The 56274-nt window shown below is 71.9% G+C and carries 53 protein-coding genes, 1 tRNA gene and 1 pseudogene (2 of these 55 running past the window's edge); 19 read left to right on the forward strand and 36 right to left on the reverse strand.

Features of this window, described 5'->3' with window-relative positions:
* The 5 genes from nadC to IA22_RS37060 form a co-directional block, all read right to left on the reverse strand.
* Positions 1-520: the 5' portion of a carboxylating nicotinate-nucleotide diphosphorylase gene (gene nadC / locus IA22_RS0105745; protein ID WP_015577691.1), read on the reverse strand. The gene continues 530 nt to the left of window position 1, outside the view; the window shows 520 of its 1050 coding nt (coding positions 1-520); the start codon lies at positions 518-520; the stop codon falls past the left edge of the window.
* 2 nt (positions 521-522) lie between these two features.
* Positions 523-2307: an L-aspartate oxidase gene (locus IA22_RS0105750; RefSeq protein WP_030122913.1), complete on the reverse strand. Its 1785-nt coding sequence runs from the start codon at positions 2305-2307 to the stop codon at positions 523-525.
* The gene (gene panC, locus IA22_RS0105755) at positions 2304-3317 is read right to left on the reverse strand and encodes a pantoate--beta-alanine ligase (RefSeq protein ID WP_014155525.1); all 1014 of its coding nucleotides are present in this window, start codon (positions 3315-3317) and stop codon (positions 2304-2306) included. The genes IA22_RS0105750 and panC overlap by 4 nt, the downstream gene beginning before the upstream one ends.
* Positions 3314-4279: a Rossmann-like and DUF2520 domain-containing protein gene (locus IA22_RS0105760; RefSeq protein ID WP_014155524.1), complete on the reverse strand. Its 966-nt coding sequence runs from the start codon at positions 4277-4279 to the stop codon at positions 3314-3316. The genes panC and IA22_RS0105760 overlap by 4 nt, the downstream gene beginning before the upstream one ends.
* A 245-nt stretch (positions 4280-4524) precedes the next feature.
* Positions 4525-4683 carry a hypothetical protein gene (locus tag IA22_RS37060; protein ID WP_014155523.1) on the reverse strand — a complete coding sequence of 53 codons (159 nt, stop codon included), beginning with the start codon at positions 4681-4683 and terminating at the stop codon, positions 4525-4527.
* Positions 4684-4787: 104 nt separating this feature from the next.
* Here IA22_RS37060 and IA22_RS0105770 point away from each other — a divergent pair, with 104 nt between their 5' ends.
* Positions 4788-5900 (forward strand): DUF5937 family protein, encoded by a 1113-nt coding sequence (locus tag IA22_RS0105770; protein WP_014155522.1) that lies wholly within the window; start codon positions 4788-4790, stop codon positions 5898-5900.
* A gap of 31 nt (positions 5901-5931) precedes the next feature.
* Here IA22_RS0105770 and IA22_RS0105775 read toward each other — a convergent pair whose 3' ends face one another.
* Positions 5932-6606: a response regulator transcription factor gene (locus IA22_RS0105775; protein WP_014155521.1), complete on the reverse strand. Its 675-nt coding sequence runs from the start codon at positions 6604-6606 to the stop codon at positions 5932-5934.
* Positions 6607-6626: 20 nt separating this feature from the next.
* Positions 6627-7835: a sensor histidine kinase gene (locus tag IA22_RS0105780; protein WP_030122914.1), complete on the reverse strand. Its 1209-nt coding sequence runs from the start codon at positions 7833-7835 to the stop codon at positions 6627-6629.
* A 96-nt stretch (positions 7836-7931) separates the two neighbouring features.
* Here IA22_RS0105780 and IA22_RS0105785 point away from each other — a divergent pair, with 96 nt between their 5' ends.
* Both IA22_RS0105785 and IA22_RS0105790 read left to right on the forward strand, forming a co-directional pair.
* Positions 7932-8933: an SAM-dependent methyltransferase gene (locus IA22_RS0105785; protein ID WP_030122915.1), complete on the forward strand. Its 1002-nt coding sequence runs from the start codon at positions 7932-7934 to the stop codon at positions 8931-8933.
* Positions 8930-10072, forward strand: coding sequence for an NADH-quinone oxidoreductase subunit D (locus IA22_RS0105790; protein WP_014155518.1), 1143 nt, complete (start codon positions 8930-8932; stop codon positions 10070-10072). Before IA22_RS0105785 ends, IA22_RS0105790 begins: the two co-directional genes overlap by 4 nt.
* Positions 10073-10146: 74 nt before the next feature.
* Here the strand turns inward: IA22_RS0105790 and IA22_RS0105795 are convergent, their stop codons facing one another.
* The 4 genes from IA22_RS0105795 to IA22_RS0105810 form a co-directional block, all read right to left on the reverse strand.
* A complete protein-coding gene (locus IA22_RS0105795; protein ID WP_014155517.1) occupies positions 10147-11175 on the reverse strand; it encodes a hypothetical protein in 1029 nt (342 codons plus the stop codon).
* Positions 11176-11279: 104 nt separating this feature from the next.
* Positions 11280-12260: an ABC transporter substrate-binding protein gene (locus IA22_RS0105800; RefSeq protein WP_014155516.1), complete on the reverse strand. Its 981-nt coding sequence runs from the start codon at positions 12258-12260 to the stop codon at positions 11280-11282.
* A gap of 54 nt (positions 12261-12314) precedes the next feature.
* The gene (locus IA22_RS0105805; protein ID WP_030122917.1) at positions 12315-12989 is read right to left on the reverse strand and encodes an ABC transporter permease; all 675 of its coding nucleotides are present in this window, start codon (positions 12987-12989) and stop codon (positions 12315-12317) included.
* A gap of 3 nt (positions 12990-12992) precedes the next feature.
* The gene (locus tag IA22_RS0105810; RefSeq protein WP_030122918.1) at positions 12993-13712 is read right to left on the reverse strand and encodes an ABC transporter permease; all 720 of its coding nucleotides are present in this window, start codon (positions 13710-13712) and stop codon (positions 12993-12995) included.
* A 142-nt stretch (positions 13713-13854) separates the two neighbouring features.
* Between IA22_RS0105810 and IA22_RS0105815 the strand changes: the two genes are divergently transcribed.
* From IA22_RS0105815 to IA22_RS0105840, 6 genes are all read left to right on the forward strand, one after another.
* On the forward strand, positions 13855-15045 hold the full coding sequence (locus IA22_RS0105815; protein WP_015577700.1) for an ABC transporter ATP-binding protein: 1191 nt from the start codon (positions 13855-13857) through the stop codon (positions 15043-15045).
* Positions 15046-15244: 199 nt separating this feature from the next.
* Positions 15245-16105 carry a dihydropteroate synthase gene (gene folP / locus IA22_RS0105820; RefSeq protein WP_014155512.1) on the forward strand — a complete coding sequence of 287 codons (861 nt, stop codon included), beginning with the start codon at positions 15245-15247 and terminating at the stop codon, positions 16103-16105.
* On the forward strand, positions 16102-16584 hold the full coding sequence (locus IA22_RS0105825; RefSeq protein WP_014155511.1) for a nuclear transport factor 2 family protein: 483 nt from the start codon (positions 16102-16104) through the stop codon (positions 16582-16584). The genes folP and IA22_RS0105825 overlap by 4 nt, the downstream gene beginning before the upstream one ends.
* A 194-nt stretch (positions 16585-16778) precedes the next feature.
* Entirely contained in the window at positions 16779-17138 is a 360-nt protein-coding gene (gene folB / locus IA22_RS0105830) for a dihydroneopterin aldolase (RefSeq protein WP_014155510.1), read from the forward strand.
* Positions 17135-17746, forward strand: a complete 612-nt coding sequence (gene folK, locus IA22_RS0105835; protein WP_014155509.1) for a 2-amino-4-hydroxy-6-hydroxymethyldihydropteridine diphosphokinase — start codon at positions 17135-17137, stop codon at positions 17744-17746. The genes folB and folK overlap by 4 nt, the downstream gene beginning before the upstream one ends.
* 69 nt (positions 17747-17815) lie before the next feature.
* Positions 17816-18301 carry a DUF3180 domain-containing protein gene (locus IA22_RS0105840; RefSeq protein WP_014155508.1) on the forward strand — a complete coding sequence of 162 codons (486 nt, stop codon included), beginning with the start codon at positions 17816-17818 and terminating at the stop codon, positions 18299-18301.
* Between the two features lie 28 nt (positions 18302-18329).
* On the opposite strand, the gene IA22_RS0105845 is transcribed toward IA22_RS0105840, so the two are convergent.
* The 7 genes from IA22_RS0105845 to dacB all read right to left on the reverse strand — a co-directional run bounded on the left by IA22_RS0105845 (position 18330) and on the right by dacB (position 26428).
* Positions 18330-18680 (reverse strand): VOC family protein, encoded by a 351-nt coding sequence (locus IA22_RS0105845; protein ID WP_030122919.1) that lies wholly within the window; start codon positions 18678-18680, stop codon positions 18330-18332.
* 120 nt (positions 18681-18800) lie between these two features.
* Positions 18801-19406, reverse strand: a complete 606-nt coding sequence (folE, locus tag IA22_RS0105850; protein ID WP_014155506.1) for a GTP cyclohydrolase I FolE — start codon at positions 19404-19406, stop codon at positions 18801-18803.
* Positions 19407-19589: 183 nt separating this feature from the next.
* Positions 19590-21638: an ATP-dependent zinc metalloprotease FtsH gene (gene ftsH / locus IA22_RS0105855; RefSeq protein WP_014155505.1), complete on the reverse strand. Its 2049-nt coding sequence runs from the start codon at positions 21636-21638 to the stop codon at positions 19590-19592.
* 210 nt (positions 21639-21848) lie between these two features.
* Entirely contained in the window at positions 21849-22388 is a 540-nt protein-coding gene (hpt, locus tag IA22_RS0105860; protein WP_014155504.1) for a hypoxanthine phosphoribosyltransferase, read from the reverse strand.
* Positions 22389-22487: 99 nt separating this feature from the next.
* On the reverse strand, positions 22488-23561 hold the full coding sequence (gene tilS, locus IA22_RS0105865; protein ID WP_014155503.1) for a tRNA lysidine(34) synthetase TilS: 1074 nt from the start codon (positions 23559-23561) through the stop codon (positions 22488-22490).
* Positions 23562-23752: 191 nt separating this feature from the next.
* Positions 23753-24898, reverse strand: coding sequence for a zinc-dependent metalloprotease (locus IA22_RS0105870; RefSeq protein ID WP_014155502.1), 1146 nt, complete (start codon positions 24896-24898; stop codon positions 23753-23755).
* A gap of 48 nt (positions 24899-24946) precedes the next feature.
* Entirely contained in the window at positions 24947-26428 is a 1482-nt protein-coding gene (gene dacB / locus IA22_RS0105875) for a D-alanyl-D-alanine carboxypeptidase/D-alanyl-D-alanine endopeptidase (RefSeq protein ID WP_030122920.1), read from the reverse strand.
* Between the two features lie 86 nt (positions 26429-26514).
* Between dacB and IA22_RS0105880 the strand changes: the two genes are divergently transcribed.
* Positions 26515-27009, forward strand: a complete 495-nt coding sequence (locus IA22_RS0105880; RefSeq protein ID WP_014155500.1) for an inorganic diphosphatase — start codon at positions 26515-26517, stop codon at positions 27007-27009.
* Positions 27010-27202: 193 nt separating this feature from the next.
* Positions 27203-28918 carry a threonine/serine exporter family protein gene (locus IA22_RS0105885; protein WP_015577708.1) on the forward strand — a complete coding sequence of 572 codons (1716 nt, stop codon included), beginning with the start codon at positions 27203-27205 and terminating at the stop codon, positions 28916-28918.
* A gap of 61 nt (positions 28919-28979) precedes the next feature.
* Here the strand turns inward: IA22_RS0105885 and IA22_RS0105890 are convergent, their stop codons facing one another.
* The gene (locus IA22_RS0105890) at positions 28980-30428 is read right to left on the reverse strand and encodes a DedA family protein (protein WP_030122921.1); all 1449 of its coding nucleotides are present in this window, start codon (positions 30426-30428) and stop codon (positions 28980-28982) included.
* A 149-nt stretch (positions 30429-30577) separates the two neighbouring features.
* Here IA22_RS0105890 and IA22_RS0105895 point away from each other — a divergent pair, with 149 nt between their 5' ends.
* From IA22_RS0105895 to gad, 3 genes are read left to right on the forward strand one after another with little or no spacing between them, the layout of a single operon-like run.
* On the forward strand, positions 30578-30943 hold the full coding sequence (locus tag IA22_RS0105895; protein ID WP_014155497.1) for a YbjQ family protein: 366 nt from the start codon (positions 30578-30580) through the stop codon (positions 30941-30943).
* 58 nt (positions 30944-31001) lie between these two features.
* Complete coding sequence (gene wrbA / locus IA22_RS0105900) at positions 31002-31625, forward strand: NAD(P)H:quinone oxidoreductase type IV (RefSeq protein WP_014155496.1); 624 nt, start codon at positions 31002-31004, stop codon at positions 31623-31625.
* Between the two features lie 14 nt (positions 31626-31639).
* The gene (gene gad / locus IA22_RS0105905; protein WP_030122922.1) at positions 31640-33064 is read left to right on the forward strand and encodes a glutamate decarboxylase; all 1425 of its coding nucleotides are present in this window, start codon (positions 31640-31642) and stop codon (positions 33062-33064) included.
* 15 nt (positions 33065-33079) lie between these two features.
* Here gad and IA22_RS0105910 read toward each other — a convergent pair whose 3' ends face one another.
* From IA22_RS0105910 to IA22_RS0105935, 6 genes are all read right to left on the reverse strand, one after another.
* On the reverse strand, positions 33080-33886 hold the full coding sequence (locus IA22_RS0105910) for an ABC transporter permease (protein WP_030122923.1): 807 nt from the start codon (positions 33884-33886) through the stop codon (positions 33080-33082).
* Entirely contained in the window at positions 33883-34851 is a 969-nt protein-coding gene (locus tag IA22_RS0105915) for an ATP-binding cassette domain-containing protein (RefSeq protein WP_030122924.1), read from the reverse strand. Before IA22_RS0105915 ends, IA22_RS0105910 begins: the two co-directional genes overlap by 4 nt.
* Before the next feature lie 84 nt (positions 34852-34935).
* Complete coding sequence (locus IA22_RS0105920; RefSeq protein ID WP_030122925.1) at positions 34936-35577, reverse strand: PadR family transcriptional regulator; 642 nt, start codon at positions 35575-35577, stop codon at positions 34936-34938.
* A gap of 18 nt (positions 35578-35595) precedes the next feature.
* Complete coding sequence (locus IA22_RS0105925; RefSeq protein WP_030122926.1) at positions 35596-36150, reverse strand: DinB family protein; 555 nt, start codon at positions 36148-36150, stop codon at positions 35596-35598.
* A gap of 154 nt (positions 36151-36304) precedes the next feature.
* On the reverse strand, positions 36305-37762 hold the full coding sequence (locus IA22_RS0105930; protein ID WP_030122927.1) for an aldehyde dehydrogenase family protein: 1458 nt from the start codon (positions 37760-37762) through the stop codon (positions 36305-36307).
* Between the two features lie 55 nt (positions 37763-37817).
* Positions 37818-38702, reverse strand: coding sequence for a helix-turn-helix domain-containing protein (locus IA22_RS0105935; protein ID WP_051087146.1), 885 nt, complete (start codon positions 38700-38702; stop codon positions 37818-37820).
* Between the two features lie 339 nt (positions 38703-39041).
* On the opposite strand from IA22_RS0105935, the gene IA22_RS0105940 reads away from it, so the two are divergent.
* On the forward strand, positions 39042-39584 hold the full coding sequence (locus IA22_RS0105940; protein WP_033247798.1) for an ATP-binding protein: 543 nt from the start codon (positions 39042-39044) through the stop codon (positions 39582-39584).
* A gap of 58 nt (positions 39585-39642) precedes the next feature.
* Here the strand turns inward: IA22_RS0105940 and IA22_RS0105945 are convergent, their stop codons facing one another.
* The 4 genes from IA22_RS0105945 to IA22_RS0105960 all read right to left on the reverse strand — a co-directional run bounded on the left by IA22_RS0105945 (position 39643) and on the right by IA22_RS0105960 (position 44523).
* A complete protein-coding gene (locus tag IA22_RS0105945; protein WP_014155487.1) occupies positions 39643-39885 on the reverse strand; it encodes a DUF397 domain-containing protein in 243 nt (80 codons plus the stop codon).
* Between the two features lie 296 nt (positions 39886-40181).
* Positions 40182-42266 carry an FUSC family protein gene (locus IA22_RS0105950; RefSeq protein WP_014155486.1) on the reverse strand — a complete coding sequence of 695 codons (2085 nt, stop codon included), beginning with the start codon at positions 42264-42266 and terminating at the stop codon, positions 40182-40184.
* 55 nt (positions 42267-42321) lie between these two features.
* Positions 42322-43494, reverse strand: a complete 1173-nt coding sequence (locus tag IA22_RS0105955; RefSeq protein WP_014155485.1) for a DUF2786 domain-containing protein — start codon at positions 43492-43494, stop codon at positions 42322-42324.
* 99 nt (positions 43495-43593) lie between these two features.
* Entirely contained in the window at positions 43594-44523 is a 930-nt protein-coding gene (locus tag IA22_RS0105960; protein WP_030122928.1) for an NADP-dependent oxidoreductase, read from the reverse strand.
* Positions 44524-44733: 210 nt separating this feature from the next.
* Here IA22_RS0105960 and IA22_RS0105965 point away from each other — a divergent pair, with 210 nt between their 5' ends.
* From IA22_RS0105965 to IA22_RS0105975, 3 genes are all read left to right on the forward strand, one after another.
* Positions 44734-46440 (forward strand): bifunctional 3'-5' exonuclease/DNA polymerase, encoded by a 1707-nt coding sequence (locus IA22_RS0105965; RefSeq protein ID WP_030122929.1) that lies wholly within the window; start codon positions 44734-44736, stop codon positions 46438-46440.
* Between the two features lie 128 nt (positions 46441-46568).
* Positions 46569-47624: a DUF2804 domain-containing protein gene (locus tag IA22_RS0105970; protein ID WP_030122930.1), complete on the forward strand. Its 1056-nt coding sequence runs from the start codon at positions 46569-46571 to the stop codon at positions 47622-47624.
* Positions 47625-47660: 36 nt separating this feature from the next.
* The gene (locus IA22_RS0105975) at positions 47661-48365 is read left to right on the forward strand and encodes a phosphotransferase (RefSeq protein ID WP_030122931.1); all 705 of its coding nucleotides are present in this window, start codon (positions 47661-47663) and stop codon (positions 48363-48365) included.
* On the opposite strand, the pseudogene IA22_RS0105980 reads toward IA22_RS0105975, so the two are convergent.
* The 3 genes and pseudogenes from IA22_RS0105980 to IA22_RS0105990 form a co-directional block, all read right to left on the reverse strand.
* Positions 48350-48796 (reverse strand): annotated as a pseudogene (locus IA22_RS0105980) (response regulator transcription factor); the annotation flags it as partial. The gene IA22_RS0105975 and the pseudogene IA22_RS0105980 overlap by 16 nt on opposite strands.
* A 1-nt stretch (position 48797) precedes the next feature.
* Positions 48798-49751 (reverse strand): sulfurtransferase, encoded by a 954-nt coding sequence (locus tag IA22_RS0105985; protein WP_030122933.1) that lies wholly within the window; start codon positions 49749-49751, stop codon positions 48798-48800.
* Between the two features lie 162 nt (positions 49752-49913).
* A complete protein-coding gene (locus IA22_RS0105990; protein WP_038271858.1) occupies positions 49914-51131 on the reverse strand; it encodes an FUSC family protein in 1218 nt (405 codons plus the stop codon).
* Between the two features lie 293 nt (positions 51132-51424).
* Here IA22_RS0105990 and IA22_RS0105995 point away from each other — a divergent pair, with 293 nt between their 5' ends.
* Complete coding sequence (locus IA22_RS0105995; RefSeq protein ID WP_015577728.1) at positions 51425-52039, forward strand: cysteine hydrolase family protein; 615 nt, start codon at positions 51425-51427, stop codon at positions 52037-52039.
* A gap of 123 nt (positions 52040-52162) precedes the next feature.
* Here IA22_RS0105995 and IA22_RS0106000 read toward each other — a convergent pair.
* The 4 genes from IA22_RS0106000 to tmk all read right to left on the reverse strand — a co-directional run.
* Positions 52163-52236, reverse strand: a tRNA-Thr gene (locus IA22_RS0106000).
* 98 nt (positions 52237-52334) lie between these two features.
* Positions 52335-53864: an alpha/beta hydrolase gene (locus tag IA22_RS0106005; protein WP_030122935.1), complete on the reverse strand. Its 1530-nt coding sequence runs from the start codon at positions 53862-53864 to the stop codon at positions 52335-52337.
* 113 nt (positions 53865-53977) lie between these two features.
* Positions 53978-55183, reverse strand: coding sequence for a DNA polymerase III subunit delta' (locus IA22_RS0106010; RefSeq protein WP_030122936.1), 1206 nt, complete (start codon positions 55181-55183; stop codon positions 53978-53980).
* Between the two features lie 148 nt (positions 55184-55331).
* Positions 55332-56274, reverse strand: partial view of a dTMP kinase gene (gene tmk / locus IA22_RS0106015; protein ID WP_030122937.1) — the 3' portion only. It continues 2168 nt past the right edge of the window; the window shows 943 of its 3111 coding nt (coding positions 2169-3111); the start codon falls outside the window, past its right edge — the gene reads right to left on this strand; the stop codon is at positions 55332-55334.

Consider the following 56274-nt stretch of genomic DNA (forward strand, 5'->3'; position numbering starts at 1 on the left):
TGGCGATCCCGGAGAGCCTGCAGAGCAGGTTGAGCGCGCTGCGCTCGCCGGTGAGCAGGTCCCTGGTGCGGGTGGTGACCGTGAGCAGCTTCTGGCCGGCCACGACCCGGTCGCCGTCCTCGACGTGGCGCTCGACCTCGAACTCGTCGGTGCAGACGATGGACAGGACGGCCTCGGCGACGCGCAGCCCCGCGACCACGCCCGCCTCGCGCGCGGTGAAGTCACCGGTGGCGACGGCGTCCTCCGGGACGGTCGCCACGGTGGTGACGTCCTCGCCCCCGTCGAGGTCCTCCTCGATCGCGACGTGGGCGATGTCCTCGACCTGGACCGGGTCCAGACCGGCCTCGGCCAGGAGCTGCGCCAGGGCGGGGTCGAGGCCGCACTCCAGGCCGTCGGGGTCGTAGCCGTCACCGCAGCCGCAGCCGTCGCCGCAGCCGCCCCCGGACTCGGCGGGTGCGCCGATGTGGATCAGCGGTACGTCCACGGGAGTGGGGCGCGGATTCTCTTCGGGCGTGCTCACGGTTACGGCTCCTCGGGGGCGTCGGCGGGGTGGTTGCGAAGGCTGTCGGACCCTGCGGTGGCGGTGGGCTCCGCAGGGACTCCGGGGCGTACGGGCGGGAACGCGGCACCGTCGGTCGTACGGACGACGGGCTGCCGGTCCGGGGCGATGCGAACGACGAGGTGGCGGCGCCAGGCCGCGTCGTCGCGGTCGGGCCGGTCCTCCCGCCAGTGGCAGCCTCGGGTCTCCTCGCGCTCCCGTGCGGCAGCGACCAGGACCCGCGAGACGAGGAGCAGATTCGTGGCCTCCCACGCCTCCACCCCGGGCACGGCGTCCTTGGGCCCGTGCTCCCCGGCTGCGGCCGCGGCGTGCTGGAGCGCCTCCAGTTCCCCGGCCGCGACGGCGAGACTCCCGGCGGACCGGATGACCCCGGCGCCCTTCGTCATGATCCGCTGGATCGCGGTCCGGGACTCCGCGGTCAGCAGCGCGACGGTGCCGGCACCCGTGGGATCCGCCACCGGGGTGTGCCGGGCGGAGGCCCCGGAACCCACCCGGGGCGCACCCGTGGCGCCGGTGATGTCGGCCGCGATGCGCTCGGCGAAGACCAGGCCCTCCAGGAGGGAGTTGGACGCCAGCCGGTTCGCGCCGTGCACACCCGTGCAGGCGACCTCACCGCAGGCGTACAGGCCGGGCACCGTCGTACGTCCCCGGAGGTCCGTGCGCACGCCGCCGGAGGCGTAGTGCGCGGCGGGGGCCACCGGGATCGGCTGCGTGACGGGGTCGATGCCGTGGGTGCGGCAGGCGGCGAGGATCGTCGGGAACCGCTGCTCCCACATCTCGGCGCCGAAGTGCCGGGCGTCGAGGTACATGTGCTCGGCGCCCTGGAGCTGCATCTGCCGGGTGATCGCCTTGGCGACGATGTCGCGGGGCGCCAGCTCGGCCAGTTCGTGCTGACCGAGCATGAAACGGGTGCCGGAGGCGTCCACGAGGTGGGCGCCCTCGCCCCGCACCGCTTCGGACACCAGCGGCTGCTGGCCCTCGGAGCCGGCGCCGAGGAACAGGACGGTCGGGTGGAACTGGACGAATTCGAGGTCGGACACCTCGGCGCCCGCCCGGAGCGCCAGGGCCACCCCGTCGCCCGTGGAGACCGGCGGGTTGGTGGTGGCGGAGAAGACCTGCCCCATGCCGCCGGTGGCGAGCACCACGGCCGGGGCGTGGACGGCGCCCACGCCGTCGTGCTGGCCCTCGCCCATGACGTGCAGGGTGACGCCCTCGGTACGGCCGTCGGCATCCGTGAGCAGGTCCAGGACCAGGGCGTTCTCGATGATGCGCAGGGCGGCCGAACGGACCGCCTCGACGAGCGCGCGGGAGATCTCGGCGCCCGTCGCGTCACCGCCGGCGTGCGCGATGCGACGGCGGTGGTGGCCGCCCTCACGGGTCAGCGCGATCGCTCCCGTGTCGGTGGTGTCGAAGTGCGCGCCGGTGTCGATCAGCCGGCGTACGGCGTCGGGGCCCTCGGTGACCAGGGCGCGGACCGCCGACGCGTCGCACAGCCCCGCACCGGCGACCAGGGTGTCGTCGAGGTGCTGCTCGGGGGTGTCCCCCTCGCCGATCGCGGCGGCGATGCCGCCCTGGGCCCACCGGGTGGAGCCGTCGTCGAGACGGGCCTTGGTGACGACGACGGTCGTGAGGCCGGCGGCGGCGCAGCGGAGCGCGGTGGTGAGACCGGCCACGCCGGAGCCGACCACGACGACGTCCGCGTCGATGGCCCAGCCGGGGGCGGGGGCGGTCAGCCGTATTCCGGTCACGTGTGCGCTCCGAGGGTCAGCGGGATGTTGTCGATCAGGCGGGTGGCTCCCACCCTCGCCGCGACGGCGAGGACCGCCTCGCCGCTGACACGGTCGTCGGGCACCTCGGTGAAGTCCGCCGGGTCGACGAGTGCCACGTAGTCCAGGGTGAGCGGCACGTCCTCCTCGGCCGCCTCGTCCAGGACGGCCCGGGCGGCGGCCAGCACCGCGGAGGGCGCGACGGTCGGCCGGGCCAGCGCCACGGCCTGGGTGTCGGCGGCCGCGCGCACCTCGCCGAGGCGGGTGAGGGCGTCGGCCCGCCCCTCGCGCTCCGGCACCGTCCGGGCGCGGGCGTGCAGCGTCTGCTGGGCGGCGAGCCGGTCGCGGGCGGCGAACAGGGCCCTGGGCAGGGCCAGCGCCGTGCTGCGCTCCTCGGCCGAGAGGAAGCGGTTCCGGCTGGAGAGCGCGAGGCCGTCCGGGTCGCGGACGGTCGGCACCGCGACGATGTCGATGCCGAAGTTCAGGTCACTCACCATGCGGCGGACCAGCGCGAGCTGCTGGGCGTCCTTCTGCCCGAAGAACGCCGCGTCCGGCCGGGTGAGGTGGAGGAGCTTGGCGACGACGGTGAGCATGCCGTCGAAGTGCCCGGGGCGTGCCGCGCCCTCCAGCCGCTCGCCCATGGGGCCGGCGGTGATCCTGACCTGGGGGTCGCCGCCGGGGTAGACCTCGTCGACGGAGGGGGCGAAGACCGCGTCCGCGCCCGCCTCCGTGGCGACGGCGAGGTCGGCGTCCAGGGTGCGGGGGTAGCGGTCGAGGTCGGCGGCCTCGCCGAACTGGAGCGGGTTGACGAAGACGGTGACCACGACCTGTCCTTCGGGCCCCGCCGCGGCCCGTGCCGCGCGGATCAGGGTGGCGTGGCCGGCGTGGAGCGCGCCCATCGTCATGACGACGGCGCGGCGTGCCCCGGCGGCCCGGCCGAGGGCTTCCAGCTCGGCGGCGGAGCGCAGCAGGGTGGCAGGTGCGGTGTTCATCGCTTCTCCCCCGGCCCGGGTGCGCCGGGACCGTTCGTTCCGTTCGCGGCGCCGCCGTCCGACAGCACGCCGAGCAGCGCCTCCGCGGACTCCGGCTTGAGCAGGCCGTGGTCCAGCGCCCGGTCGGCCGTGGCGCGCGCCATGGCGAGGTACCCGGCCACCGTCTGCGGTGCGTGCGCGCGCAGCTCCCGGATGTGCGCGGACACCGTGCCCGCGTCACCCCGGGCGACAGGGCCGGTCAGCGCCGCGTCGCCGGAGCGCAGGGCGTTGTCGAGCGCGGCTCCGAGGAGGGGGCCGAGCATCCGGTCGGGCGCGCCCACGCCGGCCTGACGGAGCAGGTCCATCGACTGCGCGACGAGGGTGACCAGGTGGTTCGAGCCGAGGGCGAGGGCAGCGTGGTAGAGCGGCCGGGACTCCTCGGCGATCCACTCGGGCTCGCCGCCCATCTCGATGACGAGCGCCTCGGCCGCGAGCCTCAGCTCCTCGGGTGCGGTGACGCCGAAGGAGCAGCCCGCCAGTCGCTGGACGTCGACGGAGCTGCCGGTGAAGGTCATCGCCGGATGCAGGGCGAGCGGGAGGGCGCCGGCCCGCAGCGCGGGGTCGAGCACCTGGGTCCCGTACCGCCCGGAGGTGTGGACGAGCAGCTGTCCGGGCCGCACGGCTCCGGTCTCGGCGAGGCCTTCGACCAGACCGGGAAGCGTGTCGTCGGGGACGGTCAGCAGCACGAGCTCGGCGCGCGCGAGGACCTCGGCGGGGGTCACCAGCGGGACGTCGGGGAGCAGTGCGGCGGCCCGGCGCACCGATGCGTCGGAGACACCGGACACCGCGACCGGGCGGTGCCCGGCGAGCTGCAGCGAGGCGGCGAGGGCGGGGCCGACCCGTCCCGCGCCGACGACTCCGACGGTGAGGCGGGCAGGGCGGTCCCTCGCGTCGAGGGCTTCTCTGGAAACTGATGCGTTCACGCGGCGACGGCCTTCCGTTCCAGTCCGCGGTGGGTACCGGACGATTTCTCTGCATGCTACGCCAGCGCGTCGCCTCACCCACGGCCGTCCACAGCCTGTGGATAACTTCCGCGCACCGCGGACCTCCCGGGCGGGCGGCGCCGGTGGCCGGGCGGGTGATCGTCGCACGGGAGCCACCGGCGGGCGGAAGCGGCTGCCGGAGGCGGACGGACCGCGGCCGCCCGGCCCCGGCCCCCGGCCCCGCTTCAGGCCAGGGGCGGGCGGTGCGCCGCCGCCCAGGCGCGGATACGGCCGCGGATCCCGCGCAGGACCTCCCGGTCGTGGGAGCCGGGCGGCGGGGGTGGCGCCTCACCGTGCCGGGCGGCCCGGTAGCTGTCGAGCATGTACTGCTGAACGATGTCCATGGATCCAGCCTGGCTCCGGCCCGGCGGGTCCGCCCGTGGATTGACGACCGCGGTCAAGTGACGCCCTGATCCGCCCGGGCACCCCGCACCATGGAGGGGTGAGCGTGCACATCGACATCGCGGGCCTGCCTCCCGAGCGCATAGTTTTCGAGACCTCCCCCCTCGCCGAGCTGGGGCTCGCGCTCCACGCCCTCTCCGAGCCGGGACACCACCCCGGCCTGCACGGCTGGACGACCGCGACCTCCGCTGCCCTGGAGCCGGACCTCGCGGACCGGCTGCACGAGGCCGAGTTCCTGTGGCGGAACACCTTCTCCGACATCTTCATGCCGTTCGCCGGTGTCCACGGCGGGGACGGCAGGACCGGCTCGACGCTCGCCGAGGACCTGGACGTCCTGGACAGGCTGGACGACGAACGGTTCGTCTCGGCCGCCCTGGAATTCACCTGTTCGAGTCTGTACGACACCGGCGCCCCCTCTCCGCTCACCGACGCGCGGACGCGGGCCCGGGCGGTCGAGATGGCGACCGCCAGGGGGCCGAGGCAACTGGACTTCACCCGGCAGCTGCTGGCCGACCCCGCCTCCGTACGCGTATGGGTCCGTCGTCTCCTGGAGGACTGCGACCAGGCCTTCTTCGCCGACACCTGGCGGCGCGTGCAGGTCCAGCTCGCCGCCGACGCACGGCACAAGACCGAGCTGCTGCGGCGCAAGGGCACCGGGGCGGCCCTGGAAGCCGTCTCCGCGGCCCTGTCCCTGGACGAGCAGACGGGCAGGATCAGCGTCGACAAGCTGTCCACGGGCCGGACCGACGCCACGGGCTCGGCCGCGGGCACCGGCCTCACCCTCGTCCCGACCAGCTTCGGCTGGCCTCATCTGATGGTGCTGCACGCCCCCGGCTGGCGTCCGGTGATCCACTACCCGGTCCACCGCCCCGAACTGCCCTCCCCGGCCTCCGTCGAGCTGCTCCAGCTCCGGCTGGAGGCGCTGGCCCACCCCCTGCGGATGCGGATCTGCCGCAACCTGGCCCGTTCCCCGTACACCACCGGTGAACTCGCCGACTCGCTCGGCATCACGCCCCCGGAGGTCTCCCGTCACCTGGGGGTGCTCAAGAAGGCCGGCCTGGCCACCACCCGGCGACGCGGCCGGTACGTCCTGCACTCGCTGGACCTCACCGTCGTGGCCCGGCTGGGCAGCGACTTCCTGGAGGGCGTGCTGCGGTGAGCCGCGGCGGCGTCCCCGCCCCGCCGACCGGTCAGCCGGTCCCGCCACCGGCCCTGACCAGGCCCGTCTCGTAGGCGAGCACCACCACCTGGACGCGGTCGCGCAGGCCGAGCTTGGTGAGGATGCGGCCCACGTGCGTCTTCACGGTCGCCTCGGACAGCACCAGGCGGGCCGCGATCTCGCCGTTCGACAGCCCCTGGGCGACCAGCATCATCACCTCGCGCTCGCGCCCGGTCAGCTTCTCCACGTGCTTGTCCTGCGGCTCCTTCCTCCCGCTCGGCAGCATCGGCGAGAACCGGTCGAGCAGCCTGCGGGTCGTGGACGGTGCCACGACGGCGTCCCCGCTGTGCACCGAGCGGATGGCGGAGAGCAGTTCGCCGGGCGGCACGTCCTTGAGCATGAATCCGCTGGCGCCCGCCTTGAGTCCGGAGAACGCGTACTCGTCCAGGTCGAACGTGGTCAGGATCAGCACCTTGGGCGGATCGGTACGCGCGCGGATGCGCCGGGTCGCCTCGACACCGTCCAGCCTCGGCATGCGGACGTCCATCAGCACCACGTCGACGGCGGTGGACCGCAGGATCTCGACCGCCTCGGCCCCGTCGCCCGCCTCGGCGACGACCTCCATGTCCGGCTGGGCGGCGAGCACCATCCGGAAGCCGGTGCGCAGCAGCACCTGGTCGTCGACGAGCATCACTCGGATCGCCATGGGGTCTCCAGTCCTGGCAGTCACTGTTCGGCCGGCTTGAGCGGAAGCAGGGCGCTGATCCGGAACCCGCCGCCCTGACGCGGACCCGCGTCGAGCGTGCCGCCGACCATGCCGACCCGCTCGCGCATCCCGATCATCCCCTGCCCCGCGCCGTCGGCCCCGCCGTCCTCGTAGAGCTCGTGCGGGGCGCCGCGGCCGTCGTCCTCGACGAGCAGGCCCAGCCCGTCGTCGAAGTAGACGAGCCGCACGCTCGCCCCGGCGTCCGGGCCGCCGTGCTTGCGGGTGTTGGTGAGCGCCTCCTGGACGATGCGGTACGCGGTCAGCTCCACCCCGCTCGGCAGCGGACGCGGGGTGCCCTCGATCTTGAAGTCCACCGTGAGACCGGTCTCCCTGACCTTGCCGACGAGTTCCTCGATCTGCTCGACGTCGGGCTGGGGGACGTACTCCCCGCTCTCCTCGGAATCACCGGTCCTGAGGACCCCGAGCAGCCGCCGCATCTCGGCCAGCGCCTGACGGCCCGTGCCGGAGATGGTCTCCAGGGCCTGTCGGGCCTGGTCGGGGGACGAGTCCATGACATACGCGGCGCCGTCCGCCTGGACCACCATCACCGAGACGTTGTGCGCGACGACGTCGTGCAGTTCGCGCGCGATACGGGCCCGTTCGGCGGCCACGGCGACCTTCGACTGCGCCTCGCGCTCCCGCTCCAGCCGGGCGGCCCGCTCCTCCAGCTGACTGAAGTAGGCCCGCCGGGTGCGTATGGAGTCACCGAGCACCCAGGCCAGGACGAAGGGCACGGTCATGATCACGACGTAGCCGAGCGTCTGCGCCCAACCGCCGTACGGTGCGTCGTCGGGCCAGCGCAGGCGTGAGATCCCCGCAGCGGCCAGGCTGCATCCGAGGGCGAGCCGGGACGCCCAGCGCTCCCCCACCGTGGCCACCGTGTACGTGATCACCAGCATGGCGAAGTCCGCCACACCCGGGCGCACTCCGAACACCAGCTGGGCGAGCCCCATCACGATCGCGAGCAGCAGCATCCGCTCCGGCACGCGGCGGCGCAGCGCGACCACGAAGGACAGCCCGACGGCGATCGGCACCGCGGCGACACGCTCCGGGCCGGCACCGATCTGGTCGGTCACGATGGACACGCCGGAGAACCCGAGGAGGAGGACAGCCCAGAGGATGTCGACGCCCGTCGGGTGTCTGCGGATGAAATCGTAGAAGCGCTGCACGTTACCCAGCGTAGGGACAGCTGATCGGTGCCCGGGTCAGCCGAAGGGCCGATCCGCGTCCTGGGACCGTACTCCCCAAGGTGGAGACTTGCCTACGTGACGTATGACTGGTGCCGCTGGCAGCAAGCCGCCGAGACCGCTTTGTACGGGGAAGAGGGGTTCTACCAGCGCCCCGAGGGCCCGGCGGGGCACTTCCGCACCTCGGTGCACGCCTCCCCCTTGTTCGCCACCGCCGTCGCCCGGCTGCTGGCAGGCACCGCGCGGGAGCTGGGCACGGACTCGGTCGACCTGGTCGACGTGGGAGCGGGGCGCGGCGAGCTGCTGACCGGGGTGCTGGCCGCGCTGCGGGACGAAGCCATCGCACCCGGCCTCACCGTACGGGCCCTCGCCGTGGAACTCGCCCCGCGCCCGCCCGGCCTGGACCCGGCCGTCGAGTGGCACGCCGAACTCCCGCGGGGCGTGCGGGGGCTGCTGTTCGCCAACGAATGGCTGGACAACGTGCCCACGGACGTCGCCGAGGCCGACGCGGACGGGGTGCCCCGCTACGTCCTGGTGCGCACGGCCGACGGTGCCGAGCGGCTCGGCGATCCGGTGACCGGCGCGGACGCCCGTTGGCTGAGCCGCTGGTGGCCGCTGGCCCGGCCCGGCGACCGGGCGGAGATCGGCCGGCCCCGCGACGAGGCCTGGGCGCGGGCGGTCGCGTCACTGGCCGCCGGCACCGCGGTGGCGGTGGACTACGCCCATGTACGGGCGTCCAGACCGCCGTTCGGCACGCTCACCGGATTCCGGGAGGGCCGGGAGGTGCCGCCGGTGCCCGACGGGAGCTGCGACCTGACCTCACACGTGGCCCTGGACGCCTGCGCGGCGGCCGCGGACGGCACCGCCGAGCTCCTGGACCAGCGGACGGCGCTGCGGGACCTGGGCATCAGCGGTGAACGCCCCCCGCTGGCACAGGCCTCGGCCGATCCCGTCGGCTATGTACGGGCACTCGCCTCGGCGGGACAGGCGGCCGAGCTGACGGCACGGGGCGGGCTGGGCGACTTCGGCTGGCTGCGGCACCGGGTCCCGGAACGTGAAGAGGGATACTGTCCCGCATGACGGAGACGACGATCGGCATCGGCGGCGCGGCGGAGAGCACCGACATGGTGCTGAACATCGGTCCGCAGCACCCCTCCACCCACGGTGTGCTCCGGCTGCGGCTCGTCCTGGACGGCGAGCGGATCCAGCAGGCCGAACCCGTCATCGGCTACATGCACCGGGGCGCCGAGAAGCTCTTCGAGGCCCGGGACTACCGGCAGATCATCATGCTGGCCAACCGCCACGACTGGCTGTCGGCGTTCTCCAACGAGCTCGGCGTCGTCATGGCCGTCGAGCGAATGCTCGGCATGGAGGTGCCCGAGCGCGCCGTGTGGACGAGGACGCTGCTCGCCGAGCTGAACCGGGTCCTCAACCATCTGATGTTCCTGGGCTCCTACCCCCTCGAACTCGGCGGGATCACCCCCATGTTCCACGCGTTCCGGGAGCGCGAGGAGCTCCAGGCCGCGATGGAGGAGGTCTCCGGCGGCCGCATGCACTACATGTTCAACCGGGTCGGCGGCCTCAAGGAGGACCTGCCCGCTGGCTGGCTCGGCCGGGCCAGGGACGCCGTGGCGTCGGTGCGTTCGCGCATGGACGTGTACGACCGGCTGGTGCTCGGCAACGAGATCTTCCGGGGCCGCACCCGCGGGGTGGGCGTCCTGTCCGCCGGGGCCGTGCACGCCTACGGGGTGTCCGGTCCGATCGCCAGGGCCTCCGGCGTCGACTTCGACCTGCGGCGCGACGAGCCGTACCTCGCGTACGGGGAGCTCCAGGACACCCTCAGGGTCGTCACCCGGACCGAGGGCGACTGCCTGGCCCGCTTCGAGTGCCTGCTGGAACAGACGCACAACGCCCTGGACCTCGCCGACGCCTGCCTGGACCGGATCGCCGACCTGCCCCCCGGACCCATCAACCAGCGGCTGCCCAAGGTGCTCAAGGCCCCGGAGGGCCACACCTACGCCTGGACCGAGAACCCGCTGGGCATCAACGGCTACTACCTGGTGTCCACGGGGGAGAAGACCCCGTACCGGCTGAAGCTGCGCTCCGCCTCGTTCAACAACATCCAGGCGCTCACGGAGCTGCTGCCGGGCACACTCGTCGCCGACATGGTGGCGATCCTGGGCTCGCTCTTCTTCGTCGTCGGGGACATCGACAAGTAGCCCGTCCCACCGGCCCGGAGCGCGTTCCGGCGGCAGCCGCCGGTACGCCGGGGGGGGCCGGTGGGGTGCGGCGGCTACGAGGAGATCGCGCTGCGCAGCTCGACGACCTCGAGCTGCTCGGTGTCGTCGTGCGCCGTCAGGTCGATGACCTTGCCGACGGCGCGGTTCTCGGCCGTGCCCGTACGGTGCGCCGCCAGCGCCTCCTCACCCACCACGTCCGCGAGGTCCTCGTTCTGCACGGACTCGATCGCGGCGTCCGACTTCTGCGTACCGAAGAAGTCGAAGCTCCCCTGCGGGACGAGGTGACGGCGCGCGGCGGCGTACGGGACGACGGCGGATGCCGCGGGTACGGCACGGGGCGGGCGCGCGGCCGCGGGCGACGGCTGCGGTGCGGGCGGGGCGGTCCGGGGGCGGCGGTGCTGGAGGTCACCCGCTCCGGCGACCGCCGCGTGCTTCCCCTTCGGGCCGTCGCCCTCCGGGTCCCGTTCCGCGGACCGCTCGACGAGGTCGCGCCGACGGGCCCGCTCGGCCGTGCGGCGCGCCTCCTGGAGTGCCGCGTTGCGGGGCAGGTCCCGCAGGGCCTGGGCGGCACGCAGGTACGCGTCCGGCGTCGGCGTGGACCGCGCGGGAAGGAGCTCACGCGGCGCGGTCGCCTCGATGGCCAGCTGCCGGCGGCCCTCCAGGGCGCTGGCCCGCTCCGTCTCGGCGTTGGCGTACCGGCGCAGGAGCCCGGCGTGCTCGCCGCGCAGACCGGCGAGCTCCACGCGCTTGCGGCGCAGCTTGGTCTCCAGCCGGGTGCGCAGTTCCCTTGATTCCTCGAGGTCCGCCTCGAGCTCGGCTATGCGCTCCTCGGTCTTCCACTCGTCGCTGGCCCGGGCACGGGTGAGCTCCGCGACCCGCAGCCCCGCGGCCCGGTCCCAGCCGCGCATCAGACAGGCGCCGGTGACCGCCGCGGCCGCTGTCACGGCCACCAGGGTGCGCAGGGCCAGCGGTTCCGCGAGGAACCAGGCTCCGGCGGCACAGACCACCGGCACTCCGGCCACCACGGCGGGAGGCAGGATTCTGTGGAGGGGCGGCGAATGGCGGTGGCGTCCTCGTGGCATGGCCCGAAATTTACCGTGCGTACGAGCCACTTGGGAGACCACCCGGCAATCTGTTCCCCGCCGGTTACCTGGCAGCCTCTCAAGTGCTCCTCGAAAACGCCTTTTTACTTCTTGATCAGCCCCTTCGACCGGAGATAGTCGCCTGCCGCGTCCGCGGGCTTGGCGCGCTCCGCGTCGACCTTGCGGTTCAGTTCCGCGAGGTCCTCGGTGCTGAGCACCTCGGTGAGCTTCCCGAGCGCCTCGGCGATCTCCGGCGCCCCCGCGTCCTTGGCATTGAGAACCGGAAGGACGTTGTCCGCGTTCTGCAGCTTCTTGTCGTCCTCCAGGAACACCAGCCCGTAGGAGTCGAGCACCGCGTCCGTGGTGGTCGTGAGGACCAACTGGTCCTTGCCGTCCTTGACGGCCTGCTTCGACTGCGGCGTACCGACACCCTTGGGATCGATTCCGGTGACGTCGATGCCGTACGTCTTCTTCAGTCCGGGCGCGCAGAAGGGGCGCACCTCGCACTCGTCGCCCGCGGCGATCTTCACCTTGATCTTCGACTCGCCGAGATCGGAAAGCGTCTTGAGGCTGTTCTTGTCGGCGAATTCCTTGGACACCGCGAAGGCGTTCTGGTCGACGGCCTCGCCCGCGGGAAGGACCTTCAGCCCGAGCGGGCCGGCGAGCTTCTCCAGAGCGGTGACGGTGGCCGCCACGTCCCCCGAGGCGACCGGCTTCTTCGCCGCCGCGTCCGCGCCGTTGACCTTGGCGTTGAGGAATTCCGCGAGGGTCGCCGCGTATTCCGGTACGACGTCGATCTCGCCCTTCTCGAGCGAGGGCTCGTACAGCTCACGGTTCTTCACCGTGGTGACCGAGGCGTCGTAACCGGCGTCACCCAGGACCTGGGCGTACAGCTCGGCGAGCACCTTGGACTCGGTGAAGCCGGCGGCGCCCACGACCAGCGAGCCCTTCTTGGAGCCTGCGCCGGCTCCCGCGTCGGAGCCGCCCTTCTCCTGCTCCAGGCTGTCGCCGCCGCAGGCGGCGAGGGAGCCCGCCAGCACGACCGCTCCGACGACCGCACCCGCTATGCGCGAGGTCCTGCTCATGTTGTTCTCCGTCCGGGAAAAAAATGGTGTGCACAGTCCGAGAAACCCGCGCGCTCATGCCGTCCGGCGGCGGCGCAGGGGCGACAGCAGGCGGTCCAGCGCCACGAGGACGCCCTCCACCACCAGGGCCAGGAGGGCGACCAGCACGGCGCCGGCGAAGACCTGCGCGGTGTCGTAGGTGTTGAAGCCGGCGGTGATGATCCTGCCCAGGCCGCCGAGACCCACCATCGCCGCGATCGAGGCGGTGGCGATGACCTGGACGGCCGCGGACCGGAGACCGGTCATGATCATCGGGTAGGCGAGGGGGAGCTCGACCCGTACGAAGAGCTGGGTGCCGGACATCCCCATGCCGCGCGCGGCCTCCCGCACCGACCGGTCCACCTCCGTCATCCCGACGTAGGCGTTGGTCAGCAGCGGGGGCACGGCGAACAGCACCAGGGCGATGACCGTGGGCAGATAGCCGGAGTTGCGCAGCGGCGTCATCATGAAGAGGGCCAGCACCGCGAACACGGGCACCGCCCGGCCCACGTTGGAGAGGTTGACGGCGAGCCCGCCCCCCTTGCCCACGTGCCCCAGGTACAGCGCGACGGGCAGGGCGATGAGGCAGGCCACCGCGAGGGCGATCCCGCTGACGTACAGATGCTCCGCCAGCCGGTGCGCCGCCCCGCCGTCCCCCGACCAGTTGGCGCCGGTGGTGAGCCAGGTCCAGGCCTCCGCTATGACTCCCATGGATCAGCCGGCCTCCGTCTTCGCGATGCCCGGCACCCCGGACGCCCCCGCGGACGTACGTATGCGGGTCCAGGGGGTGAGCAGCCGCTGGGCACCGAGCAGCAGCAGGTCCGCCGCGACCGCGAGCAGCACGCAGAGCACGGACGCGGTGAGCACCTGGGCCTTGAAGAAGCTCGGCAGCGCGTCCTCGATGAGATTGCCGAGTCCGCCCTTCCCGACGAGGGAGCCGACCGTGGTCAGCGCCACCGTCGAGACCGTCGCGATCCGCAGGCCGGCCATCAGCGCGGGCAGCGCCAGGGGGAGTTCGACCTCCCAGAGGAGCCGGACCGGGCCGTACCCCATGCCCGTCGCGGCCTCCCTGGCCTCCTGCGGAACCGCTTCGAGGCCCGCCAGGATGTTGCGTACGAGGATGGTCAGCGAGTAGAGCACCAGGCCGGTGACCACGAGCGCCGCGGACAGCCCGAACAGGGGCAGAAGCAGCGAGAACATCGCCAGGGACGGCACGGTGTAGAGCACGGTGGTCAGCCCCAGCACCGGGCCCGCGAAATGCCGGCCGCGGCGCGCGAGCAGCGCGAGCGGAAATGCCACCGCGAGCCCTATCAGCACGGAAGCCGCCGTGATCCAGATGTGCTGGACGGTCGCCTCGGTCAACTCATGGCTGCGGGAGCGCAGATACTCCCCGCAGATCCAGTCGTTCGCCACCAGGCAGTTCTGTCCGGCCATCCGTCCCCACCTCCTGTTCACCGTCGCGACGCCGTACCGGGTTCCGGTCCTGGGAGACCCTATCCCCGACCACCGACAATCGCCGAGGCTGTCGTATTCCGGCAACATGGCCTTCACAGAACCCGCGTCACAATGGGGAATCATGATCCGTTTCGAGCACGTCACCAAGCGGTACGAGGACGGCACCACCGCCGTCGACGACCTTTCCTTCGAGGTCGCCGAGGGTGAACTGGTCACGCTCGTCGGACCTTCCGGCTGCGGCAAGACGACCACCATGAAAATGGTGAACCGTCTCACCGAACCGACCGACGGCCGGATATTTCTCGACGGGGACGACATATCGGCCATCGACCCCGTCAGACTCCGCCGCCGTATCGGCTACGTGATCCAGCAGGTGGGCCTCTTCCCGCACAAGACGGTCCTGGAGAACACGGCGACCGTCCCCCATCTCCTGGGCTGGGGAAGGGAAAAGGGCAGGAAGCGCGCGGCCGAACTGCTCGATCTGGTCGGACTCGATCCTTCCGTATATGGCGCCCGCTATCCCGAGCAGCTTTCCGGCGGCCAGCGCCAGCGCGTGGGTGTGGCCCGGGCCCTGGCGGCCGATCCGCCGGTCCTGCTGATGGACGAGCCATTCGGCGCGGTCGACCCGGTCGTACGGGAAAGGCTGCAGAACGAATTCCTGAAACTGCAGGCGCAGGTCCGCAAGACCGTCCTCTTCGTCACCCATGACATCGAGGAGGCCGTCCGTCTCGGCGACCGGATCGCCGTGTACGGGAACGGGCGCATCGAGCAGTTCGACACCCCGGCCACGGTGCTCGGAGCTCCCGCGACGCCGTACGTCGCCGACTTCGTCGGGGCGGACCGCGGGCTGAAGCGGCTCTCGGTCACTCCCGTCGAGGAGAGCGATCTGGACCAGCCGCCGGTCGTCCACCTCGACGATCCGCTGGCGAAGGCGACCGCACGGCTCCGGGCCGACGGCGCGCGCTGGGCGGTCGTCCTGGACGGTCAGGACAACCTGCACGGCTGGATCCCCGCGGACGACGGGACGACGGGCGACGGAGCGACCGCCGGGGGCACGGTCCGTGAGCACGCACGGCGGATGGAGGCGTGGCTCCCGCTCGGCGCTCCGCTCAAACAGGCCTTCGCCACGATGCTGCAGCACGACGCGGGCTGGATCGCCGTCGTCGACGAGGAGGGTGCCGGCCGGTTCCTGGGCGTACTCACCCCGGCCCGCCTGCACGAGGCGCTGCGCCGCTCGATCGACGCGGACGCACAGGACGTGCCGCGCGCCGACGTCGCCGTGGAGACCGTGGCGGGCGTCACCTCCCGCTGAGGGCGGGGGCCGGCACCGCCGTCCGGCTCAACGCGCGCGAGCGGATCCGGGCGGACGGGCCGGGCGGCGGAAGCGGGCGCGGGGCGCTCCCACCGCGGGGCTCACGCGTACGGTGCCCGCCCGGACCGGCGCCGCGTCCGGCGACGGTCACCACGCCGGGGCGGCCCGACCTCCCCCGTACCGGGCCTAGGCTGGTCGCATGAGTACGTTGCGAGGACGGGGCACGGTGCGGGGTCTGCCGGAGTGGGACCGCTGCGCGGTCATGGGAGTCGTCAATGTGACGCCCGACTCCTTCTCCGACGGCGGTCACTGGTTCGACACCACGGCAGCGATCAAGCACGGCCTCGAACTGGTGGCCGAAGGTGCGGATCTGATCGACGTCGGCGGTGAGTCGACCCGCCCGGGCGCGAGCAGGGTGGACGAGGCCGAGGAACTGCGACGCGTGATCCCCGTCGTCCGGGGGCTGGCCTCCGAGGGCGTCACCGTCTCCGTGGACACCATGCGCGCCGTCGTCGCCGAACAGTCCGTGGCCGCCGGCGCGGCGCTGGTCAACGACGTGAGCGGCGGCCTCGCCGATCCGGGCATGATCCCGGCCGTCGCCGACGCCGGAGTGCCGTTCGTCGTCATGCACTGGCGCGGTTTCAGCGAGTCGATGAACAGCCGGGCGGTCTACGGGGACGTCGTCGGGGAGGTCGTCGCCGAGCTCCGCGAGCGCATGGAGGCCGTGATCGAGGGCGGGGTCGCGCCCGAGCGGCTGGTGATCGATCCGGGGCTCGGCTTCGCCAAGGACGCCGCCCAGGACCTCGCGCTCGTCGCCCACCTCGACCGGCTGCGCGACCTGGGCAGGCCCCTGCTCGTCGCCGCCTCCCGCAAGAGGTTCCTCGGCCATGTCCTGGCGGCCGAGGGCGCGGCCCCGCCCCCGGCCCGTGAGCGGGACGCCGCGACGGCCGCGGTCTCCGCCCTCTCCGCCGCCGCGGGCGCCTGGGCGGTCCGGGTGCACGCGGTACGGCCGACGGCGGACGCGGTCCGGGTCGCCCGCGCCGTCGAGGGTGCCGCGTGAGCGCCGCGCGCGACGACCACGAGGAGGCCGCGGCGGACATCGCCGCGGTCGAGCAGGCGAACACCGCCTTCTACGAGGCGATGGAACGCGGCGACCTCGACGGGCTCTCGGACCTGTGGCTGCCCGGCGAGGACCTCACCGTCTCCTGCGTCCACCCGGGCTGGCCGGTACTCACGGGCCGCGGCGAGGTGCTGCGGAGCTACGCGTTGATCATGGCCAACACCGAGTACATCCAGTTCTTCCTGACCGATGTCGGGGTCGCGATGACCGGGGACACCGCCCTCGTGACCTGCACCGAGAACATCCTCAGCGGTGGCCCCGCCGAGGAGGGCAGCTCGCTCGGACCGCTCGTCGGCCAGCTCGTCGTCGCCACCAACGTGTTCCGGCGCACACCGGACGGCTGGAAGCTCTGGTCCCACCACGGTTCACCCGTACTGGCGGAAACCGGTGAGGAAGAGGACGAGGAACCGACCGTCTGAGCGGACGGGACGGAGCGCGGGGATTGGGCCCCCGATCACAGGGTATACGCGGCTTCCCAACTCCCCGGCCGGGCCGGTCCGCGCCCCCGCGGGCGGGAGCTGTCGGTGCCCGCGGGTAGATTCGAAAGACGGCACCTCATCGCACGCACGCGGCCGGGTGCCTCAGGAGACGACGAACAGCAGGAGTGATTCGCGTGGATCGTGTCGCGCTGCGCGGCCTCAAGGCCCGTGGGTACCACGGTGTCTTCCCCAGGGAACGTGAAGAGGGCCAGACCTTCATCGTGGACCTGGTGCTCGGGCTTGACACCCGCCCCGCGGCAGCCGCCGACGACCTGTCGAAGACGGTGCACTACGGCGTGGTCGCGGAGGAAGTGGTCGACGTCGTCCAAGGTGAGCCGGTCGATCTGATCGAGACGCTCGCGGAACGCATCGCGCAGCAGTGCCTCAAGCACGAAGGGGTCCAGGAGGTCGAGGTCGTCGTCCACAAGCCGGACGCCCCCATCACCGTCCCCTTCGACGACGTGACCATCACCATCACCCGGAGCCGAGCATGACTGCATTTTCCACCGAGGGGCAGAGCGACCCGACCGTACAGCCGGTTCCCGCAGCCGTGGTCGAGCAGGTCGACGCGGCCGACGTCACCCTCTCCAACCCCAAACGGGCCGTGATCTCCCTCGGCTCCAACCTCGGCAACCGCCTGGACACGATCCAGGGGGCCATCGACGCCCTGGAGGACACCCCCGGCCTCCGGGTCAAGGCGGTCTCCCCGGTCTACGAGACGGAGCCCTGGGGCGTCGACCCCGGCTCCCAGCCGTCGTACTTCAACGCGGTCATCATCGTCAAGACGACCCTGCCCCCCTCGTCGCTGCTGGAGCGCGGCCAGGCCATCGAGGAGGCCTTCGACCGGGTCCGGGAGGAGCGCTGGGGCCCGCGCACCATCGACGTCGACATCGTGTCGTACGCCGACGTGGTCTCCGACGACCCGCTGCTGACCCTTCCGCACCCGCGCGCCCGCGAGCGCGCCTTCGTCCTCGCCCCCTGGCACGACGTGGACCCGGAGGCCCAGCTGCCCGGCGTCGGCCCGGTCGCCGACCTCCTGGCAGGTGTGGGCCGCGACGGAGTGCTTCCCCGGCCCGACCTGGAACTCCGTCTCCCCGAGTAGTCGTTAGGCTCAAGGACGACCGTCCGCGGGCGGCGACACGGGCAACGGCGACGAAGGGCGGCACTCTCGGTGAAGCAACTACGGCTCGGCCTCCTGGCCGGACTCTTCGCCGGAGCCGGCGTGCTGTCCTGGGGCGCGGCCCGCCTCTGGGACGCCCTGGGGACGCTCCCCAGCGTGCCGCTCGCCGCACCCGTCGTGCTGGCCGTGATCGCCGTCGTCCTGCTGGCGACGGCACTCTCCATCCGGGCACGCCTGCGCGCCCAGCGGGAGCGGCGCCCCGGGGCCAAGGGCGTGGAGCCGATGATGGCCGCCCGCGCACTGGTCTTCGGCCAGGCGAGCGCACTCGTCGCCGCCCTGGTCGCCGGGATGTACGGCGGCACCTGTGTCTTCCTGCTCAGCCTCCTGGACGTCCCGCCCCGCCGGGATCAGGCCATCTACGCGGGCTCCGCCGTCCTGGCCGGCGTCGCGGTCGTGGCCGCCGCCGTCTTCCTCGAACGGGTCTGCAAGCTCCCGGACGACGGGGACGACGAGCGGAACACCGCACAGGCCGCCTGAGGGACCCTCCCGGCCGTCCCGGCCCGCCTCAGTCGGCCACCGGGTTCTCGATCAGGGTGACCCGGTTGCCGTCGGGATCGTGGACCGCCGCGAACCTCACCTCGCGTGCACCCGGCTGGATCTCACCCGCCCCGATCCCGCGGTCCGCGAGATCCGAGAGCGCCTGGTCCAGATCGTCGACCACCAGATTCACCAGCGTCCCGCCGGCCTGCTCGGGCGATTCGAAGACCTGGAGCCAGGCGTAGGGCGAGATGTGCCAGTCGGCCAGCCCGTCCATCGGCCGGGCATCGGCGGGGCGGCCGAAGAGCCTCTCGTACCACTCCACCGCCGGCTCGATGGCCATGACGGGGGCTACGGCGAGCACATGAGTGAAGGACATGGGGCTCCTCTCCCGGTGGCCCCGGCTCCTGCGGCCGGACCCACCACTGTCGACTCCCCCCACCGCTCGAACTCATCGGTGCCCCACGTCCCGGGCCCTGGTGGCGTGTCCCCCGCCGGGTCAGCGCGCCATGATGAGGCTCATGGCCTCGGCACGCGTCGCCGGATCACGGAGCTGGCCACGGACCGCGGACGTGAGCGTCTTCGCTCCGGGCTTGCGGATGCCGCGCATCGACATGCACATGTGCTCGCACTCGACGACCACGATGACCCCGCGCGGCTCCAGGATCGCCATCAGGGACTCGGCGATCTGCGTGGTGAGACGCTCCTGGACCTGCGGCCGCCGGGCGTAGACGTCGACCAGCCGCGCCAGCTTCGAGAGCCCGGTGATCTTGCCGGTGGTCGCCGGGATGTAGCCCACGTGCGCGACCCCGCGGAACGGAACCAGGTGGTGCTCACAGGTACTGAACACCTCGATGTCCTTGACCAGCACCATCTCGTCGTGGCCGAGATCGAACGTCGTCGTCAGGACGTCCTCGGGCTCCTGGTGGAGGCCCGCGAATATCTCCTTGTACGCACGTGCCACTCGGCCCGGCGTCTCGCGCAGGCCCTCACGGTCGGGGTCCTCGCCGACAGCGATGAGGAGCTCCCGAACAGCCGCCTCGGCCCGCTTCTCGTCGAAAACGCCGATCGAGCCCTGCCCGTCGAGCGTCACCGGGTCGGTCATTCTGTGCCTCGTTCCTCTGTGCAGTCACATGCGCGGACCCGCCCGGCCCTCACGGAATTTCGGCAGGCACAGCGCAGGCATACGAAAAAGCCGCGCCCCCACAGGCTAGAACCTGGGGGGCGCGGCATCCATTCCGGGCCTGGTGGAGGCCCCGTGACAGGGGCCACACCGGGTCGGGCCGGATCAGCTCTCGGGACGGTCCTCGGGGACTGCCTCCGTGGACGTGCCGTTGCTCTTCGTCATGTCCGTCGGGGCGATCTCCGGAGTACCCGAACCGTTGGCGGAGCCGTTGGTGAGGGCGAGCTCCTTGGGAGAGAGCACGGGCGGACGCGTCGACGGGGTGCGCCGGGCAGAACCGGTCCACGCCGGGCGAGCCGGGCGCTTCACGATCGGGGCGAAGATCTCGGCGATCTGCTCCTTGCCGAGCGTCTCCTTCTCGAGGAGCTCGAGGACCAGGGCGTCGAGGATGTCGCGGTTCTCGACGAGAATCTCCCACGCGTCGTTGTGCGCGGTCTCGATGAGCTTCTTGACCTCTTCGTCGACGAGCGCGGCGACCTCTTCCGAGTAGTCGCGCTGGTGTCCCATCTCCCGGCCCACGAACGGCTCGGTGTTGTCTCCACCGAACTTGATCGCACCGAGGCGCTCCGTCATGCCGTACTGCGTGACCATCGCGCGGGCCGTGGCAGTGGCCTTCTCGATGTCGTTGGCGGCACCGGTCGTCGGGTCGTGGAAGACCAGCTCCTCGGCCGCGCGCCCGCCCAGCATGTACGCCAGCTGGTCGAGCATCTCGTTGCGCGTCGTGGAGTACTTGTCCTCCTCCGGGAGCACCATCGTGTAACCGAGGGCACGGCCGCGGGAGAGGATCGTGATCTTGTGGACCGGGTCCGACTGGGGTGAGGCCGCCGCGACCAGGGCGTGTCCGCCCTCGTGGTACGCGGTGATCTTCTTTTCCTTCTCGGACATGATCCGGGTCCGCTTCTGCGGTCCCGCCACGACGCGGTCGATGGCCTCGTCGAGCATGTGGTTGTCGATCAGCTTCTTGTTGCTTCGCGCCGTGAGGAGCGCCGCTTCGTTCAGCACGTTCGACAGATCGGCACCGGTGAAGCCGGGCGTACGACGGGCGACCGCGTTGAGGTCGACGTCCTCCGCGACCGGCTTGCCCTTCTGGTGCACCTTGAGGATCTCGAGGCGGCCCTGCATGTCCGGACGGTCGACGGCGATCTGCCGGTCGAAACGCCCCGGACGCAGCAGCGCCGGGTCCAGGATGTCCGGCCGGTTCGTGGCGGCGATCAGGATGACGCCGCCCTTCACGTCGAAGCCGTCCATCTCGACGAGCAGCTGATTGAGCGTCTGCTCGCGCTCGTCGTGACCGCCGCCCATGCCGGCACCGCGGTGCCGTCCGACGGCGTCGATCTCGTCGACGAAGACGATCGCCGGAGCGTTCGCCTTGGCCTGCTCGAAGAGGTCACGGACACGGGAGGCACCGACACCGACGAACATCTCGACGAAGTCGGAACCGGAGATCGAGTAGAACGGGACGCCCGCCTCGCCCGCGACCGCGCGAGCGAGCAACGTCTTGCCCGTACCGGGCGGCCCGTACAGCAGGACGCCCTTGGGGATCTTGGCGCCGACGGCCTGGAACTTCGCCGGCTCCTGGAGGAATTCCTTGATCTCGTACAGTTCCTCGACGGCCTCGTCCGACCCCGCCACATCGGCGAACGTCGTCTTCGGCGTGTCCTTGGTGATCAGCTTGGCCTTGGACTTGCCGAACTGCATGACCTTGGAGCCGCCGCCCTGCATCTGATTCATCAGAAACAGGAACACGACCACGATCAGGACGAAGGGCAGCAGCGAGAGAAGGATCGAGACGAACGGGGACTGCTTCGACGGCGAGACGGTGTAACCCTTCTCGATGTCACCGCTCTCGAACTTCTTCTGCAACGTGTCGGCGAGCTCGACGCCCTGGTTGCCGATGTAGCTCGCCTGGAACTTGCTGCCGGACTCGCCCTCGAGCTTCTGCTTGTCCTTCAGCTCGATCTTCAGGATCTGTTCGTCACCGGTGGTCAGCTTGGCCTGCTCCACCTGGTTCTTGCTGATCGCCTGGATCACCTTGCCGGTGTCCACCGTCTTGTAGCCGCCGGACGAGCCGACGACCTGCATCAACACGACCACGGCGAGGACGGCCAGCACGATCCACATGACCGGCCCACGGAAGTATCGCTTCACGTCCATCCATACGGAGCGAAGTCGCCCCGTCCCTCCTGCCCGTAGGTAAATGCTGCTGTGAGAAAAGACTGTGCTTCGGACGGTACCCCAGCATTGTCACCCGTGACCGCAGGGGACGTCTGACAAACCCGTCCTCGAAGGCTCCAACGGCGCGAAGGCCGCGAGGGTTCCCGGGAGTCCGGCCGGGTTCGGCCGGGCCCTGCCTGGGCGGTTACCTCAACCGCCGTAGACGTGAGGGGCGAGCGTACCGACGAAGGGGAGGTTGCGGTACTTCTCCGCGTAGTCGAGTCCGTAGCCGACGACGAACTCGTTGGGGATGTCGAAGCCGACCCACTTCACGTCGATGGCGACCTTCGCCGCGTCCGGCTTGCGGAGCAACGTGCAGACCTCCAGGCTCGCGGGTTCGCGCGAGCCGAGGTTGGTCAGCAGCCAGGACAGCGTCAGACCGGAGTCGATGATGTCCTCGACGATCAGGACGTGCTTGCCCTTGATGTCGGTGTCGAGGTCCTTGAGGATCCGGACGACGCCCGAGGACTGGGTGCCGGCGCCGTACGACGAGACGGCCATCCAGTCCATGGTGACGGGGGTGGACAGGGCCCGGGCCAGGTCCGCCATGACCATCACCGCACCCTTGAGGACGCCGACGATGAGCAGGTCCTTGCCCGCGTACTCCGCGTCGATCTTCGCTGCAAGCTCGACGAGCTTCGCGTCGATCTCTTCCTTGGTGAGGAGCACCGACTGAAGGTCGGTGCCCATGTCCTTCTCGTTCACCCGCGTCTCTTTCTCTGCCCTGCCGGACCCGGACTGTTCACCGGGCCGGACCGGCGTTTCGCCTGCATGTCAGCCGCTTGCGCTTCAGCTCTGCCGAATCACCAGTCTGCCACCCTGCCGCCGCACCTCGACGCGGCCGGGCAGGTTGATGGCGCCCTGGCCCCGCCAGCCGGTGATGAGCCGGTCGACTTCCTCGATGTGGCGGGCGAAGAGCGAACCCGCGGGAGATCCCGCGTCGATCACCGCCCGGCGCAGCACCCGGCGGCGTACCGCGGGCGGCAGCACGGAGAGCTTGACGCACTCCAGCCGTCCGGCGTCGTCCAGCACCGAACGGGCGGCCTCGGCGGCCCAGGTGTCGAGGGCGTCGGCGTCGTCGCGGGAGAGCTGGGCCGTACGGGCGAGTGCTTCCACGACGCCCTTGCCCAGCGCCTTCTCCAGGGCGGGCAGGCCTTCGTGGCGGAGCCGGGAGCGGGTGTAGGCGGGATCGATGTTGTGGGGGTCGTCCCAGACGGGGATCGACTGGACCAGGCAGGCCTTGCGGGCGGTCTGCCGGTCGAGCTGGAGGAACGGGCGGCGGTAGCGGCCGGCGGGGCCGGAGGCGGCGGCCATCCCCGAGAGCGAGCGGATGCCCGAGCCGCGGGCGAGGCCCAGCAGGACGGTCTCGGCCTGGTCGTCGCGGGTGTGGCCGAGGAGCACGGCGAAGGCGCCGTGGCGCTCCGCCGCCGCGTCCAGGGCGGCGTAGCGGGCGTCCCGGGCGGCGGCCTCGGGACCGCCGTCGCGGCCGACGCGCACGGCGACGGCCTCGACCGGGTCGAGCCGCATCTCGGCGAGACGGGCCACGACCTCGCCGGCCCGGAGTCCGGAGCCGGGCTGCAGATTGTGGTCGACGGTAATGCCGCCGGCGCGGACGGGCAGCTTGCGCGACTCGAACGCGAGGGCGGAGGCGAGAGCCATGGAGTCGGCGCCCCCGGAGCAGGCGACGAGCACCAGCGGGGTGTCCGGCCGCTCGGGCAGCCCGGAGCGGCGCGCGCCCGCGCCCGCTTCGGCGAACTCGGCGCGTCCCGCCTGTTCGGTCCGACGGTTGTATTCGGTGACGACGTCGTGGAGTACGCGGCGGACCGCCAGGCGTATCGCCGCGACCGCAGGATGGGGACCCATGTCCGGTGCCCTTCGGGTGAAGTTTCGGGGGAGGGTGCCTCGGGGCGCCCGGGACGGAGTCCCGTCACTCAGAGTGCGTCGATGGTGACAGAGCCAAGTCGTCCATCGAGCATTGCACGCCTTCCCACACCCTTATGGTCCCCCGGATGGGTGATTGGGGAGGCAATCTTCTGCCTCCGGACCGGCCAAGATCACGAATCTGCCTTACGGTGCACCCGCGCCACCCAGTCCGCCGGTGCGGCGATCTCGGCCTTGGTGGGCAGGGTGTTGGGGGAGGTCCACACCCGGTTGAAGCCGTCCATGCCGACTTCGTCGACCACGGCCCGGACGAACTTCTCGCCGTCGCGGTACTGCCGCAGCTTGGCGTCGAGCCCCAGGAGCTTGCGCAGTGCCAGGTCCAGCCGGCTCGCCCCGCGCGCCCTGCGCTGCTGGAACTTCTCCCGGATCTCGGCGACGGAGGTCACCACGTCGGGGCCCACGCCGTCCATCACGAAGTCGGCGTGTCCCTCGAGCAGGGACATGACGGCGGTGAGCCGGCCAAGGACCTCTCGCTGGGCGGGCGTCTGGACGATCTCGACGAGGCTGCGCCCGCCGTCGTCCCCCTCCTCGCCCCGTTCGCCCTCGGGGCGGCTGCCGCCCGAGAAGGCCTGCGCCGCCTCGCGGAGCCGTTCGAGCACGGTCATCGGGTCGACGTCGGTCTCGTCGAGGAACGACTGGATTTCGCCCTGCAGATGGTCGCGGAGCCAGGGGACACCGGTGAACTGGGTGCGGTGCGTCTCCTCGTGGAGCGCCACCCAGAGTCGGAAGTCGTGCGGGTCGACCTCGAGTTCCCGCTCGACGTGGACGATGTTGGGGGCGACCAGAAGCAGTCGGCCCCCTCCGTTCGAGGACGCGGGCAGCTCGCGGGTGGCGGGCGCGAAGGTCTCGTACTGGCCGAGGACCCTGGACGCCAGGAACGACAGCAGCATGCCCAGCTCGACACCGGTCACCTTGCCGCCGACCGCGCCCAGCACCGCGTTTCCGGGGCCGCCGCCGCGGCGGTCCTGCATCTTCCCGAGCAGGGGACTCAGCAGTTCACGGAAGCCCGCGACGTTGGCCCTGATCCAGCCGGCCCGGTCGACGACCAGGACCGGGGTGTCCTCGGGCTCGTGCCCGTCCGGGATCATCCGGGTGAACGACCGGACGTGCTCCTCGGATGCCTTGGCGTGTCGCCGTAGCTCGGCGACGACGGCACGGGCCTCCTCACGGCTGATCTCCGGACCCGGGCGCACGAACCGGGTCGCGGTCGCGACCGCGAGTTTCCAGTCGACCATCTCGGCACCACCGATGCTCGTCATGCGTCAACCGTACGTGAGGTGGTCGCCCCATGGTGGGGTGTCAGCCGCTCACCCGGTGCCTTTGGTGAGGGTGGTGGCCAGGGTGTCCAGCGTTGCCTCCGCCTCGGCCGGGGACGTGGTGCCCGAGGCCAGGAACGCGAAGGCCAGAAGCCGCCCCTGCGCGTCGACCGCGGTCCCGGCGAGGCTGTTCACCCCGGTGAGGGTGCCGGTCTTGGCCCTGATCAGCCCGGTCGCCGGGGAGGTGGCGGTGTAGCGGTCGCCGAGCGTGCCGCTGAATCCGGCGACCGGGAGTCCGGTGAGGACGGGCCGGAGCTCGGGGTGGTCCCGGTCGGCGGCGAGCGCGAGCAGCCGGGCGAGGAGGCCCGCGCTCACCTTGTCCGCACGGTCCAGTCCGCTGCCGTCGGCGAGCCGGGCTCCGGTCAGCGGCATGCCGAGTCTCTTCAGCTCCGCGGTGGTGGCGCGGCGGCTGCCGGCGAAGGAGGCGGGCTCCCCCGCCTTCAGCGCGGTCTGCCGGATCAGCGCCTCGGCGATGTCGTTGTCGCTGTTGGTCATGGCGCGTTCGACCAGTGCGGAGAGCGGCTTCGACCAGTGCGTCGCCACCGTCCGTGATCCCTTCACGGCCTTCCCGGACGCGGGGGCGGAACGGGTGGCGACACCGGCGTCGCCGAGCAGGTCCGCGAAAGCGCGCGCCGCGTCGGCCGCGGGATCGCCGCTCCGGGGAGCCGGCCCCCGGTCGCTCCCGTCGAGGCGGCCCTCGTCGACCATGAGCGCGCTCACCGGCGCGATGTTCTCGTTGGGGCCGATGGGGTGGCGGGCAGGGCCCGAGTAGAGCGAGGTGTCGTACGTCAGTCGCACCGGCCCGGTGCCGCCGTCCGGCAGCGCGCGCGCCGCGTCGGCGGCCAGGGAGCGCAGGGCCGCCTTGTCCAGGGTGGGGTCCCCTCCGCCGACGAGGGTGAGCGTCCGTGAGTCCGGGGACAGCGCGACCGTCGTCGCGATGCGATGGGCGGGGCCGAGCGCGGAGAGCACGGCCACGGTGGTGGCGATCTTCACCGTGGACGCGGGTGTCATGGGGGTGGCGGCGCCCCTCGCGAACAACTGCTTGCCGGTGGCCGCGTCGATGACCACGGCGGTACGTACGGAGCCGAGTGCGGGCTTGTCCAGCAGGGGGTCGAGGGCGGTCCTCAGGCTGCTCGCGCCCGCCGGGGTGAGCCCCCCGGCGGTCCCGAGGGCGCTCAGGACGGCAGGAGCGCTGGGGGCGGGCTCAGGGCCGTCCGGCGCGTCCCGTTCGTGATGTGCGCCACCTGCGCGCTGCACGGCGGCCGCCCGGTCACGCTCGGCCTTACGCTGACCGGTGTCCCAGGGGCCGGCGGCCAGCACGGCACCGGCGGCGACCACCAGGCCGAGCACGGCGGAGCCTGCGACGAGCCGGCGGTTCCCCGACCCGCTTGCGCGCTTCAGGTACTCCGGGGCTTTCCACCCGCCCCACCTGCTCAACGGTTCCTCCGTCGGTTTCTGCACCGGCTCGGCCACCGTTGACCAGCCCCTTTCGCGAGCACTCGTCTGCGTGAGGGACACTTAACCATCAGTCGTATGTGTTGATCATGGAGGAGCCACCCGTGGAGTTCGACGTCGTTATCGAGATCCCGAAGGGTTCGCGGAACAAGTACGAGGTGGACCACGAGACCGGTCGGATCCGTCTGGACCGTCGACTCTTCACCTCGACCAGCTACCCGGCGGACTACGGCTTCGTCGAGAACACCCTCGGCGAGGACGGCGACCCGCTGGACGCGCTGGTCATCCTCGAGGAGCCGACGTTCCCCGGCTGCCTCATCAAGTGCCGCGCCATCGGCATGTTCCGGATGACCGACGAGGCCGGCGGCGACGACAAGCTGCTGTGCGTCCCGGCGTCCGACCCCCGGGTGGAGCACCTGCGCGACATCCACCACGTGTCGGAGTTCGACCGCCTGGAGATCCAGCACTTCTTCGAGGTCTACAAGGACCTGGAGCCCGGCAAGTCCGTCGAGGGCGCCGACTGGGTCGGCCGCACCGAGGCCGAGGCCGAGATCGAGGCTTCCTACAAGCGCCTCGAGGCGCAGGGCGGCGCGCACTGACGCGACTCCTCCGGCTTCCGCTTACGAGCGGGGCGGCGTGGACAGCGGCGCACGGGGCCGACCGGCCCGGCTGACCGTACGACGGGCGGCGCACCTTCACCGGTGCGCCGCCCGTTGCGTGTGGCGCCCATGTCCGTGCCCATACTGGGCAGGAGCGCTCCCGTGACGGGCGGTCGAGGAGGAACGAGGTCGAGTGGTGGCGGAACAGGGCGGTCCCGAGGACCAGAAGCCCCAGTCCGACGAGGCGCACAGCGCGTTCGCGCCCCCCGCCGGGGTCGAGCAGCCGACGGCTCCTCCGGAGGACGACCACCCCACATCGGAATTCGCCCTTCCGGCCGGCCTGCACAACGATCCGTCGGCGGCTTCGGGCCCGGGCCAGGGTTCCGCTTCCGGCTCGGGACAGGGCTCGGGGTCCGACACGCTGTCGTCCGCCTTCGTCCCGCCCAGCGGGTACAACGCGCAGCAGCAGCCACCCGCGTTCACCCCGGCGCACGGCATTCCGATGGTCCGGCTGACCAAGGAGGCCCCCTGGCAGGACCGGATGCGCACGATGCTCCGGATGCCCGTGTTCGAACGGCCGGCACCCGAGATGGTGCAGAAGACCGACGACTCGGGGCCCGCCGTCCCGCGTGTGCTCGACCTGACGCTCCGTATCGGCGAGCTGCTGCTCGCGGGCGGCGAGGGTGCCGAGGACGTCGAGGCGGCCATGTTCGCCGTGTCGCGTTCGTACGGGCTCGACCGCTGCGAGCCGACGGTCACGTTCACCCTGCTGTCCATCTCGCACCAGCCGTCCCTGGTCGACGACCCCATCACGGCCAGCCGTACCGTGCGCCGGCGGGGCACCGACTACACCCGTCTGGCCGCGGTGTTCCGGCTGATCGACGACATCACCTCGGCGGAGCACGTCGAGGTCTCGCTGGAGGAGGCCTACCGCCGCCTGGCCGAGATCCGGCGTAACCGGCACCCGTACCCGGGCTGGGTGCTGACGGCCGCGGCCGGCCTGCTCGCCGGCTCGGCTTCGGTGCTGGTCGGTGGTGGCGTGCTGGTCTTCGTCGTGGCGGCGGCGGGCGCGATGCTCGGCGACCGGCTGGCCTGGCTCTGCGCCGGGCGCGGGCTGCCCGAGTTCTACCAGTTCACGGTCGCGGCCATGCCGCCGGCCGCGATGGGCATCGCGCTGACCCTCACCCACTCGACGGATGTGCGGCCCTCCGCGGTGATCACCGGTGGACTGTTCGCGCTGCTGCCCGGGCGGGCCCTCGTCGCCGGGGTGCAGGACGGTCTGACCGGCTACTACATCACCGCGGGAGCCCGGCTCCTGGAGGTCATGTACTTCTTCATCGGCATCGTGGGGGGCGTCCTGCTGATGCTCTACCTGGGCGTCCAGCTCGGCGCCCAGCTGAACCCGGAGGCGCGGTTCGTACCCAACGACCGGCCGGTGCTCCAGATCCTGGCCTCGATGGCCCTCACCCTGGCCTTCGCCATCCTCCTCCAGCAGGAACGCTCCACGGTCCTCGCCGTGACGCTCAACGGCGGGGTGGCCTGGATCATCTACGGGGCGATGGCCCGCACCGGCGGTATCTCCCCCGTCGCGGCGACGGCCGTCGCCGCCGGGCTGGTGGGGCTGTTCGGCCAGTTGTTCTCGCGCTACCGCTACACCTCGTCGCTGCCGTACATCACGGCCGCGATCGGCCCCCTGCTGCCCGGCTCGGCGACCTACTTCGGGCTCCTCGGCGTGGCCCAGAACGAGGTGGACACCGGGCTCACGTCGCTCTTCACCGCCGTCGCCACGGCGCTGGCCATCGCCATCGGGGTCAATCTCGGGAGCGAGATCTCGCGGCTCTTCATGCGGGTGCCAGGCGCGGTCGAGGGCCCGTCCCGCCGGGCCGCCAAGCGGACCCGAGGCTTCTGACGGACGAACGGCGCCCCGGTCCCCACGTGGGGACCGGGGCGCCGTCGGTGCGCGCGGTGGGTCAGCGCCTGTTCTGCCAGCCGTACTGACCCGGGTCGTCCTCCTGGCCGTCGCCCGGGCGGGCCGCGGGCCGGTCGCCGTACGGGCCGCCGCCGGTGTACTCACCCGGCTGAGCCGGCTGACCGGGCCGGCCGCCCGCGTACCGGCCGTCGTGTCCGGCGGGGTCGTACGGGGCCGGCCGACCGCTGCCGTACGGGTCGTACTGACCGCCCTGGCCTGCGTCGTACCGGCCCTGCGGGGCGCCGTACTGGCCGCCCTGGTCCGGGGCGCCGTACTGGCCGCCCTGCTGACCGCCCTGGTCCGGAGCGCCGTACTGACCGCCGGAGTACTGGGCCCCCTGGCCCCCTGCGTACTGACCGCCGTACGAGGTGTCCTGGCCGCCGTACTGGCCCTGTGGGGCGCCGTACTGGCCACCCTGCTGACCGCCCTGGTCCGGGGCGCCGTACTGACCGCCGGAGTACTGGGCCCCCTGGCCGCCGGCGTACTGACCGCCGTACGGGGTGTCCTGGCCGCCGTACTGGCCGGCGGCCTGCTGCCGGCCGCCCTGGCCCTGACCGTACTGATCCGCCTGGGCGCCGTACTGGCCCCCCTGGGCGGCGCCGTATCCGCCGTCGCCGTACTGGGCACCCTGGCCGGTGCCGTACGGGGCACCCTGGCCGGTGCCGTACTGGCTGCCGTAGGCGCCGCCGCCGTACGGGGCCGTCCGGTCGCCCGTGTGCTGGTGGGCGGCGGGGCCCTGGCCGTCCTCGCCCGTCCCGCCGCGGGGGCCCTCCGCGGGGCCTCCGTCCGAGGGGCCGTGGTCGTCGCCCTGGTGCGCGGCGGCTTCCTTCTTCGACTTGCCGCGGGCCCGCAGGAACTCGATCAGGATCGGCACCACAGAGATCAGCACGATCAGGATGAGGATCATCTCGATGTTCTCGTGCACGAAGTCGATCTTGCCGAGGGCCGCCCCGAGCAGCGTCACGCCGACGCCCCAGAGGATGCCGCCGATGATGTTGAACGTGATGAAGGAGCGGTAGTCCATCCGGCTCACACCGGCGATGATCGGCGTGAAGGTCCGGACGATGGGCACGAAGCGGGCCAGCACCAGCGACTTCGGGCCGTACTTCTCGAAGAACTCGTGGGCCTTCTCGACGTTCTCCTGCTTGAAGAGGCGGGAGTCCGGGCGTTTGAAGAGGGCCGGTCCCACCTTGCGGCCGAAGAGGTAGCCGACCTGGTCGCCGATGATCGCCGCCAGGGCGACCAGGACGCAGACCAGCCACAGGGGGTACTTGAGGTCGCCCGTCGTCACCAGGAGACCCGTGGTGAACAGCAGGGAGTCGCCGGGCAGGAAGAACCCGATCAGCAGTCCGGACTCGGCGAACACGATGAGCAGGAGGCCGGGCAGCCCGAAGGTGTTGAGCAGATAATCCGGGTCCAGCCAGCTCGGGCCGAGCGCAAGCGTATTCAAGGGTCCGGGCTCCAGGGTTGGTCGGTGTGCGCGGCTGCGTGGCCGCCCCAAGCTATCAACGCTGCGACGGACGCCTGGGTTCCACTGGCGTAAGCGAGGATGCGCACGGAACGAACCGGGGCAAAACTTTCCGCAGGAGGTGCCACATCATGGGCATTGAGGACTACGGCGGCGGACAGACGCCCCGGGCGGACATCCTGGTCGTCACCACGAACGATGTCCCCGGCCACCGGGTGACCGAGGTCATCGGCGAGGTGTTCGGGCTCACGGTCCGCTCCCGCCACCTCGGCAGTCAGATCGGCGCGGGACTGAAGTCGATGATCGGCGGTGAGCTCAAGGGGCTGACCAAGACGCTGGTCGAGACCCGCAACCAGGCGATGGAACGGCTCGTCGACCAGGCCAGGGCCCGCGGCGCGAACGCGGTGCTGATGATGCGCTTCGACGTGAGCGAGGCGGCGGACGTGGGCACCGAGGTCTGCGCGTACGGCACCGCCGCCGTGATCAGCCCGACCTGATCCGCCCCTCCCCTCCCTCCCGCCGCACCGTCCACGTCCACGCCCCGGAGGCACCCGTATGCCCACGTCCGTCAACGTCGCCGTCATCTACTACTCCTCCACCGGCACCGTCTCCACGATCGCCAAGGCCATGGCCGGGGACGTCGAGAGCGCCGGAGCACACGTCCGGCTGCGCAAGGCGGCCGAGCTCGCCCCCCAGGCGGCGATCGACTCCAATCCCGCGTGGGCCGAGCACGCCCGGGCGACGGCCGACATCCCCGAGGTGTCGCCGGACGACATGGTCTGGGCCGACGCGGTGATCTTCGGTACGCCGACCAGGTACGGCAACGTCACGGCGCAGCTCAAGCAGTTCCTCGACACGCTGGGAGGGCTCTGGCAGGCGGGGCAGCTCGCCGACAAGGTCTACAGCGGCTTCACCGCCAGCAGCACCACCCACGGCGGACAGGAGTCCACCCTGCTGGCGCTGTACAACACGATCTACCACTTCGGCGGAATCCTGGTGCCTCCGGGCTACACGGACCCCTCGAAGTTCGTCGACGGCAACCCCTACGGCACCTCCCACGTCTCGGGCCAGGGCGACATCCCGGTCGCCGAGCAGACCCTGACCGCCGCACGGGTCCAGGCCCGACGTGTCGTCAAGTTCACCCGGGCCGTCAAGGCCGGACTCGCGGCAGAGAACTGAGGAGACGGCTCACGATGGCGCTCCACCAGGGACGGCACGGCCGGCCCGCCCCCTCCGAGGAACACCGCAGACTCGCCCTCAACCCGTTCTTCGGGGAGGCCGACCCGACCGCGCCCATGGTCGCAGCGCCGCCGACGCACCGGCTCCCGGAGGATCCGCTGCCGCCGTCGACCGCCTACCGGCTCGTCCACGACGAGCTGATGCTCGACGGGAACTCCCGGCTCAACCTCGCCACCTTCGTCACCACCTGGATGGAACCCCAGGCGGGTGTGCTGATGAGCGAGTGCCGGGACAAGAACATGATCGACAAGGACGAGTACCCCCGTACCGCCGAGCTGGAGCGGCGCTGCGTGGCGATGCTCGCCGACCTCTGGAACGCGCCCGATCCCGCCTCCACGGTGGGCTGTTCGACGACGGGGTCCAGCGAGGCCTGCATGCTCGCGGGGATGGCGCTGAAGCGGCGCTGGTCGGCCAGGAACGCCGACCGCTATCCGGCGACGGCACGGCCCAACCTGGTGATGGGCGTCAACGTGCAGGTCTGCTGGGAGAAGTTCTGCACGTTCTGGGAGGTCGAGCCACGCCAGGTCCCGATGGACGGTGAGCGTTTCCACCTGGACCCGCAGGCGGCCGCCGAGCTGTGCGACGAGAACACCATCGGGGTCGTCGGGATCCTCGGTTCCACCTTCGACGGCTCCTACGAGCCGATCGCCGACCTCTGCGCCGCGCTGGACGACCTCCAGGAGCGCACCGGGCTCGACATCCCGGTCCATGTGGACGGCGCGTCCGGGGCGATGATCGCCCCGTTCCTCGACCCGGACCTGGTCTGGGACTTCCGGCTGCCCCGGGTGTCCTCGATCAACACCTCCGGACACAAGTACGGCCTGGTCTACCCGGGTGTGGGCTGGGCCCTGTGGCGTTCACCGGCCGAGCTGCCGGAGGAGCTGGTCTTCAGGGTCAACTACCTGGGCGGCGACATGCCGACCTTCGCGCTGAACTTCTCCCGGCCCGGCGCGCAGGTGGTCGCGCAGTACTACACGTTCCTGCGGCTGGGCCGGGAGGGCTACCGGGCCGTGCAGCAGGCCTCCCGGGACATCGCGCGACGGCTCGCCGTGGAGTTCGAGGCCCTGGAGGACTTCAGGCTCCTGACCCGCGGCGACGAACTCCCGGTGTTCGCGGTGACGACGAAGCCCGACGTCCAGGCGTACGACGTCTTCGACGTGTCCAGACGGCTGCGGGAGCGCGGCTGGCTCGTGCCCGCGTACACCTTCCCCGCCAACCGCCAGGACCTCTCGGTGCTGCGGGTCGTCTGCCGCAACGGCTTCTCCTCCGACCTCGCGGAGCTGCTGCTGGACGACCTGCGGGGGCTGCTGCCCGAACTGCGCTCCCAGGCGCATCCGTTGCACCGGGATCCCGGGGTCCAGACGGCGTTCCACCACTGAACCCCGGGGGCGGGCTCAGCGGCTGAGCCGTGCGAACCTCCGCACCGCCAGCGGGAAGAACACCGCGATCAGAGCCACCGGCCAGAGAACGGCGAGGAGTTCGGCGTGTTCGGCAGCCCAGGAACCGGAGCTCCCGCCCGGGTTGCCGAACAGGTCGCGTACCGCCGTCGCCGTGGCCGACATCGGGTTCCACTCGACGGCCGCGCCGAGCGGGCCCGGCATCGACTCGGGTGTCGCGAAGACGTTGGAGAGGAAACCGACCGGCCAGACCAGGATCTGCACGGCCTGCACCATCTCCGGCCGTCCCGCCACCATCGCCAGCTGGATGCCCGTCCACAGCATCGCGAACCGCAGCAGGAGCAGCAGCCCCAGCGCTCCCAGAGCGGCCGCCGTGCCGTTGTGCCAGCGCCAGCCGAGGGCGTATCCGACTCCGGTCATCACGGCGAGCGCGGCCACCGACTGGAGCATGTCCGCGGCACTCCGCCCGACCAGGACGGCTCCCGAGACCATCGGCATGGAACGGAACCGGTCCACGACCCCCTTGTTCAGGTCCTGGGTGACGGCCAGCATCGTGCCCTCCAGCCCGAAGGCCATGGTGAGCGCGAGCATCCCGGGCACCAGGAACTCCGTGTTGTCCCCTTCGACCCCCCGGCCGCCGCCGACCAGGTAGTTGAACATCAGGAGGAGCATCACCGGGAAGACCAGGCCGACGACCACCTGGACCGGCTGCCGTGCCCAGTGCGCCAGTTCGCGCCGGGTCATCGTCCAGGAGTCGGCCAGTGCCCAGCCGATGCGCCCCGGTCCCGCCGTGGTCGTGCTCATACCGCCACCTCCGTGCCCGCGGACGCCAGGTCCCCGCTCTCGTGTCCGGAGCCGGTGAGGGACAGGAACACCTCGTCCAGCGTGGGCCGGCGCACGGCGATGTCCTCCGCCTCGATGCCCGCCTCCTCCAGCGCCCGCACCGTCCGGGTCAGGGCCCGCATGCGGTCGGGAGCGGGTGCGCCGAGCAGCCGCCGGTCCCGGTCCACGGTCACCCCCTCGCCGAGCAGCGCGGCCGCCTCGCCGAGCCGGTCCGTGTCGCGGATCACGACGTCGATGCGGTCGCCGCCGACCATCGCCTTGAGCCGGTCGGCCGTGCCCTCGGCGACGACCCGGCCGCCGTCGACGACCGAGATGCGGTCGGCCAACTGGTCCGCCTCCTCCAGGTACTGCGTGGTCAGCAGGACCGTGGTGCCGCCCGCCGTCAGGGACCGCACCGCGTTCCACACCTCGGCGCGCCCGCGCGGGTCGAGGCCGGTCGTGGGTTCGTCCAGGAAGAGCACCTCCGGGTCGGTGATCAGGGACGCGGCCAGGTCGAGGCGGCGCCGCATGCCGCCGCTGTACCGCTCGACCGCCTTGCGCCCGGTGTCCGCGAGCCCGAAACGCTCCAGCAGCTCGTCGGCCCGCTGTCCCGCCCTTCGGGCCCCCAGGTGGTACAGCCGGCCGAACATCTCCAGGTTCTGCCGACCGCCGAGCTTCTCGTCCACCGCCGCGTGCTGGCCGAGCAGTCCGATCCGCCGCCTCACCTCGGCGGCCTGGGACCGTACGTCGAATCCCGCCACCTCCGCACGGCCGCCGTCGTACCGCAGCAGCGTCGTCAGCACCCGGACGGCGGTGGTCTTGCCCGCCCCGTTGGGGCCGAGCACGCCGTGGACCGTCCCTCCGCGGACGGCGAATCCGAGGCCGTCCAGGGCGCGCTTCTTTCCGAAGCGCTTGTGCACTCCCTCGACGACGATTGCGTCGCTCACCGTGCTCACCAGCCTCTCAGGCTTATAGTCAAACTTGACTAGTGAGCCGAAGATAGACCCGCCGACCTCTTTGGTCAAACTTGATTAGTGGGTATCCCCGGGATCGGGCGCACCGGTCGCGTAAGGGTTCTCCTGCCCCTCCGCGAGCACGCCGACGAAGGGGTCGCCCTCACCCGCGAAGGTGTACGCCCCCGCTTCGAGACGGGCGATCAGTCCGCGCGTCCACGCGGCACCCGCGTCGGCCGAGTGGACCCACATGTTCATGATCTCGCCGATGTGGCCCAGGGACTCCGGGCCCTCCGCGGGCGTGTAGTGCTCCGTGACCGAGGCGCGCCAGGCCTCGATGGCCGCCACGCGCTCCCTCAGGAGCGCCACCGCCTCGCCCCGCTCCAGATCGACGATGAAGCCGATGCCGGCCGAGAGCACGTCCACGCCCTGGTCGTACGACGTCAGAGAGGCCCGGAGCAGGGTGAAGAACTCCTGGTCACCGAGGTCCGTCATCTCGTACTCGGTGCGGGGCGGCCCGCCTGCCGTGGACGGGGCGACCTCATGGGCGAGGAGCAGTCCCTGCTTCGCCATCTGCTTGAGGGCGTGATAGATCGACCCCGGCTTGGCGCTGGACCACTCGTGGGCGCCCCAGTACTCCAGGTCGTTGCGCACCTGATAACCGTGCGCGCGGCCGTGCTGGCGCACGGCCCCCAGGACGAGGAGACGGATCGCCGACATACCACCCACCCTTCGTACTCAACTTTGATCAGAGTAGCCCGCCTCCTCCGCCACCAACTGAAGGGCGGTCCTGCCGTCCAGCGTCTCGCGGAGGATGTCGGCGTGGCCCGCGTGGCGGCCGGTCTCCTCGACGAGGTGGATCAGCAGCCAGCGCATCGAGCAGCGCCCGTTCTCGGGGAACCAGGGCGCCGGGGGCAGCGGGAAGGTCTCGTCCATGCTGCTGACGTCATGCCGGATGAACGCCTCCGTCTCGGCGGCGACCTTCGCCCAGAACTCGAGAATCTGCGGGATGGTCTCGCCGTCGACGAGCCGGAATCCGTCGGCCCAGGTCTCCGCGTCGCGCTCCTTGTCGTTCGGGCGCCGCTGGGCCATCCGCAGCCAGTTCAGCTCGCCCTCGGCGACGTGCTTGAGCAGACCGGAGAGCGAGAGCTCACCGACGCAGGGACGGGTCGCCGCCTGCTCCTCGGTGAGCCCGAGGAGGGAGCGCCGGACCGCGCCGCGCTGCGCCTCGACGAAGGCGAGGAGCGCACGCTTCTCGTCGCCGGGGGTCTCTGCGGGGACGTGCGTGACCACGATGTCTTCCTTCTGCCGGACGTGACGACTGCCTGCTGCTCGCACCGTCAACGTACGGACCCATCAGGTCAGATCCTGGCCTCGATGAGGCCTCGCCGGAGGGCCGGCCGGAAACCCGGCCGGGAGGCCCGGCGGAAAGCCCGCCGGAAGGTCCTCAGAAGGGAAACACCGTGCGCCCGTGCTGCACCGATATCCACTTGCGGGTGGTGAACGCCTCCACCGCGGCCTCGCCGTTCAGCCGCCCCATGCCGGAACTCTTCTCGCCTCCGAACGCGACCGCCGGATCGTCCTGCACGGTCGGACCGTTCACGTGGAACATCCCCCCGGTGACCCGCCGGGCGAACCGCACGCCGCGCTCCGCGTCCGCCGTGTGCACCGCCCCGCTCAGCCCGTAGGGACTGTCGTTGACGATGTGCAGGGCCTCGTCCTCGCCGTCGAACGGCAGGAGCAGCGCCACGGGGCCGAAGATCTCCTCCACCAGCAGCGGTGACCCTTCCGGCAGCCCGGTCAGCACGGTCGGCTCGACGAGGTTGCCGCGGGTGCGGCCCCGCACGAGCGCGGTGGCGCCGGCCTCGATCGCCCCGTCGACCAGCGCGGTGAGCGCCTCGGCCTGGAAGGCACTGATGACAGGACCGATACGGGTTTCCGGGTCCCGCGGGTCACCCGCCGTCAGGGCGGACACCGCGGCGGTGAACCGCTCGGTGAACTCCCGCTCCACGGACCGGTCCACCAGGATGCGGTTGGCGGCCATGCCGACCTGCCCCTGGAACAGGAAGCGGCTGTAGACGGCTGCCCGGACCGCGTGGTCGAGGTCGGCGTCCTCCAGCACGACCAGGGCGCTGTTGCCGCTCAGTTCGAGGATGGTCCGCTTGAAGAGCCCGGCGGCGACCGCGGCGACGTGACGGCCCACCCGGTCCGAACCGGTGAACGAGATCACCTTGGGCACCGGGTGTTCGATGAAGGCGTCACCTATCTCCGCGCTGTCGGTGACGACGACGTTGAGTACACCGGCCGGAAGCCCCGCGTCCTCGAAGATCCGGGCGACCAGCCCTCCGCCGGCGACCGGCGCGTTCTGATGGGGCTTCACCACGGCCGCGTTGCCGAGCGCGAGCGCGGGGGCGACGGTCTTCATCGTCACCAGGAAGGGGAAGTTGAAGGCACTGATCACACCGACGACCCCGACGGGCAGCCGGTAGACCCGGTTCTCCTTGCCGTCGGCGACCGAGGGCAGCAGACCGGCCGTGGGCCGCATCGCCTGACCGGCGGCCTCGCGCAGGAACTCCTGCGCGGCACGCACCTCGTATTCCGCCCTGGGCCTGGTACCGCCGAGCTCGTCGATGATCAGCTCGACGATTTCGTCGCCGCGTTCTCCGACGATCCGCACCGCGTTCTCCAGAACGCACCGCCGTTCGTGGGAACCGGCCGTCGCCCATTTCCGCTGCGCGCGTTCGGCGGCCCGGTATGCGAGATCGACTTCCGCCGCGGTGGCCACGGTGACCGAGCAGAGTTTCTCGCCGTTGTAGGGATTGATGTCAATGATGTCCCACGCACCGTTGCCGGTCAGCCACTCGCCGTCGATGTACTGGCGGGCCAGTTCACTGGGGAAGGACATGCAATCCCTTACTGCAGGCGCAGACTCCTGTCGGATTAGTCATCGTACTGGCGAATCAGGTGAGTTGAAGGAGTCCCCGGAGAAGATCCCGGCTCTCGTCGGGCCCCGGGCTGTCCTCGTGAAGCCTGACCATGGCCTTTTCGTACTGGGCGACTTCTTCCGCCTTGTCCAGATAGAGCGCACTTGTCAGCTGCTCCAGATAGACGATGTCCGACAGATCGGATTCCGGGAAACGCAGCATCGTGAATGCCCCGCTCTCCCCGGCATGACCGCCGAAGCTGAAGGGCATCACCTGAAGAGTGATATTCGGCTGCTCCGACATGTCGATCAGGTGCCGCAATTGAGCACGCATCACTTCCCGCCCGCCGTAGGGACGGCGCAGTGCCGCCTCGTCCAGCACGGCGTGGAAGCGGGGGGCGCGCTCGGAGACGAGCGCCTTCTGCCGGGCCAGCCGCAGCGCGACCCTGCGGTCGATCTCGGCGGCCGGCGCACCGGGCATTCCCCGGGCGACGACGGCATGCGCGTACGCCTCGGTCTGCAACAGACCGTGAACGAACTGGACTTCGTAGATCCGGATGAGCGACGCCGCGCCCTCCAGACCGATATACGTCTGGAACCAGCCGGGCAGCACGTCGCCGTAACTGTGCCACCAGCCCGCCACATTGGCCTCACGGGCCAGGCCGAGGAGTGACTCCCGCTCCGCCTCGTCCGTGACTCCGTACAGCGTGAGCAGGTCCTCGACGTCCCTGGCCTTGAAGCTCACCCGTCCCAACTCCATGCGGCTGATCTTCGACTCGGAGGCGCGGATGGAGTAGCCGGCCGCCTCACGGGTGATGCCGCGCGACTCGCGCAGGCGCCTGAGCTGTGAGCCCAGGAGGATGCGCCGCACCACAGAACCACTCGACTCGCCTGCCGTCACCGGCTTACCGACCCTCCCCATCGCTTCCCGTACTCCGGAGCTCCCCCGAACCCCGGAGGCGGATTCTGCCACCAAAACGCTTCAGCCCGTACTCATTCGATTACAGAGACGGGAAGACTTTCCGAAAGCTTCAAAACTATGAAGCGGAAGAAATGAGTCCGAACCGGCACGGTACAGGGCAGATCCCGCGCGTGCACGTGCATCTGCCCTTGCATCTGCTCTGCGCATTCGGAACCATGGTCCCCGCGCACCTGCATGCTCGTTCGTGTTGTGCCTCTGTACCCGCAGTGCCCGCCAGAAGCAGTGCCGCTACAGCCTCGAATCCCGGGAGCGCCTCGTATGGGGACGAATGGATCGACGATGCTCGAGCCGTTACGGCAGGGGCTTCCCCCCATCGACCCCTCGGCGGTCTCCGGCTCGGCCTGCTGCAGGCTGCCGGCCCGGTACGAAGCGGTGGGCGGGGCACGGAGATTCACCCGTACGACCCTGACCTCGTGGGATCTGGGCGACCACTTCGACGACGTGGCCCTGGTCGTGTCCGAGCTGGTCACCAACGCGCTGCGGCACGCCCTTCCGGGCGACACCGCCCGGGAACGCCAGGACACCTCCGTGCGCCTGCACCTCATGCGCTGGACCTCACGCCTGGTGTGCGCGGTGCGCGACCCCAGCCTGAAGGGACCCGTCGCGGGCGAGGCGCCGGACTCCGCGGAGTCCGGGCGAGGCCTGTTCCTCGTCGAGTCGTTCAGCGACTCCTGGGGGTGGCACCCCTCCCCCGTACCGGCCGGCGAGAAGTCGGCCGACGGCGGGCTCGGCAAGGTGGTCTGGGCGCTGTTCCGGCTGACGGACCACCACCCGGCGCCGGAGCGGCCGGTCACGGTCGACGCGCTCGGAGACGGCCGGTAGCACGAGGCGCGCCCGGCCGCACGACGGCGCGGACGGGTCCGCCGGGTCCGCCGTGCGGTCAGCCGCCGGTGGCCAGGTGGTCGAACTCCCCGTCCTTGACGCCCAGCAGCAGCGCCTCTATCTCGGCCGGCGTGTAGACCAGCGCAGGCCCGTCGGGGTGGCGCGAGTTGCGCATCGCGACATTTCCGCCGGGCAGTTTCGCGAACTCCACGCATGATCCTTGTGAGTTGCTGTGTCTGCTCTTCTGCCAGACGACCCCGCGAAGCTCTGTGGCCGCCATGCCGTTGTACACGTCGTGCACAGGACGCTCCCGAGTTGCAAGGTGCAAGTGTCAACTAGCTCGGATCATAGCTGTGTTCAAATGCCAATGCATGAGCAGATGCACGTGCACGCGGGGTGCGCGCGTGATTACAGCTTTCCCGCCGATCGGCCCACCGATTCCCCATCTCTATGGGTAAGAGACGATCGTCGCGTCAATTCGGCTCCCGATCAACGGAGTTGTTTGTTCCCGCCCGGCAGCTCGACGCGGCCTTTCGGCCATGATTCGCCAAGGGAATCCGCCGACGGTCCCGCCCGGGCCGTCCGGCCCTCCGACGCCTACGCCCGCCCGCTGCTGATCTCCAGCGCCTGCGAGAAGTCCTCCAGGGCGCGGAGCAGCAGGGTCGCCCCGTTGCGCACGAAGGGGTCGGGCGGTGGCTGCCCCGGGGCGGCGTCCTCGTGCTCCAGCGCCTCCCTTACGGGACCCCAGTCCGGGATGCGGCGCTCCCGCACCGCCTTCGCGCCCTCCTCACTGGCCCGGCGCAGCGCGTCGGCCAGCGCGGCCGCCTCGGGGACGGGGGTGGCGGAGGCGGCCGGGAGGTGGGCCTCCATGAGCATCGCGACCCTGCCGAACTGGGCGAGCGCGTCCTGGGCGTCCGCGGCGGAGGTCCTGGAGATGCCCCGGTGGCGTACCGGTTCGTGCCGGGCCTTCTCCAGCGCCTCCTGCCAGGCCACGCGGGCCTCCCGGGTGGTGAGGAGGGCGGTACGCACGTCCTCCAGGCTCCGGGACGCGGGGTCGGCGTACCGGTCGAGCACGGTGGCCGCGTAGCGCCCGTCCGTGACCACCCAGGCGGCGAGCCGGTCACGCAGCCGCGGCGTCTCCCAGGCCGGGTAGACGGCGTACGCCACCATCGCCAGGATTCCGCCGATGAGGGTCAGCACCACCCGCTCGGGCACGGTCTGCGACCAGTCGTCGCCCGCCATCCCGAGCAGGAAGACGACGTAGGCGGAGACACAGACCTGGCCGACCGCGTAGCCCGTGCGCATGAGCAGGTACATCAGCCCGGCGCTGACGACGGCGAGCAGGGCGGAGAGCTCCGCGTTCGGGTGCGCGGCCTGCACGATTCCGGTGGCGACCGCGACGCCGACCACGGTGCCCATGAAGCGGGCGACGGACCGTGAGTACGTCTGGGTGAACTCCGGGCGCATCACCATCACGGCGGTCATCGGCGCCCAGTAGCCGTGGCCGAACGGCAGCACCGCCCCCAGGAGATAGCCCGCCGCGGCCACCGCCGACACACGGACGGCGTGGCGCAGGATCGTCGACCCCCGGCGCATCTCCCGGCGCATGGAACGGTAGACGACGGGGACGAGCCGCAGGAGAGTGGGCCGGCGGCGGTGCGGGACGAGCGGCTCCCCCGGTGTCCGGTCGTCCGTACCGGTGCCCTCGGCGATCTCGATGACGTCGGCCAGCAGGGAGACGAGCCGGTCGGCGGCCCGGCGGGGCGGCCCGGTGAGGATGACCTCGGTGTCGGGGGACTTCAGCACCGAGAGGGCCGTCTCGTCCAGTTGGACCGGATCCCCGTGGCGCACCGCGCGGGCCGCCGAGTCGAGCAGTGACCCGGCGGCACCGAGGATCTCCCACACCCAGTAGCGCTCGGGGCCCTCGGCCGGGACCCCCAGGGCGGGATCGGCCAGCGAGGCCAGGACCGGCCGCAGCCGTTCGGCGACCCCGCGCGCGCCGTGCAGGTCGGCGGGGCGCCGACGTGCCTGGCGCGGGGTGACCGCGGCGGCGTTGCGCGCGGTCATCAGCGGTACGGGGTCGAAGGGCGCGACCGGGTCGTTCCGCAGTCTGCGGGCGTAGTCGGCCACCCCCGCCAGGGCGTCGGCCAGCGCGTCACGCTGCGCGCCCCATCTGCGGACCGGGAACAGCACGATCAGCGCCGCCTGCACGAACCCGCCGAACGCCATCATCCCGGCGTGGGCGGCGGCGTCGAGGACCGAGGTCGGCAGGGTGATCGTGACCAGCATGATCGAGACGTTGGAGCCCGCGATGATGCCGCCCGTGGGGCCGGCCGCCCAGGTCATCCCGGCGGCGAACGTCCAGAGGATCAGCAGGGCGAGGAAGAGCAGGGTGTGGGAGACGGTGACGTAGCCGACGAACGTGGACACGGCCAGGCTGGCACCGGAGACCAGGGCGAGAACGGGGCGGGGCCGCCAGCTGCGCTGGAAGGTGGCGATGGCGGCCTGGAACGCCCCGAACGCGGAGCCGGCGGCGATCACCGGCCCGAACAGCGCCAGACTCACCCCGACGACGAGGGCGAGACCCGCGGCGCCGCGCACCGCGATGAGCGGTTCGAGACGCAGCCGCTCGATCTCGAGCCCCGAGCGGGCCGTCTCCTTCAGCGCCCGGAGCCAGCTCATGGTCAGAGCCTAGCTGCATCACCTCACAACTCCGGACTTATGCCGCCCAACCGTTCTAACGGCTGATTTCCGGACCTTCCCCACCCATCCTGGCCCGGTCCGCCGCAGCCGTGCCGTGCGTCCACCCTTCGAGGTCCGTCGCCCCGCGCAGCCGGGTCGTGGTCGTCCTCGGGAACATCCGCTCGGCCGTGTCCGTGACCGCCACGTCCCGTGCCGCCAGGACCGGCAGCAGCGCCCCGGTGGACTCGGCCCGGCCGCCGGCTTCCGCGCCCGCCTCGGCGGTGACCCGCGCGGTGTCGGCCGCGAGCCGGCTGCCCAGGCGCTGGGCGTAGGCCATCAGGAAGGACTGCCTGAACGTCTTGGTCCGCCTGCGTCCGCCGGCCCGCTGCCCGGCCTCCGCCTTCGTCATCGCGGCGTTGCCCTGGACGAGCAGGGAGGTGAAGAGCAGTTCCACGGACTCCAGGTCCGGCTCGAAGCCGACCACCGTCGTGAAACCGAGATCGCTGTTCCACACGGCACGGCAGCGGTTGGCCGAGGCCACGGCGTCGAGCAGGACGGCCTTCGCGCTCTCGTACGGGGCGTCGACCCCGATCCTGACGGCCCCCGGCACGTCGGCGCTGTGCGTGCGCGCGGCGAGCAGCGCCTCGTCGATGCTGTGCCGGGCCATCAGCTCCTGCGCCTTGGTGGTGAGCGCCTCGGCCTCCTCCGGGAAACCGGTCGCCTCCGCCTTGGCGAGCAGCGCCCGGATCCTGGTGAGCATGCGGGGTTCACCGGCGGCCGGCGGCCGGAGCGCCGGGTCGCCTGCCGCCGTGCCGGGCGGCGGGCCGGCCGGCTCGATGGCCGGGAGACGCAGCAGCAGCCGGTAGAGCTCCAGGAGCGCGGAGGCGTACGTGAAGCGGTCGGGGCGGTTGCGCGGCGCCGGGGCGGGCATCGCGGCCAGTTGGTCCGCCCAGCGAGGGGGCAGCTGCCCGTACCCCGCCGTCTCCGCCTCGATCAGGGCGGCGGCGAGCGCGGCCCCGGCGTCGTCCAGCTCCCGCCGGACCGTCCGTACGACGTCGGCGGGCTGCCAGCCGCGGGCCCAGGCCCGCCGGACGAACTCCTCGCCACGGCGATGCAGCTCCTCGTCGGCGGACGGATCCGCGGCGAGCAGGGAGGCGCCGGTGTCCAGGCCCGCGTCGCCGTCCGAGTACAGGGCCGCGGCGCACGCCCGGTCGATCACCGATTCCATCGGACCAGCGTAGGCGGCGGCAGCACGCCCTTTGTTCCCCAGGGGCGCCGGGGCGGCGGCGCGCTCAGCACTACCCGGGTGCGCCGGGCGGCGGCGCGCTCAGTGCTCACCGGGGAGCAGCACCAGCTTGCCGCGTACGTGTCCCGCCTCGCTGAGTTGCTGGGCCCGCGCCGCCGCGCCGAGCGGGAACGTCTGCTCGACCGGGATGCGCAGGCCGCCGACCGCGGCCGACTGCGCGTACCCGCCGAGCTGTCTCCCCTCGTCCGGCGAGGTGCCGCCGCCCGCCGAGAAGGCCACCCCGTGACGGGCCGCGTCCGGGTCGGCGATGGTGGAGATCCGCTCCGGGGTGCCGTCGCGCAGCTCCACCGAGTCCGCCAGGACGCCCTTGCCCGCCACGTCGAACACCGCGTCGACACCCTGGGGTGCGGCTTCACGCACCCGGCCCACCAGTCCGTCCCCGTACGCCACGGGGACCGCGCCGAGCACCCGCAGATAGTCGTGGTTGGCGGGCGAGGCCGTCCCGACGACGGTGGCGCCCCTGGCAGCGGCCAGCTGGACCGCGGCGGAGCCGACCGCGCCGGACGCGCCGTGCACCAGCAGGGTCTCGCCCGCCGACACCGCCAGCTCGTCGAGCACCCGCGCGGCGGTCGCGGTCGCGACCGGCAGCGCGGCGGCCTCCGGCCATCCCAGCCCCTCCGGTTTACGCGCGACGGCTCCCACGTCGGCCAGGACGTATTCCGCGTACGCGCCGGTGGCGCTCCGGCCCAGCACCTCGTCGCCGACCGCGAATTCGGTGACGCCCCCACCGGTCTCGTCGACGACTCCGGCGAACTCACTGCCGGGTGTGGCGGGCAGCGGAGTGGGGAACGCCGCCTCCATCCAGCCGTTGCGGATCTTGTAGTCGACCGGATTGACCCCGGCCGCCCTGACCGCCACCCGGATCTGCCCGGGGCCGGCGTGCACGTCGTCGACCCGGGCCAGGCGCAGCACCTCGGGGCCGCCGAACTCCTCGTACACGATCGCTTCCATCACCGTCTCCTCCGCCGCCTGCCGGGTCCCGGTACGCGCCACGCGCACCCACTCCGATCGTCGCGGCAGTCCGGCGGGCCCGCCCGGTGAGCGGGAGCGGGGTGAGCCGGAGCGGGGTTGAGCGGGAGCGGCACGACGCCCGGTCGGCGGGAGCGGCGAGCCGCCGGGTGAGCCGGGTCGCCTGTCAGTGCCGGGTGCGAGACTCGCCCCATGACCGAACGCTGGGCTCTGGCCACTGCGGAAGGGGGCGGCGCGCTCCTCGCGCCGCTCACCCGCGACGGCCTGCCCGCCGGCCCGGTCCTGGCCGAGCCGGATCTCGTCGAGTCTGTCCGCTCCCGCCCCGAGGTGGCCCGCTGGGTCTGGCGTTCGACCACCGGGATCTATCCTCGGCTGCTCGCGGCCGGCGTGCGCGTCGAGCGGTGCTACGACATCGAGTGCGCCGAGCTGCTGCTGCTCGGACACGAGGGACGGCTGGGGGAACCCCGTTCGGCCGCGGCCGCCTGGGCCCGGCTGCGGCACGCCCCGGTACCGCCGGACCCTCCGCCGCGCTCCGCCGAGCCGGGCACCCAGTCCTCCCTCTTCGAACCGCGCTCCGGCACCGATCTGCCCTTCGAGGCCCTGCTCCAGGTCTACGCCGAGCAGTTGCGCCGCCACACTGCGGCGGAGCATCCCGGCCGGATGGCGCTGCTCACGGCCGCCGAGTCCGCGGGCATGCTGGTCGCCGCCGAGATGGACGCGTCCGGCCTCCCCTGGCGGGCCGACGTGCACCGCGCGGTGCTGAACGAACTGCTGGGCGAGCGGTACCCGGGCGGCGGCGAGCCCCGACGACTGGCCGAGGCCGCGGACGAGGTGTCCGCCGCGTTCGGCCGACGGGTGCGCCCCGACCTGCCCGCCGACGTCGTGAAGGCGTTCGCCCAGGCCGGGATCAAGGTCGGATCGACCCGGCGGTGGGAGCTGGAGGCGCTCGACCACCCGGCGGTGGAGCCGCTGATCCGGTACAAGAAGCTGTACCGCATCTGGACGGCACACGGCTGGGGCTGGCTCCAGGACTGGGTGCGCGACGGCCGGTTCCGTCCCGGGTACCAGCCGGGGGGCACGGTCAGCGGACGCTGGACGACCAACGGCGGCGGGGCGCTGCAGATCCCCAAGGTGATCCGGCGGGCGGTCGTCGCCGACGAGGGCTGGCGGCTGGTCGTGGCGGACGCCGACCAGATGGAACCCCGCGTACTGGCGGCGATCTCGCGCGACCGGGGGCTGATGGAGGTGGCCGGACACGAGGGCGACCTCTACAAGGCTCTGTCCGACCGGGCGTTCCACGGTGACCGCGACCACGCCAAGATCGCGCTGCTGGGCGCGGTCTACGGACAGACCTCGGGCGACGGCCTGAAGAACCTGGCGGCGCTGCGGCGGCGCTTCCCGCAGGCCGTCGCCTACGTCGACGACGCGGCGAAGGCCGGTGAGGAGGGCCGCCTCGTCCGCACGTGGCTGGGCCGCACCAGCCCGCCCGCCGTGGGGGCGGACGAGGACGGGGAGGCGGGGATCCCCCAGGAGAGCGAGGAGCCGCCGTCCGGCGAAGCCACCGGCACGTACGGATTCACCCCGGGCTACGCGTCGTCGAACGCTCGGGCGCGGGGCCGCTTCACCCGCAACTTCGTGGTCCAGGGCAGCGCCGCGGACTGGGCGCTGCTGCTCCTGGCGGCGCTGCGGCGGACACTGGCCGCCGGGGGTATGCGGGCGGAGCTGGTGTTCTTCCAGCACGACGAGGTGATCGTGCACTGCCCGGCCGAGGAGGCGTCCGCAGTCGTGGAAGCGATCCGGGAGGCCGGGGAGCTGGCCGGCCGGGTCGCGTTCGGGGAGACACCGGTCCGCTTCCCCTTCACCACGGCGGTGGTCGAGCGGTATGCGGACGCCAAGTAGGGCCCGCCCGGGCGGCACGGGCCGGAGGGCGGCCCCCCTGTCCCTGGGCGAGCGGGGCTCCGTGCCGTACGCGGGTGGGGCTCCGTGCCGTACGCGGGTGGGGCTCCGTGCCGCTATAGGCTCCGGCCATGGCGACGCACGAGCACGAGATCACCGAGCCCGTCGACCTCTGCCTTCCCGACGGAAGCCTGAATCCGGCGGCTGTCGGCTGGTCCAGGAAGCCCCTGCACCGGGCCAACCTGCGCGGCTGGGGCCGGACGAAGCGGTGGGAGTACTGGTGTGTGACCACGCCCACCCATCTGGTGGCCCTGACGGTGAGCGACCTCGACTTCCTGGCGCTGAACACGGTCTACGTGCTGGAATTCGGCACGGGAGGGCGCGAGTTCGAGTGCTCCTCGATCGTCCCCGCGGCCCGGGGAGTGCGTCTCCCGGACAGCGTCGCCGGGGCACCGGGATCGGAGGACGTCGTGGTCGGCCCGGCACGGCCGACCGGGAACAAGGTGCGCGTCGAGATCCGTGACGAGAACGCCGGGACGAGGCTGAGGGCCCGCTGTCTGACCCGGGAACGGTTTCCGCTGGAGGTCGATCTCCTGGTGTCACGGCCGGAGGGCCACGAGTCGCTCTCCGTCGTCGTGCCGTGGAGCGAGCAGCGCTTCCAGTACACCTCCAAGCACACCGCCCTCCCCGCCTCCGGCCGGGTGCGCGTCGGCAGCGAGATCGTGAAGTTCGGCGGGGAGGGCAACGAGACCTGGGCCGTCCTGGACCACGGCCGTGGCCGCTGGCCCCGCACGGTCGACTGGAACTGGGGTGCCGCGTCCGGGCGTACGGACGGGCACACGGTCGGCCTCCAGTTCGGCGGCCGCTGGACGGAGGGCACGGGGTCCACCGAGAACGGGCTCTGCGTGGACGGCCGGCTCACCAAGATCGGTGAGGAGCTGGACTGGCGGTGGTCCGCCGCGGACCCGATGGCCCCCCTGTCCCTCCGCACCCCCTCCTCCGGCCAGGTGGACCTGACGTTCACGCCCTTCCACAACCGTGCCGTGCACACGGACGTGGGCCTGATCGCCAACCGCACCGACCAGCGCTTCGGGCACTACGACGGCCGGATCCGCACCGATGACGGGGAGGAGATCGCCGTGGAGCAACTCCTGGGCTGGGCCGAGGATGTCCACATGCGCTGGTGACTCCCCGGGGCGGGACGGCACGGGTAGGTTTCCCTCATGGAAATAGGCCCGCTCCTGGGCTCGGGACGCACCGCCGACGTGTACGCACTCGACGGCACCTGGGTCCTGCGCCGCTACCGCGACGGCATCGACACCACAGGTGAGCTGGCCGTGATGTCGTATCTCGCGGCGTCGGGCTTTCCGGTGCCGCGCATCGGTCCGCCCGCCGACGACGCGCTTCCCACGGATCTGGTGGTGCAGCGGCTCACCGGCCCGACACTGGCCGAGGCACTGCTGGCGGGCACGGTCACCGAGGACGAGGGCGCGGATCTGCTGGTACGGCTCCTCCATGAGCTCCACGCGATACCGGCGCGGCTCTCCCAGGACCCCGAGGACCGGGTCCTGCACCTGGATCTGCACCCGGAGAACGTGATCCTGAGCCCCGAGGGCGCCCGGGTGATCGGCTGGCTGACCGCCCGTGAGGGGCCGCCCGCGCTCGACCGGGCCATGACCTCCCTGATCCTGGCCCAGGTGTCCCTCGACCCCGCCGTCACCGCGGGCGCCCGGCTGCGGGGCCTGCTGGCGGCACTGCTCACCCGCTTCGCGGCCGACGGCGGTGTGTCCGCCGACGCACTCGCGCGCGCCACCGCCCTGCGGGCGGAGGACCCGCGGCTCACCGCCCACGAGGCGACGGCGCTGGACGAGGCAGCCGGTCTGGTCGCGTCGCTCTCGGGCGGGGGCCCGGCTCACTTCCGCAGATAGGCCAGCACGGCGAGGACCCGGCGGTTGGTCGCATCGGTCAGGGAGAGATCCAGCTTGGTCAGGATCGATCCGAAATGCTTGCTGACCGTTCCCTCACTGCCCGTCAGTGCCTCGGCGACGGAGGCGTTCGAGCGGCCCTCGGCGACGGAGGCGTTCGAGCGGCCCTCCGCCATCAGGGCCAGTACCTCCCGCTCCCGCGCCGTCAGCCGGGACAGCGGATCGCGGCGGTGCCGCAGCAGCTGGCGCACGACCTCCGGGTCCACGACGGTCCCGCCGTCGGCGACCCGCCGGAGCGCGTCGACGAACTCCTCCACCTTGCCCACGCGTTCCTTGAGGAGGTGGCCCACGCCCGTACCGTCGCAGGAGTCGAGCAGATCCTCGGCGTAGGCACGCTGGACGTACTGGCTGAGAACCAGCACCGGACCGGCCGGCTCAGGGGCCTGTCACCACCGGGAGTTCGGACGGCAGGCCCCACTCGCTCCACGACCCGTCGTAGACCGCCACGTCGCTGTACCCGGCGAGTTCGGCGCCGAGCGCCAGGACGCACGCCGTCACGCCGGAACCGCAGCTCACCACCAGCCGCTCCCGGTCCCCCGCCGACGCCTCGAACAGGGACCGGAGTTGCTCCTCCGGGAGCATCCGGCCGTCACGCTGGAGCACGCCGAAGGGCAGACTGACCGAACCCGGCATGTGGCCGCCGCGCAGTCCGGGCCGGGGCTCGGCCGCCGTGCCGGCGAACCGCTCGCGGGACCTCGCGTCGAGGACGGCCGCGTCCGGATCCGCGAGCGCGGCCAGGACGGCGTCGCTCCCGACCAGTGCGCCGGGGCGCGGGCGGGCGGTGAAGTCACCGGCCCGCCAGGGTCCTTGCGTCCCGGGGGCCTCGGCGGACGGGCCCTGCGCGGGGCTTCCGCCCCGCCCGGCGGCTCGCGGGTCCTCGGCCCTCCCCTCCGGTGCGAGTTCCTCGACCGGGTGCCCTGCCGCCTCCCAGGCGGGCAGCCCCCCGTCCAGCACCGCCGCACGGTCGAAACCCATGGCGCGGAGCATCCACCAGGCACGAGGGCTCGAGTAGATCCCCGCGGTGTCGTAGACGACGACCGTGTCCGTACTGTTCACACCCAGCGCCCGCATCTCCTCGGCGAACCATTCCGCCGGAGGCATCGTGTGGGGCAGCCGTACGGAGTGGTCGGACATGGCCCCGTCGATGTCGAAACGACGGGCCCCGGGGATGCGTCGCCCGACGGACCGGTGAGCGCCCACCGATGCGTCCAGGAGCACGGTCCCCGGCCGGCCCGCCAGCGCGGCGAGGCGGTCCACGTCGACGAGCGGGCCGGGCAGGCTCACCGCTCGGGTGCCGGCGCCCGTCGGCCGGTGCTCGGTGCTGGTCATGAACGGTTCCCCCCAGGGCCGGACGGCTGCGCGTGAAGGCCGGACGGCTGCGCGGGCGGGAGCCGGGCCGCGCGTCCCGCGTCCGCGCCACGGACGGCTCTCCGTCCGTCACGGCCCGCCCAGCATAGGCAGGAGCGCTGCCCCGGGTCGGCCGCGGACGGCCTACCGCCGGGTGCTGCCCTGGCCGCGGTCCGCTTCCCGCGCGACATCGAGGAGGACCTGGCTGGTGTACCGGAACTCCTCCAGGAGCCTGGTCGCCTCGGTGACGAGGATGCCGTACGGCGCCGAGGGGTCGGCGAGGGACAGCGACAGCCGGCGGGTCTCCTCGACCACCTCGTCCCTGCGTGCCTCGGCCTCGTCGGTGAGCCGCTCCAGCCGTCTCGCCTGCGGGAGCAGGGTGGTCTCGTCGAGCGTGGTGAGCACCTCGGCCACCGCTCCGGCCGACTCCAGGAAGGCCGCGTACCGCTGGAGGAACGGCCCGCGGGCCTCGTCCTCCGTGCGGGACCGGTCGAGGCCCCGGGTGAGCGAGGCCACCTGGTAGAGCGTGCGTTCCAGGGCGCCGAGCACGGACTCGTACCCCTGGAAACCGGGGTGCCCCCGATGACGGCGCAGCAGCCGCCGGGGGTTCAGCAGGGCGCTCTCCTTGGATGTCAGAAGCCCCGACCGCGCCTCGCCGATCATTTCCCCGGTGCGTTCCGCGCGTGCCCTCCACCCACCGGTGGTGTCCCCGTCGGGGACTCCCTCCGCGAGCACGGGATGCATGTCGGCGAGAAGGCCGTGCAGGGTGTGGGCGAGGCTGTGGATGCCGTACTCCGCGCTGCGGTGGCGCAGCGGCGGGGCCACGAGGACGTTGACGGCGGTCCCGATCGCGCTGCCGATGAGGACGAGCAGGACGATCTCCCCCAGGGCCCGGAACCGCTCGGCATCCCCGGACGCCGTGGTGTAGGTCGAGAACGCGAAGAAGGCGGCGGTGGCGACCTGCGGCCCCTGGACGCCGAGGAGCCGCCAGCGTCCGATCGTCAGCGCGACGAGGGCGACGAGCACGAAGGTCAGGAGGTCGGGCCCGGCGAGGAACCCCAGAGCGGCCTGCACCAGGACCCCGGCGACGACGGCTCCGACGTACCGCAGCGACTGGACGACCGAGCGGTAGACGGTCACCTGCATCATCAGCACCGCGGAGAAGGGAGCGAACGCCGGTGACCTGGCATCGAGGACGTCGTACGCGATCAGCCAGGCCAGAGTGGCGGCGAGGGTGCTCTTCGCGACGATCAGCAGCGTGTCGCGCTCGTCCCCGGAGGAGGAGAGGGCGCTCCGCCACCACTGTGCGACGGCGGCGAACCGTCCGGTGTCCGCCGGTTCGGTCGACGTTCCTCCGGTCATCGGTCCCCGCTCCCGCTCCTGTTCGCGTTCCACCGTTCCCGTGCCCGGTGACACCTGATTGAAGCGAATCCGCGGACAAGGCCGGGCCTCCCCCGCCGAGGGCCGCCGTCCTGTTTCCTCGGTCCTGTCTCCGCGGTCCGGTTTCCGCGGTCCTGTTTCCGCCGTCGCCCGGACCGCTGCTCACGAGGTCGGGGATCCGTGGCCCGACAACGACGCGCGACCGGACCGATCGCTCCCCTTCTCGGGCAAGCTGTCCCTGTCGTTGATGTGTCCCAGCTCACCGAGGAGCCGTCATGTCCGAGACCTTCCGCCTCGACCCGGCGAAGACCGCACTCGTCCTGATCGAGTACCAGAACGACTTCACCAGTGAGGGCGGGGCGCTCAACAGCGCCGTGTCCGGGGTGATGGAGAAGACCGGGATGCTCACGAACACCGTGGCCCTGGTCGGAGCGGCGCGCGCCGCGGGCGTCACCATCATGCACGCGCCGATCACCTTCGCCCCCGGCTACGGCGAACTCTCGCGGACCCCGTACGGCATCCTCAAGGGGGTCGTGGACGGCTCGGCCTTCGTGAAGGGCACCTGGGGCGCCGCGATCGTGGACGACCTCGCACCGGCCGAGGGCGACATCGTGATCGAGGGCAAGCGCGGTCTCGACACCTTCGCGAGCACGAACCTCGACTTCATCCTGCGCAACAAGGGGATCGACACGATCGTCCTCGGAGGCTTCCTCACCAACTGCTGCGTCGAGTCGACGATGCGCACCGGCTACGAGAACGGCTTCCGGGTCATCACCCTGCAGGACTGCGTGGCCGCCACCTCCCAGGAGGAACACGAGAACGCGCTCACCTACGACTACCCGATGTTCTCGATCCCCATGACGTCGTCCGACGTCATCGCCGCCCTCTGACGCCACACGACGGCCTCCCCGAACCTCCGTCGGCCGCCCGGGGCGGCCGACGGAACCCCTCACGTCTGCACCCGGGCATAGAAAAACCCCAGGTCACGGCGAGTGAGTCCTGGGGTTCATCCGAGCCGCCTTCGGGATTCGAACCCGAGACCTACGCATTACGAGTGCGTTGCTCTGGCCATCTGAGCTAAGGCGGCACGCTCTGTCGCACCATGGTGCGGTCAGCAGCGAGCTCAAGTCTACACAGTTTCAGGGGGTGCTCCGCACCACCTGCCCCGTCGGCCTCAGCAGCAGGTCAGGTGCACTTCTTGCCGTCCTCGGGCGGTGTGCCGTCCAGCAGGTAGGTGTTGATCGCCGTGTCGATGCAGTCGCTGCCCCGGCCGTACGCCGTGTGGCCGTCGCCCTCGTAGGTCAGCAGGGTGCCGGAGGAGAGCTGTTCCGCGAGGGCCTCGGCCCACTTGTACGGGGTGGCGGGGTCCCGGGTGGTGCCGACCACGACGATCGGGGCGGCCCCCTCGGCCTCGGTGCGCTGCGGGGTGCCGGTGGGCTTCACGGGCCAGGCGGCACAGTTCAGGGCGGCCCAGGCGAAGCCCCTGCCGAAGACCGGGGAGGCCTTCTCGAACTCGGGGAGGGCCTTCTCCACCGCTTCGGGGCCGCTGAAGGCGGGGGCGAGGTCGAGGCAGTTCACGGCGGCGTTGGCGAACATCAGGTTCTGGTACGTGCCGCTCGGATCACGCTCGTAGTAGCTGTCGGCCAGCGCGAGAAGCCCGGAGCCGTCCCCGCGCTGGGCCGCGGCGACCGCCTCGCGGAGCTGGGGCCAGGCGGACTCGTCGTACATCGCGGCGATCACCCCGGTGGTCGCCAGGGACTCGGTCAGCCGGCGGGTCTCACCCGTCGGCACCGGTTCGGAGTCCAGATCGGCGAAGAGCTTCTTCAGCTCGGTCGCCGCGTCCGTGGTGGACGTCGTGCCGAGCGGACAGTCGTCCTGCCTCACACAGTCCGCGGCGAACGACTGGAAGGCCGCCTCGAAGCCCGCGGTCTGGTCGCGGTTGATGTCGATCGCGGGGAGCGACGGGTCCATGGCCCCGTCGAGGACGAGGCGCCCGACCCGGGCGGGGAAGAGGTCGGCGTAGGTCGCGCCGAGGAACGTGCCGTACGACGCCCCGACGTAGTGCAGCTTCTCGTCGCCGAGCAGGGAGCGCAGCATGTCCATGTCGCGCGCCGTCTCGACCGTGGAGACGTGCGGGAGGATCTTCCCCGAGCGCTTCTCGCAGCCGGCGGCGAACTTCGCGAAGGACCGGTCGAGCGCGGCGACCTCGGCCTGGTCGTCCGGGGTCTGGTCCACCTGCGTGTAGGCGTCCATCTCCTTGCCGGTCAGGCACTTGACCGGCTCGCTGCGGGCCACCCCGCGCGGATCGATGGCGACCACGTCGTACCGGGCGCGGACCGGAGCCGGATAGCCGATGGCCGCGTACCCCTGGAGGTAGCCCACGGCTGAGCCGCCGGGGCCACCGGGGTTCACCAGGAGTGAGCCGATCCGCTTGCCCGGCCCGGTGGCCTTCTTCCGTGAGACGGCCAGCTCGATGTCCCCGCCGTCGGGCTCGGCGTAGTCGAGCGGGGCCTTCATCGTGGCGCACTGGAAGCCCTCGACTCCGCAGTCCCGCCAGCGCAGCTTCTGCCCGTAGTACGGCTCGAGTTCCTCGGGGGCGGCCGAGCCCGTCGCCGACGCGCTCGGCGCCGAACCTCCGCTGCTGCAGCCGGAGACGAGCAGGCCGGCAGTGCCGAGCGCGGTGGCGAACGTACGGAGCAGGCGCCTGGTGTCCATCCCCGGAGCGTAGCCGCCGCGTGACGACTCAACCGATTCCCTGCTCATACGGGTGAATTCACCCGGCCTCGCGCCCCAGGCGCGACCGCGTCGCAGTGGGCCCGCCCCGGACGTCAGCCCGCCCGGAGCGCCACGGTCATCGACTCCACGGCGAGCAGCGGCGCGACATTGCGGTCGAGGGCCCGACGGCAGGCGAACACCGCCTCGATCCGGCGCAGGGTGCGCTCGGGGGTGGACGACTCGGCGACCCGGTCGAGCGCGTCCCGCACGTCGGTGTTGGCGAGGGCGATCCGGGAGCCGAGCTGGAGCGCCAGCACATCGCGGTAGAAACCGGTGAGTTCGCTGAGTGCGAGGTCGAGGCTGTCGCGCTGTGTACGCGTCCTGCGGCGCTTCTGCCGGTCCTCCAGCTCCTTCATCGCTCCCGCCGTCCCGCGCGGCATCCGGCCCCCCGCCACGGCACCGAGCGCGGCCTTCAGGTCGTCCGTCTCCTTGACGTCGATCTCCTCGGCCACCTGCTTGGCGTCGTCCGTCGCCGTGTCGATCAGTTCCTGGGCCGACTTGAGGCAGCCGCCGACGTCATGGACGCGGAGCGGGAGCTTCAGCACCGCGGCACGCCGGGCGCGCGCCCGCTCGTCCGTGGCGAGGCGGCGAGCCCTGCCGATGTGGCCCTGGGTGGCGCGGGCCGCCGACGCAGCCCGCTCGGGGTCGATGCCGTCCCGCCTGATCAGCACATCGGCGACGGCCTCCACCGGAGGCGTGCGCAGCGTGAGATGGCGGCAGCGGGAGCGGATCGTGGGCAGCACGTCCTCGAGGGAGGGGGCGCACAGCAGCCACACGGTGCGGGGGGCCGGCTCCTCCACCGCCTTCAGCAGGACGTTCCCCGCGCCCTCCGTGAGGCGGTCGGCGTCCTCCATGACGATGACCTGCCAACGGCCCACGGCGGGGGACAGCTGGGCGCGGCGGACGAGCTCACGGGTCTCCTTCACACCGATGGAGAGCAGATCCGTGCGGATGACCTCGACGTCGGCGTGGGTTCCGATCAGCGCGGTGTGGCAGCCGTCGCAGAAGCCGCAGCCCGGAGCTCCGCCCATCGCGCGGTCGGGGCTGGTGCACTGGAGGGCCGCGGCGAAGGCGCGGGCGGCGGTGGCCCGGCCGGAACCGGGCGGGCCGGTGAACAGCCAGGCATGGGTCATCTTCGAGCCGGGGGGCACCGGCTCCCCCGCGGACTGGGCGGTGACCAGCGCGTCGGCGTCCCGGGCGGCGGCACCGAGCTGCTCCTGCACCCGGTCCTGCCCGACCAGGTCGTCCCATACGGTCATGGTCACCGCCCTTCCGGTGGTGTGGTGCGGGAACGCCGGGTGTTCCCTCGCCTCACCATTGTGCGGGAAGGGTCCGACAACCCCGGCGTTCCACTCCCGTACGGACGCCCGGCCACACCGGCCGGTCACGCCACGGGCATCCTGTCCGTCAGCGGCGCGGCTTGCGCCCGCCCCGCCCGGAACCGCCCTGATCGTCGTCGCGGTCACCGAGCAGTTCGTCCGCCAGTGACGGCAGATCGTCGAGCGGCGTCTCCTCGGCCCAGTCGGAACGCGGCCGCTTCCGACGGTCACGGGGGTCCTGCCCCGCCTGCGGATCGTCGCTCACCTGCGGCAGTTCACGCGTGCGCTCGTTCTCGCTCTCGGCGCCGGAGGCCCGGCGCTCGTCACGGAACACGCCCGGCGGCACCCGGTCCGAAGGGCTCTCGTCCCGCACGGGCCGCAGCACCGCGGTCTCGTCCGCGTCACGCACGGGCGGCAGCACGGCCGTCTCGTCGGCGTCGCGCGCCGGAGGCTCGGGCCGGACGACCGGCACGGGCTGCGTGATCTCGTTCGGATTCACGACCGGCGTCGGGACGGTGAGCTCGTTGTCCGGAACAGCCGATCCGGACGGCCGGGAACCGGACCGGCCGGACTGCTGGGAACGCCGCGCGGCGGCGTCCGCCGCGGCCTTCTCGGCACGGGCGGCCGCCTCGGCCTCGGCGCGGCGGCGGGCCTCCTCGGACCTCAGCAGCGCCTCCTCCGCCTTGCGCTGCTTCTCCAGGCGCAGTTCCTCCGCCTCCTTGCGCAGCCGCGCCTCTTCCTGGGCCTGCTGGCGCAGCCGCTCCTGCTCGGCCTCGCGCACCCGTTCCTCGGCTTCGAGACGGGCGCGCTCCTCCTCGGCACGGCGACGGGCCTCCTCGGCACGCTGCCGGGCCTCCTCCGCCTGCCGCTCGGCCTCGCGCTGCCGCGCCTCTTCCTCCTCGCGGCGCTTGCGTTCTTCTTCCTCGGCACGGAGCTTGGCGAGCTGAGCCTGCCGCTCACGCTCCAGGCGCTCCTCCTCGGCCTTGCGCGCGGCCTCTTCCTCCGCCTTGCGCCGGGCCTCCTCCTCGGCC

Source organism: Kitasatospora papulosa (assembly GCF_000717245.1).
Classification (GTDB): Bacteria; Actinomycetota; Actinomycetes; order Streptomycetales; family Streptomycetaceae; genus Streptomyces; species Streptomyces papulosus.

Excerpts from the sequence above, each read along its gene's own strand:
- IA22_RS0105790 (WP_014155518.1), top strand. The coding sequence starts at position 8,930 with ATGACGGAGACGACGATCGGCATCGGCGGCGCGGCGGAGAGCACCGAC.
- IA22_RS0105775 (WP_014155521.1), bottom strand. The coding sequence starts at position 6,606 with ATGGCGATCCGAGTGATGCTCGTCGACGACCAGGTGCTGCTGCGCACC.
- folK (WP_014155509.1), top strand. The coding sequence starts at position 17,135 with ATGACTGCATTTTCCACCGAGGGGCAGAGCGACCCGACCGTACAGCCG.
- IA22_RS0105920 (WP_030122925.1), bottom strand. The coding sequence starts at position 35,577 with ATGTCGGCGATCCGTCTCCTCGTCCTGGGGGCCGTGCGCCAGCACGGC.
- folE (WP_014155506.1), bottom strand. The coding sequence starts at position 19,406 with ATGACCGACCCGGTGACGCTCGACGGGCAGGGCTCGATCGGCGTTTTC.
- IA22_RS0105955 (WP_014155485.1), bottom strand. The coding sequence starts at position 43,494 with ATGGAATCGGTGATCGACCGGGCGTGCGCCGCGGCCCTGTACTCGGAC.
- IA22_RS0105995 (WP_015577728.1), top strand. The coding sequence starts at position 51,425 with ATGTCCGAGACCTTCCGCCTCGACCCGGCGAAGACCGCACTCGTCCTG.
- IA22_RS0105970 (WP_030122930.1), top strand. The coding sequence starts at position 46,569 with ATGGCGACGCACGAGCACGAGATCACCGAGCCCGTCGACCTCTGCCTT.
- IA22_RS0105795 (WP_014155517.1), bottom strand. The coding sequence starts at position 11,175 with ATGCCACGAGGACGCCACCGCCATTCGCCGCCCCTCCACAGAATCCTG.
- IA22_RS0105800 (WP_014155516.1), bottom strand. The coding sequence starts at position 12,260 with ATGAGCAGGACCTCGCGCATAGCGGGTGCGGTCGTCGGAGCGGTCGTG.
- hpt (WP_014155504.1), bottom strand. The coding sequence starts at position 22,388 with ATGGGCACCGACCTTCAGTCGGTGCTCCTCACCAAGGAAGAGATCGAC.
- IA22_RS0105815 (WP_015577700.1), top strand. The coding sequence starts at position 13,855 with ATGATCCGTTTCGAGCACGTCACCAAGCGGTACGAGGACGGCACCACC.
- IA22_RS0105930 (WP_030122927.1), bottom strand. The coding sequence starts at position 37,762 with ATGTCCTTCCCCAGTGAACTGGCCCGCCAGTACATCGACGGCGAGTGG.
- IA22_RS0105935 (WP_051087146.1), bottom strand. The coding sequence starts at position 38,702 with ATGGGGAGGGTCGGTAAGCCGGTGACGGCAGGCGAGTCGAGTGGTTCT.
- ftsH (WP_014155505.1), bottom strand. The coding sequence starts at position 21,638 with ATGGACGTGAAGCGATACTTCCGTGGGCCGGTCATGTGGATCGTGCTG.
- IA22_RS0105950 (WP_014155486.1), bottom strand. The coding sequence starts at position 42,266 with ATGAGCTGGCTCCGGGCGCTGAAGGAGACGGCCCGCTCGGGGCTCGAG.
- IA22_RS0105870 (WP_014155502.1), bottom strand. The coding sequence starts at position 24,898 with ATGACGAGCATCGGTGGTGCCGAGATGGTCGACTGGAAACTCGCGGTC.
- IA22_RS37060 (WP_014155523.1), bottom strand. The coding sequence starts at position 4,683 with ATGGACATCGTTCAGCAGTACATGCTCGACAGCTACCGGGCCGCCCGG.
- IA22_RS0105910 (WP_030122923.1), bottom strand. The coding sequence starts at position 33,886 with ATGAGCACGACCACGGCGGGACCGGGGCGCATCGGCTGGGCACTGGCC.
- IA22_RS0105895 (WP_014155497.1), top strand. The coding sequence starts at position 30,578 with ATGGGCATTGAGGACTACGGCGGCGGACAGACGCCCCGGGCGGACATC.
- IA22_RS0105960 (WP_030122928.1), bottom strand. The coding sequence starts at position 44,523 with ATGGAAGCGATCGTGTACGAGGAGTTCGGCGGCCCCGAGGTGCTGCGC.
- IA22_RS0105940 (WP_033247798.1), top strand. The coding sequence starts at position 39,042 with ATGCTCGAGCCGTTACGGCAGGGGCTTCCCCCCATCGACCCCTCGGCG.
- folP (WP_014155512.1), top strand. The coding sequence starts at position 15,245 with ATGAGTACGTTGCGAGGACGGGGCACGGTGCGGGGTCTGCCGGAGTGG.
- tilS (WP_014155503.1), bottom strand. The coding sequence starts at position 23,561 with ATGGGTCCCCATCCTGCGGTCGCGGCGATACGCCTGGCGGTCCGCCGC.
- IA22_RS0105805 (WP_030122917.1), bottom strand. The coding sequence starts at position 12,989 with ATGGGAGTCATAGCGGAGGCCTGGACCTGGCTCACCACCGGCGCCAAC.
- IA22_RS0105975 (WP_030122931.1), top strand. The coding sequence starts at position 47,661 with ATGGAAATAGGCCCGCTCCTGGGCTCGGGACGCACCGCCGACGTGTAC.
- gad (WP_030122922.1), top strand. The coding sequence starts at position 31,640 with ATGGCGCTCCACCAGGGACGGCACGGCCGGCCCGCCCCCTCCGAGGAA.
- IA22_RS0105845 (WP_030122919.1), bottom strand. The coding sequence starts at position 18,680 with ATGTCCTTCACTCATGTGCTCGCCGTAGCCCCCGTCATGGCCATCGAG.
- IA22_RS0106005 (WP_030122935.1), bottom strand. The coding sequence starts at position 53,864 with ATGGACACCAGGCGCCTGCTCCGTACGTTCGCCACCGCGCTCGGCACT.
- wrbA (WP_014155496.1), top strand. The coding sequence starts at position 31,002 with ATGCCCACGTCCGTCAACGTCGCCGTCATCTACTACTCCTCCACCGGC.
- IA22_RS0105810 (WP_030122918.1), bottom strand. The coding sequence starts at position 13,712 with ATGGCCGGACAGAACTGCCTGGTGGCGAACGACTGGATCTGCGGGGAG.
- IA22_RS0105990 (WP_038271858.1), bottom strand. The coding sequence starts at position 51,131 with ATGACCGGAGGAACGTCGACCGAACCGGCGGACACCGGACGGTTCGCC.
- IA22_RS0105985 (WP_030122933.1), bottom strand. The coding sequence starts at position 49,751 with ATGACCAGCACCGAGCACCGGCCGACGGGCGCCGGCACCCGAGCGGTG.
- IA22_RS0106010 (WP_030122936.1), bottom strand. The coding sequence starts at position 55,183 with ATGACCGTATGGGACGACCTGGTCGGGCAGGACCGGGTGCAGGAGCAG.
- IA22_RS0105965 (WP_030122929.1), top strand. The coding sequence starts at position 44,734 with ATGACCGAACGCTGGGCTCTGGCCACTGCGGAAGGGGGCGGCGCGCTC.
- panC (WP_014155525.1), bottom strand. The coding sequence starts at position 3,317 with ATGAACACCGCACCTGCCACCCTGCTGCGCTCCGCCGCCGAGCTGGAA.